The sequence below is a fragment of the Myxococcus sp. CA023 genome (assembly GCF_010998615.1).
In the GTDB taxonomy this organism is placed as follows: Bacteria; Myxococcota; Myxococcia; order Myxococcales; family Myxococcaceae; genus Myxococcus.
The window spans coordinates 1-42,748 of record NZ_JAAEAH010000080.1; the positions used below are offsets into that span (position 1 = coordinate 1).

The window sequence follows — 42,748 nt, forward strand, 5'->3', positions numbered from 1 at the left end:
CTATGTCGGAGGGGTCCCACCCGTTCCCATCCCGAACACGGAAGTTAAGCCCTCCAGAGCCGATGGTACTTCGCGGGAAACCGCGCGGGAGAGTAGGTCGCTGCCGGATTCTTTTTGAGAAACCCCCGGTGTCCCTCGTGGACACCGGGGGTTTTCTGTTTTGGGCGTGTTGGGTTTCCGCACGTCACCGCGGACGCTGGGCCAGGCGCCACGTGCGCAGCCGGCGCACGCCCCCACCGCCAGCAGGGCCGACGTGGTGGCCAGCACCAGCAGGTGCTCGGCTCGCGCCGCCCCTTTCGCCACCGCGTCCACGCTGTGCGAGAAGGCGTACCCCAGCGCCACCACCACCGGGGCGCTGAGGCACAGCGCCAACCCGTCCCACAGCAGGAAGTGGCGCAGCCGCATGCCTTGCACTGCGGCCATGATGAACACCGCCCCGCGCAGCATCGAGAGAAAGCGCCCCACGAAGACGCAGCGCCCGCCGTGGCGCGCGTAGAAATGGGCCAGTCGCTTGCGGCGTTCCGGCGGCAGGAGCTTCTTCAGCCGCGGATGCTCGTACAGCTCGGGTCCCAATCTTCGGGCGGTGAGGGAGTCAGGCGCTTCTTCAATCGTGGCTGTTCGTGCAGCGCGAGCCCCAATCTTCGGGCGGTGAGCAAGCGTCTTGTGTCTCCGCCGCGCACGCCGGCCATCGCGCCTGCGAGCGCCAAGCCCAGGGGAAGGGCATGCTGGTGCGCGCGGATGCTTGGCGACATTCGCGGCAGTGCGGGTTCGCATTGGGGGGCCGCCATCGGGGACGCCTGGTGAGTCTCAGCCACTCCCTCTTCTCAACGCCGAGGGTGCTCAGGAAGGCGCGGCGCTTCTCGAGAGGGCGTTTGGGCCGCTGAGGTGTCGACGGTCCTCCATTCGTCGCCCCTGCGTTGGGCGGCTTGGAGTGCGAGGCCCGTGTGCACTCCTTGGGCTTGGCTCTCGTTCCAGATGCCTCGGTGGCAAATGCGCCAGCGGCGGTGGAGGGCGCGTCGCCCGCGGCCGGGCTGACCGTGCGCGGGAAATGGAGGCGCCTCGTGGGCCCGGTGAAAACTCAGCCGGGAGTGCTTCGAGTTCGACGACGCCAGGTGGCAGGTTCACCCACTCCCGCTGGCGCCGGATCATGGCTCATTCCGCTTGGATGCCCCAGGCAGGGGGCGCTCTGACCTGCTAATACAGGCGACATGCGCCTACCGGCGACCGCGCTCCAACAGACCTCTGAGGCCCCCTCTGCACGCCTGCCGCCGCGCGTCGTGGAACATGACATTTCCATGGCGAGGTCCGGATGGCGCTCGGAGGGCTCAAGCTACCGGATTCGTTGGGGTTTCAGGCTGCTGTGCATGTTTGACTCGCCGTCCGCGCTGCGACTAGAGTCCAGGTTTCCGCCCGGTCTGCGCACCGCCTGTCGCGGTGCGCGCCTCCCGGTGCCGGGCCGCTCCACGAGATGAAGAAGCCGACCCTCTTTGGGAAGTACCTGCTCCTCGAGCGCATCAACGTCGGCGGCATGGCGGAGGTGTTCATCGCGAAGGCCTTCGGCGTCGAGGGCTTCGAGCGCATCCTGGCCATCAAGAAGATCCTCCCCACAATGGCGGAGGACGAAGAGTTCATCACGATGTTCATCGACGAGGCGCGGATCAGCGTTCAGCTGAACCACGCCAACGTCGTGCACATCAACGAACTCGGGAAGTACGACGACACCTACTTCATCGCCATGGAGTACGTCGCCGGACGCGACGTCCGGACCATGTTGGAGCGCTACCGGCGTCGTAAGGAGATCATGCCCACCGCCCAAGCGGTGTTCATCGCCTCCAAGATCTGCGACGGCCTGGACTACGCGCACCGGAAGAAGGACGCCCGCGGGCAGGACCTCCACATCATCCACCGCGACGTGTCGCCCCAGAACATCCTCATTTCCTATGAGGGTGAGGTCAAGGTCATCGACTTCGGTATCGCCAAGGCGGCGAACCGTTCCCAGAAGACGCAGGCGGGCATCCTCAAGGGCAAGTTCGGGTACATGAGCCCGGAGCAGGTCCGGGGTATGCCCATTGACCGGCGCAGCGACATCTTCGCCGTGGGCGTGCTGCTGTACGAGATGCTCACGGGCGAGAAGCTCTTCGTCGGCGAGTCGGACTTCTCCACCCTGGAGAAGGTGCGCAACGCGGAGGTTCCGCTCCCCAGCGAGTTCAACCCGAGCATCCCGCAGGGCCTGGAGAAGGTGGTCCTCAAGGCACTCACGCGCGAACCTGAGGACCGCTACCAGTGGGCGTCCGACATGGCCGAGGACCTGATGCGGTTCCTCCTGGCCGGTGACGCCATCTACTCGTCCAAGCACCTCTCCAGTTACATGAAGGAGGCGTTCGCCGAGGACATGCTCCGCGAGGCGGAGAAGATGGAGCGCTATGCCGGTATCGAGCGCCCCGACCAGATCGAGGCCTCGGGCATCACGGTGGCCCCCGGGTTCAACCGGCAGGCGGCGCGGCGTGCGCCCCCTCCAGCCGTGGTGGTGACGGGAACGCCCGCGGGCCGTGCGTCCACCGCGCCGGCGCAGCCTGTCCAGGACTACATCCCGCCTCCCACCGCCGAGGAACTCGAGGAGATGGGCGTCGGCGCGGGCGACAAGACGCAGATTGTCGACTCCTCGCATACGTTCATGTCTCCCGAAACCCGCGTTGCCGACAGCAGCGTCGTGGTGGACGACAGCATCACGGGCCGGACGGAGAACCCCATCCAGAACCATGGGACGTCCGGTTCCTACAACTCCTTGCGTGCCCCCGCGCCCGATACGTCATCGCGCAAGGGCAAGAGTGGCCCCAAGGCGCAGGTCGTCATCAGCAACGAGGAAGGCGAGGCCTACTCCGGCGCCACGATGATTGGCCCCGCGCCGTCCGCGCCGCCGACGCGCTCGCGCGGCTCGTCTCCCTCGCTGGACGAAGAGACAGGCAGCAGGCCAGCACCCGTGTCGGGCCGCGGCCGGGGCGGAAAGCGCGCTCCCGAGCCCGAGGAGGATCCGTCTGACTACGAGCAGCCGCCCGAGGAAGACAGCGGCGCCGGCTACGATGCCCAAGACGACTACGATGACGAGGGTCACCCGCACGACGACCTGAACGAGCCCGAGGAAGAGGTGACGGGCTCGGTTCCCCTCCCCCCGGAGGAGGCGCCTCCTCCCACGAAGGCCGCTGCGCCCGCGAAGGCGAAGGCGAAGACGAAGGTCCCCGCCAAGGGGAAGCCCGCGCTCAACCTCAAGACGCTGCCGAAGCCGGTGCTGTTCGCCGCCGCCGCGGCCATCGTGCTGTTGCTCGTCGTCGGCGTGGTGATGGCCACCAGGCCGTCCACGGGCGAGGTCACCTTCATGGTGTCCCCGTCCAACCCTTCCGCGCGCATCCAGCTGAATGGCCAGGAGGTCCAGCTCAACACGCTGCTGGCGCTCCCGGCAGGGCAGTACCAGGTCACCGCGAGCGCCCCTGGTCAGCAGAGCTCGGCCAAGACGGTGGATGTCGTCGCCGGAAGCAGAATCGTCGTTTCGCTTCCGCTGGAGACTGATCCTCAGGCGGCCCCGCCGCCCGAGAACAAGCCCCCGGAGGCACCGCCGACGAACACGGGCGTCGTCATTGCCGCGGGGACCACCGAGCCCGCCGCTCCCGCGGAGGATCCAGGCGGCGACGAGGCACCTGAGAACGCGCCTGTCGACAATGGGAAGACGCCGCCTCCCGCCACGGATCCGGCTCCCGCTCCCGCGCCGGTTCAGGTCGCAGCTGTCTTCAAGGGTGATGACGGCGCGGAGATCGCCGTGAATGGCGAGCGCCTGGGGCGGATTCCAGACGCGCGCATGGCGAACCTGGAGGTGGGGAAGACCTACTCGTTCACCGCGAAGCTCGCGGGCTACAAGCCGTACTCCGGTGAGTTCAAGGCCGACGGCAACAGCCAGCAGGTCACGGTCGCGTTCGAGATGACGAAGGAGCCGCAGCCCGAGCCCACCGTGGCCAACGTGCGGCCGCCGCCCCAGCCGGCTCCCAAGCCTCCGCCAGCCCCCAAGCCGCCGAGGGCCCCCAAGGTGATGGGCAAGTTCGCCTGCAGCACAAAGCCGGCGGGCGCGGACATCTACGTCGATGGGAAGAAGACGAATCGCCAGACACCGGTGACACTTGGCAGTCCGTTGATGCTACCGGTGGGCAAGCGGAAGATTTCGTTCAAGCTCAACGGTAAGACGACCAAGCCCGTGGTGGTCGACATCACGGAAGACAATGTAGCCAAGCTGGTCAATGTTCCCATCGAGTGAGAAGGCGGGCATCCGATGCCCCCTTCGATTGTTGACCGAAGTGGGGCATGGGCGCGTTATGACGCCTCGCCCGCGAGCAATTTAGAGGTGATGCGCCATGCAAACGACGCCCATCCGGGCCAAGCCTGAGGCTGGCCCCGCTGAACAGCCTTTTACGTATCCTCACCGCCGGGAGTTCATCGAGCCCGATTGGCGGCGGATCCCTGGCTTCAAGGACGTGTCCGCCGCCGACTGGGAGAACTCCGTCTGGCAGCGCAAGCACACCATCAAGAATCTCAAGGAACTCAAGGCAACGCTGGGGGCTCTGCTCCCGGATGACTTGGCTGAGAGCATGGAGCGCGACCAGCGCGAGCGGGCGACCATGTCGCTGCTCGTGCCTCCGCAGATGCTCAACACCATGAACCTTGAGGACCTGTGGCGTGACCCGGTGCGCCGATACATGCTACCGGCCTACGCGGACCGCCTCACGGAGTGGACCAACCATCCCAAGGCCAGCCGTGACAGTCTTCACGAGCAGGACATGTGGGTGGTGGAAGGCTTGACGCACCGGTATCCCACCAAGGTGCTGGCGGAGATGCTGCCGACCTGCCCGCAGTACTGTGGTCACTGCACGCGCATGGACCTGGTGGGCAATGACGTGCCGCAGGTCAGCAAACACAAGTTTGGCATCGGGCCCAAGGACCGCTACGCGCAGATGCTCGACTATCTGCGTCGCACGCCGACGGTGCGCGACGTGGTGGTGTCGGGTGGCGACATCGCGAACCTGCCCATCCAGCAGCTCGAGCCGTTCGTCAGCTCGCTGATGGACATCCCGAACATCCGGGACATCCGCCTGGCCAGCAAGGGGCTGATGGCCATCCCGCAGCACTTCCTCCAGGACTCCGTCCTCCAGGGGCTGGACCGGCTGGCGAAGAAGGCCGTCGAGCGCGGCGTGGACCTGGCGCTGCACACGCACGTCAATCACGCGCAGCAGCTCACCCCGCTGGTGGGCAAGGCCGTGCGCAAGCTGCTGGAGATGGGCTTCCGTGACGTGCGCAACCAGGGCGTGCTGCTGCGCGGTGTGAATGACAGCCCGCAGGCGCTGCTGGACCTGTGCTTCACGCTGCTCGACCACGCGAAGATCATGCCGTACTACTTCTACATGTGCGACATGATCCCCAACAGCGAGCATTGGCGGCTGTCGGTGGCTCAGGCGCAGCAGCTGCAGCACGACATCATGGGCTACATGCCGGGCTTCGCCACGCCGCGCATCGTCTGTGACGTGCCCTTCGTCGGGAAGCGCTGGGTGCACCAGGTGGCGGAGTATGACCGCGAGCGCGGCATCTCGTACTGGACCAAGAACTACCGGACCGGCATCGAAATGAACGATGCGGACGCGCTCAACCGGAAGTACGAATACTTCGACCCCATCGACCAGCTGTCCGAGGCGGGTCAGGCCTGGTGGCGGGAGCAGCAGAAGGCGGCGTAATGGATACCTCAGTGCTTCCGGCGGGTCTCCCGCCGGAGCCGGCGGCCGCTCGCGCGTCGCTCAGCGCCGAAGGGCGCAAACGGCTGTTTCCCAACGCCACGGACGCGGAGTGGGCGGACTGGCGTTGGCAGCAGCGGCATGCGGTGCGAGGCCTGGAGCAGCTGGAGCGGTACGTTCCGCTGACCTCCAACGAGCGCGCGGGCGTGCAGGAAACGTCCGCGCTGTTCCGCATCGGCATCAGTCCGTACTACCTGTCCCTCATCGACCCGGAGCATCCGTTCTGCCCGGTGCGCATGCAGTCCATCCCGGTGAGGGCCGAGGCACGCATCCGTCCGGGCGAGCTCGCGGATCCGCTGGGTGAGGACAAGACGCGACCGGAGGAGTGCATCGTCCACAAGTATCCGGACCGGGTGCTCTTCCTCGCGCTGGATACGTGCTCCGTCTATTGCCGTCACTGCACACGGCGGCGCATCACGCAGGGCGGGGTGGCTGAGCTCTCCAAGGAACAGCTCCGCCGGGGCGTGGACTATGTCCGGCGCCATCCCGAGGTGCGCGACGTCCTGATCTCCGGCGGGGACCCGTTCATGCTCAGTGACTCCCGGCTGGAGGAGTTGCTCGCGCCGCTCAGCGAGATTCCCCACGTCGAGATGATTCGCATCGGCACGCGCGTCCCCGTGTGTCTGCCCATGCGCGTCACCGACTCCCTGGCGAAAACGCTCCGGCGCTACGCGCCCGTCTTCGTCGTCACGCACTTCAATCATCCGAAGGAAGTGACGCCCGAGGCGCGCGAGGCCTGCGAGCGGCTGGTGGACCACGGCGTGCCGGTGGAGAACCAGGCCGTGCTGATGCGGCAGCTCAACTCCGACGCGCGCATCATCAAGGAGTTGTCGCACCTGCTGCTGCGCAGCCGCGTGCGGCCGTACTACCTGCACCAGATGGACGTCGCCGAGGGCTGCGAGCACCTGCGCACGCCCATCGCCAAGGGGCTGGAAATCATCCAGCAGCTCCGGGGCTACACCACCGGCCTCGCCGTGCCGCACCTCGCGGTGGACCTGCCGGGGGGCGGTGGGAAGGTGACGCTCCAGCCCGATTACGCCGTCGAGTACGGAGCGCAGGAGACGGTGTTCCGCAACTACAAGGGCGAGCGCTTCACGTACCCGGAACCCGAGGAGACGGACTGCACCTGCCCGTATGACGGCGTGTGGCAGGAGCGGGCTCCGCGCTACGGCTACCGCAAGGGCTGAGCCGCGTGCGCGCGGTGGGGGCTCGCCACCGCGCGCCTGTCGTTCAAAAGAGGCCTACTGCGGCAGTTCGGCGTCCTTCGGTACGCCGACGTCGATGGACGGCTCCGCGCCCTCCGTGGCCTCCAACTCCACCGGGTCCTCGTCGCTGAATCCCTGCTGGACGTGGACCTCTTCCGGGGCGGCCGCGGGCGCGGGCTGCTTCGCGGCCTTGGCGGCCTCCGCCAGCCGCTGCTCCTCCGCCTTCGCGCGGGCGTTGTCCGCCGGCGACATGCGCGCCTCGTAACGCGCGAAGTCCTTGCCCGACACGCCGTGCTTCTCCAGCACCGACGCGGAGGCGGCCTTCTGCTTGTCGATGGCCTCCCGGCGCTCCGCGGTGCTCATCTCCGACGACTTGCGGTTGCCGTACTCCGCGTCGACTTTGGACAGGGCCTGGGCCTCGTCGCGGCGGATTTCCGCCACCTTCTCTGGAGTCAGCTCCGTGCTGTCGGCGGCGAGGGCCTGCCCAGGAATGACGAGCCACGAGGTGACCAGGAGCAGGGCAGAGCGGGGAGACATGGCGGGAGGACCTCGTTCAGAACAGCGGGAACCGTCGCAGTCTAAACACGGAGCCTGCTTCTGTGCACCCGGGCCGTGCCGCTCAGGGGCCGCATCGCGCGCAGACATTCCGGGCAGTGGCGCATTGCTCCTGTCCCTGGGCACAGCGGGGTGGCAGGTCGTCCCGGTCAGGATGGCGCTCCACGAGCGCGCACAGCGACTCCGTCAGCTCGCAAGTCTGCGTTCCCACCGAACAGCGGTCCGCGCACGTCGCGTCGTCCAGGTCGTCGCGCGTCCGAAGCTCCTCGAGCCGCAGGGACAGCGAGTCGATGGCCGCGTCGTCGTTGCCTGCGACGCGGGCGTCCACCTGCTTCGCACAGGCCGTGAGCAGCACGCAGGCCAGCAACATCCGTGGAAGGGCGCGCATGGTTGCCTTCCTTAGGTGTCCGCGGCCCCAGGCGTCCAGCGGCGTTGGCCCGCGGTGTCGTTCCTTCAGGGACGGGCTGGCGTGGTGTGCACCGGTGGACGTTGGCGGGGCGCCGAAGGGCCTCAGGGCTTCGACAGGTACAGCCAGGCCGTCATCGCCAGCAGCAAAGCCACCGCGAGCCGCCGCAGCCACTCCTCGCGGCGACGCTGGGGTGACGCGCGGGCCTCTCGCTCCGCCGTTTCCAAGCCCGTGGCGACCTGGGAAGCCAGCGTCTGGAGCTCTCGGCACGTCTCCACCACCGGAGCCAGCGCGGCGGGGAACTTCGCGTCCTGGCGCTCTAGCGCGTCCTCGAGCATCCGTGCCCAGGCGGCTTCCTCGTCCTCACTGGCGGGCTCGCGGGCGGGGGCGCCCCGGTGCTGGGCCAGTGCGATGGCGGCCCTCAGCAGCAGCACGGAGAAGGCTTGGGCGGGGATGCCGTAGTGCGTCGCGCAGGCTTCTCGCGAGCGGCCCTCCACCAACCGGAGGGTGAGCATCGCGGAGGGCCGGGGCTCCAACTCGCGCAGGGCGGTGATGAAGGTCGTGGGGACTGCAGGGTGCGAAGGTGACGTCACGGGTGAGCCATCCTCTCCCATCCGCCGGATGTTTTCTTGAGGCGAGCACCCACGCCTCTACACTTCGGGGCCATGTTGCGACCTGTTGCACTCATCCTGCTCCTGCTGGTCCCTTCGGGCGTGCTCGCCGTGGAGACCCTGCGCATCGCCATCGAGGACGCGGGCAGCGAGGTGCGCATCAGCGGCCGGGGGCTGGCCTCCGGTCCCGACAGCGAGGAGGCCACATTCGCCCCCATCACCTCGGGACAGGCGAACGTCCGCCGCAAGGGGGGCCGCATCGAGGTCAACGGCACGCCCGTGGAGGGCGACTCCGTCCGCTTCCGCGCTGGCATGTCGGAGGCCTCGGCCGCGCCTGGTACCGAGCCGCTCAAGGCGGGCGCGGCGCAGGTTCGCGGCGATGTGGTGGTGCGCATGCACCGCAGTGGGCTGCAGCTCATCAACGTCATTCCCTTGGAGGACTACCTCGCCGCCGTGCTGGGCAGCGAGATGCCCGTGTCGTTTCCCCCGGAGGCCCTCAAGGCTCAGGCGGTGGCCGCCCGGACGTATGCGCTCCAGAAGAAGCTGGATGCCTACAGCAACGCGTTCCACCTGGGCAGTAGCGTGCTCCATCAAGTCTATGGCGGCGTCAACCGTGAGGACCCTCGCACCAAGGCCGCCGTCGAGGCCACGCGGGGACAGGTGCTCACGTACGAGCTGGCGCCCATCGAGGCGTACTTCCATGCCTCGTGCGGCGGCCGGACGGAGTCGGGGCTCGATGCCTTGCAGCGCGACCTGCCGTACCTCCAACCCGTCGACTGCCCCTGCGGAAAGCTTCCCGCCAGCCGGTGGACGGCGACGCTCTCCGACGCGGACATCAAGGCGGCGCTCCGCCACCCGGCCCAGGGGCTCAAGGTGGCAGCTCGCACGCGGACGCGCCGGGTGACGCGCGTCACCCTGGCGGACGGCGCCTCCATGGACGGCGTGGAGCTGCGCCGCAAGCTTGGCTACACCCGGCTCAAGAGCCTGGACTTCGACGTGGAACGCACCGAGCGCGGTTACGTGTTCACCGGTCGCGGCTATGGCCACGGGGCGGGCCTGTGTCAGTGGGGCGCCAAGGCGCTCGCCGACAAGGGCCGGGAGTACCGGGAGATCCTCTCTCATTACTACCCCGGGGCCGAGCTGCAGCAGCTCTACTGACGCCTCCCGCGTCCGGCGCGCTTTCCGCGACGGCGTGGGGGCTGCTACAAGCGCCACCCCCGTGTCGTCCCGTCTCTCTGATTACGACTTCGCGCTGCCCGAGTCCCAGATCGCCCAGGCTCCCCTGGCCGAGCGGGACGCGTCGCGCTTGATGACCATCAGCCGTTCCAGCGGCACCTGGTCGCACCGCCGGTTCGCCGACCTCCAGGAGCTGCTGCGCCCCGGGGACCTGCTCGTCCTCAACGATGCCCGCGTCATCCCCGCGCGCCTGCTGGGCCAGAAGGCCGGCACCGGTGGCCGCGTGGAGTTGCTCGTCGTGCGCCCGGCCGCCCAGAACACGCTGACCTCGGCGGCGCTCGGGGCGGCCCCCGAGTCGCTCGACTGGGTCTGTCTGGGGCAGGCCTCCAAGGGGCTCAAGCCCGGGCAGCGCGTGACGTTCGCCAGCGGCCTGGAGGCCGAAATCCAGGAGGCGCTGGGAGGAGGGGAGTACCGCGTGCGGTTCCACGCGCCCCCGGGCGCCTCGCTGGCCGCGCTGTTGGACGCGGCGGGCCGCCTGCCGCTGCCGCCCTACATCACCCGGGAGCCGGACGCCGCGGACGCGGAGCGCTACCAGACCGTGTACGCGCGTGCCTCCGGAGCCGTGGCCGCGCCCACCGCGGGCCTGCACTTCACCCAGGAAACCCTGGCCGCCCTGGATGCGCGTGGCGTGCACCGGGCGCTGGTGACGCTGGACGTGGGGCCGGGCACCTTCCTGCCGGTGCGTGAGGACGACCTGGACAAGCACCACATGCATCCGGAGCGCTACACCGTTCCGGAGGCAACCGCGAAGGCCATCAACGCGGCGCGCGCGGAAGGCCGGCGCGTGGTGGCGGTGGGGACCACCGTGGTGCGCACCCTGGAGTCCGCCACCGACCCGGAGACGGGGCGGCTGCGCGCGGGCCCCGGCGAGACGACCCTCTTCATCCGTCCCGGGTTCGCCTTCCGTCAGGTGGACCTGATGCTCACCAACTTCCACCTGCCGCGTTCGACGCTGGTGGTGCTGGTGAGCGCGCTGCTCGGACGGGAGCGCACGCTGGAGGCCTATGCGGAGGCGGTCCGCGCGGGCTACCGATTCTTCAGTTACGGCGACGCCATGCTGGTGTCGGAGTGAACGCCATGGGCGAGCAGCAGGAAGCGAAGCAGTCAGGTGGCAAGGGCGACACCCGCGTGGAGCCGGGGATGGTCCGCTTCGAGCTCCTTCACGAGGACGCGTCGGGAACGAAGGCCCGCCGGGGGCGTCTGCACACGCCGCACGGCCCCGTGGAGACACCCATCTTCATGCCCGTGGGCACCGTGGGCAGCGTCAAGGGCGTGGGGCCGGACGACCTGCTCACGCTGGATGCGCAGATCATCCTCGGCAACACCTACCACCTGATGCTGCGCCCCGGCGAAGCGCTGGTGGGGGAGATGGGCGGCCTTCACCGCTTCGTGTCGTGGAACCGGCCCATGCTCACCGACAGCGGCGGGTTCCAGGTGTTCAGCCTGTCCGGGAAGCGCAAAATCACCGAGGAGGGCGCCGCCTTCCAGTCGCACCTGGACGGCGCGCGGCACTTCCTCACGCCCGAGCGCTCCATCGGCATCCAGGAGACGCTGGGCGCCGACGTCATCATGGCCTTCGACGAGTGCCCGCCCTCCACCGAGGACAGGGCCTACCTGGAGGCGTCGCTGGCTCGCACCACCCGCTGGCTGCACCGGTGCGTGAAGGCCTGGAGCCGGGAGCGCTCGTCGCTCTTCGGCATCGTCCAGGGCGGCCTGCACGAGGATTTGCGCAAGCGCCACGCCGAGGAGGTGTGTGCGGTGGACCTGCCCGGCTACGCGCTGGGCGGCTACTCCGTGGGCGAGGCTCCGGAGGCCATGCATGACGGCGTGGCCTACTCCGCGCCCTTGCTGCCCCGCGATAAGCCGCGTTACCTGATGGGCGTGGGCACGCCCGTGGACCTGGTCACCTGCGTGGAGCACGGGGTGGACATGTTCGACTGCGTCCTGCCCACCCGGTGCGCGCGCAACGGCCTGCTCTTCACCTCGGAGGGCAAGGTCGTCATCCGGAACGCGGCCTACGCCAGGGACAACCGGCCGGTGGACCCTGCGTGCTCCTGCTACACCTGCCGCAATTTCAGCAGGGCCTACCTCCGGCACCTCTTCGCCGCCCAGGAACTGTTGGCCATGCGGCTCAACACGATTCACAACCTCCACTACTTCCTGGGACTGATGGCAGAAGTCCGGCGCGCGGTGGCAGAGGACCGGTTCGCCACTTTTGCCCGGGAATTCCGTGCCCGTGCCAAGGCGCAGGAGGCCGAACGGACCCGCGGTCGCTGACCGGGCGGATGGATTGCCCGGCTTCCCGCGTTCACTTGCTCACATGGGCCCCCCTTGCTAAGAGGGCCCCCTTTCGGATGGGTTCCTCGGACACACTGGGGGGCCTTCCATCCCAAGCTTTCCTCAACCGACGAGGCAGTGTGTGGCTGAGAGCTTTCTGATTCTGGCGCAGGCCGGTGGCGGCAATCCCCTGGGCACCCTGGGCTTCCTGGTCATCCTGGTGGGCATCATGTACTTCGTGATGATCCGCCCGCAGCAGAAGCAGTTGAAGGAGCACCGTGCGCTCCTCTCCGCGCTGAAGAAGGGTGATGAGGTCGTCACTTCCGGGGGCATCCTCGGGAAGATCCACCTCGTGGATGAGCGCACCGTGACGTTGGAGGTCTCCAGCGGCGTGCGCATCCGCGTGCTCAAGACGGCCATCAGCGCCAAGGGCGCGGTGGCGGAAGGCACGCCCGCGGCCACCGCGACGGCGGCCAGCGAGAAGAAGGAGGAGAAGTAATGGACCGCGGCTGGTGGTGGAAGGTCGGACTCATCGTCGCGGTGACGCTGGGCTGCATCTGGTTCCTCATCCCGACGTACTACTCGCTCATCGTTCTCGACCGGGACCAGCGCAACAACCTGGCCGTGCTCGAGGAGCGGATGCCCAGTTGGGCGCCTCCCGCGAAGTACCGCCTGAACCTGGGGCTGGACCTCCAGGGCGGCATCCACATGGTCATGCGTGTGGACACCAAGACGGCGCTCCAGAAGCGGACCGAGCGCCGCGCGCAGCAGATTGTCAATTACGTCAATGACAAGAAGCTGGGCGAGGTGGCGGCGGACACGGACCCGGAGAAGCTCGAGGTCACGCTGACGGCCAAGGACCCGGCGACGATGGACGCCATCCAGAAGGAGGTCCTGGCCACCTTCACCGACTTCAAGGAAGTCAGCCGCAGCGGCGCCTCGCTGGTGCTGGTGCAGGACGAGAGCCAGGCCAACGTCTTCCGGACGGAAGCGGTGGACCAGGCGATGCTCGTCATCCGCCGCCGCATCGACAAGTGGGGCGTGGCGGAAGTGGACGTGCGCAAGCTGGGCGCCGACTCCATCCAGATTTCGCTGCCGGGCCGCAGCAATGCGGAGCAGGCGAAGGAGCTGGTGGGTACCACCGCGCAGCTCGAGTTCCGGATGGTGGATGACTCCAACCCGCAGTTCTTCGCGCAGCTCCTCCAGGCTTCTCCGCCGCCGGAAGGCAGCGAGATCACCCTGACGACGGAGGGCGGCTTCCCGCAGCTCCAGGCCCCCACGCGCGAGGCCATCACTGAGTACACGAAGGACAAGGTGCCGGAGAACCGGGTGGTGCTCACCGAGTGCATCGCCAACCCGGTGAAGAAGAACGAGTGCACCTCGTACCGCTCCTACCTGCTGGACAAGAATGTGCCGCTGACCGGCGAGAGCCTGGCGAGCGCGGACGCGAACATCAGCCAGCTCAACGAGCCGGAGGTGAACATCTCCTTCGACCCCGCGGGCGCGCGTGAGTTCGAGCGGCTCACAGAGGCTGGGGTCGGCCGCCGCATGGCCATCGTGCTGGACGAGAACGTCCAGACGGCGCCGAACATCAACGAGAAGATCAGCGGCGGCTCGGCTCGCATCACCATGGGCCGCATGGGTGGCCGCACCTTCGAGGAGTGGCTGGGCGAGGCCCAGACGCTGGCGCTGGTGCTGAAGGCCGGCGCGCTGCCTGCCCCGGTGACGGTGGGCGAGATTCGTCAGGTGGGCGCCAGCCTGGGTGATGAACTCATCCGGAAGGGTGGCATGGCGGCGGTGCTGGGCCTGGGCCTGGTCATCCTCTTCATGGCCGTCTACTACAGGGCCTCCGGCCTCATCGCGGACATCGCGCTGTTGCTCAACGGCCTGCTCATCCTGGCGGGACTGGCCTTCTTCAACGCCACGCTGACGCTGCCGGGCATCGCCGGCTTCGTGCTGACGCTGGGAGTGGCGGTGGATGCCAACGTGCTCATCAACGAGCGCATCCGCGAGGAGCTGGGGAACGGCAAGACGGCCCGCGCGGCGGTGGACCAGGGCTACGACCGGGCCTTCTGGACCATCTTCGACTCGCACGTGACGGCGCTCATCTCCGCCTTCATCCTGTTCTTCACGGGAACCGGACCGGTGCGAGGCTTCGCCACCACGCTCATCATCGGCCTGCTGGCGTCGCTGTTCACGTCCATCACGGTGACGCGAGTCATCATGACCTACTTCGTCCACGGTCGTAACGCGAAGGTCGTCTCCGTCTGACCGGCCGGAGTCCGGGAACCGTCATGCAGATTTTCAAGAACAAGACGAACATCGACTTCATCAGCAAGCGCAAGCCCGCGCTGTTTCTCTCCACGTTGCTGAACCTGGCGATCATCGTCGGCATCGCCGCCTTCGGCTTCAACTTCGGCGTGGACTTCGCGGGTGGCACGGTGGTGGAGGTGAAGTTCGACCACCCCATCACCGCCGAGGAGGTCCGTGAGCGCGCGGACAAGGGTGGCCTGCCGGACGTCAGCGTGCAGAACATCGGCGCGGCGGAGGAGAACACCTTCCTGCTCCGCATGGGCGGTGTCACGCAGCTCAACGAGGAGAGCGGTGCCAAGGGCAAGGAGGCCCTGGAGGCGCTGGGGGGCGTGCGCAACGTCTACTCGGACCTGCCCAACGGCATCATCCGCTTCCGCGCGGCACAGCCCATGGACTCCGACGCCGTCAAGAAGGCGGTGGAGTCGGCGGGCATCGGCGTGCAGGAAGTGCGTGACCTGGGCGAGGCCCAGGGCGGCACGGGCTACGACTACCAGGTGGTGGCCAGCGGAATGGCGGACCGCGTGTTCGCCGCGCTCAACGCCGGGCTGGAGAAGCCGGACTTCGAGCAGCGCCGCGTGGACTACGTCGGTCCGCAGGTGGGCAAGCAGCTGCGCAACCGCGGCATCATGGCGCTGCTGTACTCGATGGTCGCCATCCTCATCTACGTGGCGTTCCGGTTCGACTTCAAGTTCGGTCCGGGCGCGCTCTTGTCCATGGTCCACGACGTCATCATGGTGGCGGGCTACTACCTGGTGAGCCGGCGCGAGTTCAACCTGACGGCCATCGCGGCACTGCTGACGGTGGTTGGCTACTCCGTCAACGACACCATCGTCATCTACGACCGCATCCGCGAGGACATGGCCAAGTTCAAGGGCAAGCCCTTCGCGGAGGTCATCAACATCGCCATCAACGACACGCTGGGCCGCACCATCCTCACGTCCGGCACCACGGCGCTGTCGCTCATCGGTCTGCTCATCTTCGGCGTGGGTGAAATCTTCGACTTCGCCATGGCGATGCTGGTCGGCATCGTGGTCGGTGTGTACTCGACCATCTACATCGCCAGCCCCCTGACCATCTGGCTGGACGAGCGCGCCGCGGCGAAGGAAGCCCGTCAGCGCGCCAGCGGCAACGTCGACCACCAGCAGCCGAACGCTGCGTGAGCCACCCGCACCCGAGGCCTTCCTTCCGATGAGGAAGGCCTCATGCGATGGACACCGACAGGGCCCTCTTCCTTCACGGGAAGCAGGGCCCTGGGTGTTTCAGGGGGCCTGTCAGAAGCGCGCGCCCAGCGTGAGCGAGGCGTCCAGCAGGCGGCTGTCGGTGAGGCCGTTGCGTGAGCCCTCGTAGCCCACTTCGAAGCCGAGGAAGGTGGTGGGTTTGAACCTGCTCACCGGCGACCGACCGTGCGTGAATCAGCGAGCCACCAGACGCGCGTCCGCCTGAACGCCCGTGCAGGAGGGGAAGTGTCGGGCTCAAGGTTGGACTGTCCTGGTCAGACGTCTGAGGTACTGTCGCTTTCGTAGCCAATTCATCCCGCCAACTCCCCTCGGAGAAGGCGAGGAGGAGTGTCGAGCGTGCGGTGGTTGCTTCCAGATGTAGTCGAGCAGGAAGTGGCGTCCCTCGCGGGGGAGTTGTCACTGCACCCGCTCGCGGCGAAGGTGCTCCTGCACCGTGGCTACCGCACCCCCGAGTCCGCGTCGGCGTTCCTGTCGGACCGGTTGGCGGACCTGCCGGACCCGTTCCGCATGAAGGGGATGCCGGGGGCGGTGGACCGCATCATCCGGGCGATTCGTTCGCGGGAGAAGGTGACGCTCTACGGTGACTACGACGTGGACGGCGTCTGCTCCACGTCGCTGCTGTACCTCTTCATGAAGGAGCTGGGCGCGCCGCCCGCGACGTACATCCCCCACCGGCTGGACGAAGGCTACGGCCTCAACGTCGGCGCGGTGGAGCGCATCGCCGCGGAGGGCACGCGGGTGCTGGTGACGCTGGACTGCGGCATCACCTCGGTGGCGGAAATCACCCGCGCCAAGGAGCTGGGCCTGGACGTGCTGGTGGTGGACCACCACACCGTGCCGCCCACGCTGCCGCCCGCGGTGGCGGTGCTCAACCCGCACCAGCCTGGCTGCGAGTACCCGACGAAGGCGCTGTGCGCCGCGGGCGTGGCCTTCAACTTCTGCATGGGCATCCGCAAGCGCCTGCGCGACGAGGGCTTCTTCGCCACCCGGAAGGAGCCCAACCTCCGGTCCATGATGGACCTGGTGGCGCTGGCCACGGTGGCGGACGTGGTGCCGCTCACCGGCGCCAACCGCATCCTGGTGACGCATGGCCTCCAGGAGCTGAGCGCGGGTCGCCGGCCGGGCGTGCGGGCCTTGAAGGAAGTGGCGGGCATGGACCCGGACGCCTCCGTCACCGCGGGACAGGTGGGTTTCCGCCTGGGGCCTCGCATCAACGCGGCGGGCCGGCTGCATGACGCCTCGCTGGGACTTCAGCTGCTGTGCTCGGAGTCACCGGAGACGGCGCGCTCACTGGCCGCGGTGTTGGATCGCGCCAACGCGGAGCGCCAGGGCATCGAGAGCAGCATCCTTACGCAGGCGCTGGCCCAGGCGGAGTCGCTGAAGGACGCGCGCGGCCTGGTGCTGTTCGACGAAGGCTGGCACCCGGGCGTCATCGGCATCGTCGCCTCGCGCGTGGTGGAGCGCTTCTACCGGCCCACCGTCATGGTGGGGGTGAAGGACGGCGTGGGGAAGGGCTCGGCGCGCAGCATCGAGGCCTTCCACCTCCATGACGCGCTCAGTGGCTGCGCGGAGATGCTGACGCGCTTCGGCGGCCACAAGCACGCCGCGGGGCTCACCATCGACGCGGAGCGGCTGCCCGCCTTCCGGGAGGCCTTTGAGAAGATTGCCTACCAGCGCCTCACGCCGGAGGACCTCATCCCCCGGTGCCGCGTGGACGCGGTGGTGAATCCCAACGAGCTGGACGCTCACGCCGTCGAGTCGCTCCAGCGGCTGGGCCCCTTCGGGCAGGGCAATCCGGAGCCCGTGCTGGTGCTGCGCCGGCAAGTGGCTCGCCCGCGCGTGCTGCAGCCGAAGTCAGGCACCGGCAGCGGCCATCTCAAGCTGGCCCTGGCGGACGCACCGGAGCTGGACGCCATCGGCTTCAACATGGCGGACCGGGCCACGCTGGTGGATGGCCCGGTGGACCTGGCTTTTCAGGCCGGCTTCGACACGTTCCGAGGCCAGCGCAAGCTGTCCCTGCGGCTCAAGGACCTGCGCGTGGCCGCCTAGCGGCCGTGGCGCTCAGGCAATGCCCCAGCGGACGCGGCCCGGCGTCATCAGCGCGCCGACGCGGGCCAGTTCGTTGAAGCGGAAGCGCTCCGCCTGCCTTTCGAAGGCGTGGCGGCACCGCTCCGAGCAGAAGAAGTAACGGCGCTTCTTGTACTCGGCGGTGGGACGGCCCTCGGGTGTGTCCAAGGTCTTCCCACATACGGGGTCCAAGTGCTGTCCTTGTCCCTGCGCGTTCTTCATCGCTCGCCTCCCAGCCCCCAGGGGAACCCAGGTTCCCGTCCCGGTGGAAATAGGAGCACACGGCGTGCCAGTCCCAACTCCTTGAAGTCGCAAGGAGGGGGTACGGGCGAAGAGGGGAGGCGGTGGAAAAATTTTCATGGCCGCCCGCCGGATGCAGCGCGGCGAGCGGCCAGGGAAGGCGACGTCAGAAGGCGGTGCCGAGGCTGCCGCCCAGGAAGAAGTCGTTGTGGTAGCCCCGGCGGTAGCCCATGGCCTCCAGCCGGAAGGCGAGGCGGAAGTTACCGGAGGAGGTCAGCCGGGGCCGGCCGCGGAAGCCCACGCCGTACTGGAGCAGCGGCTTGCTGCCGCTCACCTTCGTCTCCACCGTGTCGATGGTGATGGTCGACGACGTGTACGCGATGCCGCCACCTGCCTGGGCGAAGAAGCCGAAGTCGGACTTGCCGAGCTTCAGCTCATAGGCCGGGGCAATGGTGAAGTAGTGGAGGTGCGTCTTGCCCCGGATGAAGTCGGTGCCGTCGCTGGTGCCGCCGAACGTCCAGCGCACGTCGGCCCAGAGGGCCTCGCGAAGCGACTCGTTGTCGAGGATGCGGCCGTACTCCCACGTGGCGCGCACGCCCAGGCCCAGGCGCGTCTCCGCGGCCCGGCCGCGCGGGCTGTCCAGGAAGAGGGCGCCGGTGATGAACTCCATGGCCACGCCCAGGTTCGGGTCGTCGAGCCCGGAGAGGGGTTTGAAGCCGTCCTCGCCGTCGTCGTACTCCTGCTCGGAGACGCGGCGGAAGTCATCCGCCTCGTCCACCTTGGGGCGGACGCGGTCATAGGAGTCGGAGGCGTCGTTGGCGGGCTCCTCGTCCGGGTAGGCGTAGGGGTCGTCCTCGTCCTGGGCCAGGGCGGGGGCGGACAGGGCGAGGCTGCCCAGGGCGCAACGCAAGAGCCACGTCTTCACGGAAGCAGTCCTCATGCTCACAGGTCCAGGCGGGGGCAGGTGGTGCCACCCGCGGCGCTGGGCGGGCACATGTTGGGGTCGTTGCCGACGAGCTGCTCACGCGGAATCTGGAGGTGGTCCATCAGCTCGTTGCAGACGGCCTCCTTCAGGCGCAGGTCGGTGATGTGGGTGATGATGGCGCTGGCGGCCACGGCCAGGGTGAAGCGGGACTGGTCCGCCAGCGTGGCGCGCGCCAACTGGTAGAGGCCGGGCGTCGTCGTGCTCTCGTCGTTGTACGAGGCGACGATGGCGCGCAGCAGCACGTCGCGCTGACCGGTGGCCTCGCCGGCCTGGTAGAGCGCGCTGGCGAGCAGCGTGCCCACCCGGTACTCGTTGCCGCTGAACGCGCTCAGGTTCTGGTTGTACAGCTGGTTCAGCAGGGACGCGTCCATGCAGCGGTCCACGCGGGCCAGGTCCCGGTCCTCGGTGACTTGTCCGTACAGGTTGCCGTGGAAGGACGTGGAGAAGAAGCGCGTGTCACAGCCCTTGCCGCCCTGGGTCGTCTGGCAGGTGGAGCCATACGCGTGGTAGTCCGCGAGCCCCTCGTCGAAGGACTTGAGGATGTTGGCGCCCGGGCTGGCGCCGGCTTGCTGCCACAGCATGAGCGCCTCCGGGAACTGCTGGCCGTTGTAGGCCTTCAGGTTGAAGACGCGGTGCGCGTATTCGTGGGCGATGATGCCGGCGTTGATGGCCAGCGGGGCGCGCTGGAGCTTGTCGAAGGGCAGCACCAGGAACGACTCCAGCACGGAGAAGTACATGGCGTTGTCGCTCAGCGGGTTCTTGTCCACGTCCGCGAGCACGAACTCCGGGAAGTAGTACGTGGTGACGGGGTCCTTGAAGTCCGCCGCGGGGATGTTGCCCACGACGCGGAAGTAATCGTAGGCGCGCTCCATGCTGTAGTACGCCGTCACCATGTTCCAGGTGTGGAAGTCCGCCGGCCACAGGACGCCGTCCTGGGAGATGTAGTTGGCGCTGACGTCACGGCCGGCGTTCTTGAGCAGCGCGTTGGCGTAGCCCTCCGGCGTGGTGGCGTTGTTCAGGTCCGGGTCCTGGGAGTCGATGACGATGCGCGCGCCTCCCTGGAGGTCGGCCACCGTGCCCTTGAGGCCGACGATGTCGGAGATGGTCTTCAGCTCCACCTCCTGGGGGACGTACTGGCCATTGCTGGAGAGCACCAGGGCACTGACCTTGACGGGCGCGGTCGAATCGGGCGCACAGCCGGCGGCCAGTCCGAGCGCGGCGGTCGAGGCGATGACTGTTCGGAGCATGCCGCCGTTTTACTCCGGACCGCCCGGAACGTGTATTCCCCCCGGCCGTCACATTCGCGAGCACGGCGGCCGGCCGGCCGGTGCGCCCGGGCCTCGCGGGCGGCTTTGGAACCCGGAATCCGCACTGATTCCGACGGTTTGAGACGTACCCGGGGCGCTCGGACTCCTTGACGCGTCGTTTCCGCGATCCGTATGGTGCTCCGCCTTCTCCCCCCTTCGAATCCAGCAGGCGGTGCCATGGCAGTCCCGTTCATCTCCGAGGTCAAGCGTACCCACACTTGCGGTCAGCTCACCGCGACCAACGTCGGCGAGGAAGTCGTCCTCTTCGGCTGGGTGCACAACCGCCGAGACCACGGCGGCGCGGTGTTCATCGACCTGCGAGATCGGGATGGCCTCACGCAGGTGGTGTTCGAGCCGGACCACGCGGAGGCGCACGCGCTCGCCGGCAGCCTCCGGCTGGAGTACTGCGTGGGCGTGCGCGGCAAGGTCGTCTCGCGCGGGAAGAACGTGAACCCGAAGATGAAGACGGGTGAAATCGAGGTCCGGGCCAGCGACCTCACCATCTTCAACCGTTCGGAGCCGACGCCGTTCCCCGTCGAGGACAGCATCGACACGTCCGAGGAGAAGCGCCTGGCCCACCGCTTCCTGGACCTGCGCCGCTCGCCGCTCCAGCGCTCGCTGATGACGCGCTCGAAGATGAACGCGCTGACGCGCTCGTACATGGTGGACAACGGGTTCCTGGAGCTGGAGACGCCCTTCATGGGCAAGTACACGCCGGGCGGCGCGCGCAACTTCCTGGTCCCCAGCCGTCTCAACCCGGGCAAGTTCTACGCGTTGGCGGAGAGCCCGCAGCTCTACAAGCAGCTCTTCATGGTGGCGGGCTTCGACCGGTACTTCCAGATCGTCAAGTGCTTCCGCGACGAGGACCTGCGCGTGGACCGGCAGCCGGAGTTCACGCAGATCGACGTGGAGATGAGCTTCGTCACCCAGGACGACATCTTCACGATGATTGAGGGTCTGCTGAAGAAGCTGTGGGGCGAGGTGCTGGGCATCGACATCCCCACGCCCTTCATGCGCATGGACTTCTACGAGTCCATGGCGAAGTACGGCAACGACAAGCCGGACCTGCGCTTCGGGCTGGAGCACGTGGTGCTCACCGACCTGATTCGCGAGCACGGCGAGGGCGGCGGCGTCCCCATGATTTGGGAGGCCGTGCAGAACAAGGGCATCGTCAAGGCCATGGTCATCCCCGCGGAGAAGGCGATGAGCCGCGCGGAGAGCGACAAGCTGGAGGAGTTCGCCAAGCAGGCGGGTGCCAAGGGCCTGGCCCGCGCGAAGGTGGCGGACGGGGGCGAGTGGACGCAGTCCCCGCTGTCCAAGACGATCAGCCCCGCGTTGCGGCAGGCCATCAACCAGGCCGTGGGCGCGAAGACGGGCGACCTCCTCTTGTTCCAGTTCGGCAAGGAGTCGCTGGTCCACACGGTGATGGCCAACCTGCGCGTGCACGTGGCCAAGAAGCTGGGCCTGATTCCGGAGTACGGCAGCGGCGGCCAGTGGAAGTTCCTGTGGGTCGTGAACCCGCCGCTGTTCGAGTACGACGACGAGACGAACACCTGGGCGGCGGCGCACCACGCCTTCACGCGTCCGCACGACGAGGACGTGGCCTACCTGCTCACGGACCCGGGCCGGGTGAAGTGCCACCGCTATGACGTGGTGCTCAACGGCTTCGAGATTGGCGGCGGCTCCATCCGTCTGCACGACCCGAAGGTGCAGGCGGAGGTGTTCAAGGCGCTGGGTATCAGCGACGAGGACGCGCGCGCCAAGTTCGGCTTCCTGCTGGACGCGCTGAAGTTCGGCGCTCCGCCGCACGGCGGCATCGCACTGGGCATGGACCGGCTGGTCATGCTGCTCACGGGCGCCGAGTCCCTGCGCGACGTGATTCCGTTCCCGAAGTCGAAGACGGGCACCGACCTGATGACGGGCGCCCCCGGCGACGTGGATGACCGGCAGCTGCGCGAGGTCCACGTGCGGCCGGTGCCCGTGGCGCCCAAGGCCTAGTCCGTCAAACGCGAGCCCTCGCTCGCGCGGTCCCGCCACCCCTTTTGACGCGGGGTGGCGGCGGTCCCGCCGTGCCCTGAACATGGCCACGGAGTGGAGTGCCGGTGCGCAACCGCGTAAACAGGGAGGGCCAAGGGAGGGGTAGGGCCAGATGAAGACGTTCCTCGTGGTCAATCCGCGCAGCGCCAACGGGCAGACGGGAAAGCGCTGGGCGGAGATTTCCGCGCAGGTAGGCAGGGCCCTGGGCGACTTCGGCCACGGCTTCACCCAGGGGGGCATGGACGCGGCGCGCATCACCCGCCAGGCGCTCCTGGACGGGTACGAGTGCATCGTCGCGGTGGGTGGCGACGGCACGCTCAACGAAGTCACCAACGGCTTCTTCGAGGACGGCAAGGCGCTGAATCCGAACGCGGCGCTGGGGCTGATTCCTCGGGGTACGGGTGGCGACTTCCGGCGCACCTTCGGGTGGGACCTGGAGCTGGCCTCGTCGTTGGAGCGGCTGCGCTCCGGCACGACAGAGCCGTTCGACGTGGGCCAGCTGGAGTTCATCGACAGCGCGGGCCAGCCCGCCACGCGCTACTTCGCCAACATCGCCTCGTTCGGTGTGAGCGCGGTGGTGGCCCAGGAGGTCAACCAGAGCAGCAAGGCCCTGGGCGGCCACCTGAGCTTCATGTGGGGCACGTTGAAGGGCCTGGTGAAGTACTCGGAGCGGCAGGTGCGGCTGTCGGTGGACGGGGGCCCGGAAGAGGTGGTGAGCGTCACCGCGGTGGCCGTGGCCAACGGCCGCTACTTCGGCAGCGGCATGTTCGTCGCGCCGGACGCCGTCACCCACGACGGCCTCTTCGACGTCACCATCTGGTCGGGCTACACCCTGAGCGACTTCGTCCTCAAGTCGAAGGGCGTCTACAACGGCTCGCACGTGAACTGGAAGGGCACGCGTCGCCTGCGCTGCCGCACCCTGCGCGCCGAGCCTGTGGACGGCGGCGACGTCTTCCTGGACGTGGACGGCGAGACGCCGGGCCGCCTCCCGTGCACCATGACGCTGCTACCCGGGGCCATCCGCCTCAAGGTGTTGTAGCGCTCACGCGTCCCGATTCGTCGCCCGGTCGCCTGTCGAGCGACATGGCACTTGGGACGTGGGGCTGGACTGAGGCAACCTCCTGCATCCGGTGGCGTCTGGCGTCAGGTGCGCTGGACGCACGGCACCGTGCCCGCGGTGCCTACTGTATTGGCCCAGGAGACGCGCCATGCCTCAAGAGCAAGGACCCGCACAGCTCGACCTCTTCACCGGCGCCGCCGTGGAGCCGCCCGCCAAGGGCCGCAAGGGCGCGCAGCCCGTGGAGCCCGCGGCCGTACCGGAGTCGCTGGCCACGCTGGGGCGGGAGCTGCCGCAGGGCGTGTTCCTCGGGACGTCCTCGTGGACGTTCCCGGGCTGGTCCGGCATCGTCTATGACCATGAGGCCTCCGCCTCGCAGCTCGCGCGGGAGGGCCTGGCCGCCTACGCGCACCACCCGGTGCTGCGTACGGTGGGCATCGACCGGACCTTCTACGGCCCCATCGCTTCCAGCGCCTTCGCCGAGTACGCCGCCCAGGTGCCGGACACCTTCCGTTTCCTGGTGAAGGCCCATGAGGTCTGCACCCTGGCGCGCTTCCCGCTGCACGAGCGCTACGGCGCGCAGCGGGGACAAACCAACGAGCGCTTCCTCCATGCCGCCTACGCCACGGAGGCCGTCGTCATGCCCTTCGTGGAGGGGTTGGGGGAGAAGGCGGGGCCGCTCGTCTTCCAGTTCCCGCCGCAGGACCCGCAGGCGCTCGGCGGGCCCGCGCGCTTCGTGGAGCGGCTGCACGCCTTCTTCGCCGCGCTGCCGAAGGGGCCGCTGTACGCGGTGGAGCTGCGCAACGAGGAGTTGCTCACGGAGGGGCTGGCACAGGCGCTGGCGGACGTGGGCGTCAGTCCGGTGCTGGCGGTGTGGGCGCACATGCCGCCCGTGGGCCGGCAGGCGAAGCTCACTCGCGCCTTCGAATCCCGCGCGCTGGTGGTGCGGTGGATGCTCCCGCCGGACCTCGGCTACGAGGAGGCGCGCGCGCGTTACGCGCCGTTCAATCAGCTGGTGGACGAGGACGTCCCCACGCGCGATGTCCTGGCCCGGGTGTGCCTGGCGGCGCTGCGCCGGGACAAGCCCACCTTCATCACCATCAACAACAAGGCCGAGGGCAGCGCGCCACTGTCCGCTATCAAACTGGCCGAGCGCGTCGTCCTGGGCAGGAGGGAAGAGGCAGAGCGCCAGGCCGCCACCACCTGAGTGCCACTTGCCACTGAGCACGCGTCTTGCTTACCTGTGGGTCCATGACAGTCATGACGGTTGCGGCACTGGTGGTCCAGCTGATGTCCGCAGGGGGCGCAGGCGCCCAGGGCGAGCAGGCAGCCGGGCGCCAGCAAGGCGACCCGGGCAGCATCTCCACGAACCTCTCCGCGCTGAAGGGCGAAGTCTCATCGCTGTCCGAGCGCTTCAAGGCCGCCCGCGAGCGGCGCCGCTTGCAGGCGGAGAGGGAGAAGCAGGAGTGGGAGCGTGAGCCGAAGGCGCCTGCCGGTCCTCGACGCGAATGAGCCGCCGCTCCCGCCCGAAGGGCCGGAGCCGCCGCCTTCCGAGGACGAGGCTGTAGAAATTCCCATTGATGGGAACCTGGACCTGCACCTCTTCCATCCGCGCGACGTGAAGGACCTGGTGGTGGAGTACCTCTGGGCGTGCCGGCAGAAGGGCGTCCTGGACGTGCGCATCATCCACGGCAAGGGCACCGGCGCGCTGAGGCGCACCGTGCAGTCGCTGCTTCCCAGACTGCCAGAGGTGGAGTCGTTCCGTTCCGCGGGCGAAGGGGACGGAGGTTGGGGCGCGACGTGGGTGCGCCTGCGCCCAGCGGACTACGACAGCCAGAAGTAGGCGGAGGCGATGAGGGCGCGCTTCTCCGTCACCTTCGCCTTGTTGGCCAGCTCCGCCAGCTGCCGGTCCTTGGAGGCGTACCGCTTCTCCTCCTCGTTGCGGAGCGAGGACAGCTTGCGGCGGTACTCTCGCTCCATCCGGTCGGAGTTCGCGCGGGCCTTGGCCTTGTCGGCGATGTCCTCGGCCAGCCCCACCTGCTTGCGCGCTTCAATCCACGTCTGCCGCGCGGCTTCCACGGCCTCACGCGACTCCATGAGGCAGTCCTCGACGTAGCGGTCCGCGCGCTCCTTGGCCTTGTCCAGTTCCAGGGCGTTGCGCCGCTCCGCGGCCCGGACGATTTCGTCCTTCGCCGCCATCAGCGCCTGCTCCTGCATCAGTTGCACGGACACCGGCGCGGGCTGACGCCGCCGCTCCGGCTTCGCCGCCAGCTTCACGAAGTGCGCGCTGTCCGCCATGGGCAGGGCGCGGAAGCCGTCCCTGTCGCGCACGAGCACCAGGTGGGCCAGCTTCTCCTCGGGCTTGAGGCCGGTCGTCTCGAACTTGTACGCGAACCACCAGCCCTCGCTGCCCGCGAGCCGCGCCAGCCGTGACGGCAGTCCCGCCGCGTCCAGTTGCAGGTAGCTCACCGCGTCCTGGGTGCGCTCCTTGACGGCATAGGCGGCCTTGGCCACCTCCAGCCGCCCCGAGTTGCGGCTGCCCAGCACGGAGGCGGTGAGGGCGCGAGCCTCCTGCTGGCGCTTGGCCAGGGCCTCCTTCGTCTGCTCGTTCTGTCCGCGCAGTCGGCGCCGCACGTCGCCGTCGAAGCGCTCCAGCACCACCGAGCGCATCTCCGTCATGCGCTGGCTGATGCGGCCTTCCAACTCCTCGCGGAGCTTGTCGAAGGCGATGTTGATGTCCTCGGGCTTCCGGCAGGACTGGTAGATGTCCAGGATGCGCCGCTCGAAGTCGACGCCGCTCTCCAGCGCGCCCAGGATTTCGTCGGACGCGCCGAACACGCCGTCGAAGAGGTTCAGCTTCTTCTCCAGCAACTCGAAGAGGCGCGCATCCGCCGCGTTCATCCGGTTGAGGAAGTTGATGACCAGCACGTCCCGCTGCTGGCCGTACCGGTGGCAGCGGCCAATGCGCTGCTCCACGCGCTGCGGGTTCCAGGGCAGGTCGTAGTTCACCACCAGGTTGCAGAACTGGAGGTTGAGGCCCTCGGCGCCCGCTTCAGTGCAGATGAGGATCTGCGTGCGGTGGCGGAACTCCTCCACCAGCGCGCGCCGGTCCTCAGGCGTGCCCGCGTCTCCGGACAGCAGGGAGATCTTCCCCTGGTAGCCGCTCTCCGACAGGAGGTTGCAGAGGTACTGCTGCGTGCGCTTGGACTCGGTGAAGATGAGCGCCTTCTCCGGCCAGCCGTGCGACTTCATCACGGCGAAGGTCCGGTCCAGGCCGCGCTTGAGCGCCTCGCCCTTGGCGTTGACCTTGATGGAGTCCGCCAGGTCCGCGTACTGGCGCAGCTCCCAGACCTCCTGCTCCAGCGCGCGGACGTTGGGCGCCTTGGCCGGGTCGTCCGACCACTCCTCGCCCTCCTCGACGAACTGCTTGGCCTCCTCGGGCTCGAACATCGCCAGGGCCTGCTGGCCCAGCTTCGCCGCCTGGAGCCGCTTCTCCAGGTTGTCCGACAGGCGGCGCAGGGTGGGGGCGATTGCGTAGGTGGAGGACGCCAGCAGCTTGCGGTAGCAGAGCGTCAGCAGCGTCTTCTTGCCGGGTTCAATCGCCGCGGCCTCGGAGCGCTGGAGGTACTCGCTGACCTTCTCGTAGAGGTCGTGCTCCTCGGGGGAGGGGGTGAAGTCCTCCACGATGGAGCGGCGGTTGGTGTAGCGGACGTATTCGCGCACCTGCCGGCGCAGGGTGCGCTGCACCACGGGGGCCAGCCGCTCCTTCAGCTCGATGGCGGCGGCCTCGGGCATGCCGCCGGCCTCGTCCGCTCGGTAGCGGCTGCGGAAGGCGTGCTCGGGCCCGAGGATCTGCTCGTCCAGCAGGGACATCAGCCCGAACAGCTCCATCAAGTCATTCTGGAGCGGGGTTGCGGTGAGCAGCAGCTTGGGCTTGCCGGCCAGGGACGCCTTCAGCGCCTGGCCCATCTTGTTGTTGGCCCGGTGCGCGTTGCGCAGGCGGTGGGCCTCGTCGATGACCACCAGGTCCCACGGAATCTCCGCCGTCAGGTGCGCCTTGTTCGCCGCGAAGGGGTGCGAGCAGATGACGGGGAAGGGCTGGTCGAAGCAGTTTCCCGTGGCGCGCACGGTGCGGCCGTCCACCATGACGCTGTCCAGGTCGAACTTCTCCCGCAGCTCGCTGTTCCACTGCGCGCGCAGCGTGGCGGGCGCCAGGATGAGGATGCGCGACTTTCCCTCGGCCATGAGCTGGGCGATGACGAGCCCCGCCTCAATGGTCTTCCCCAGGCCGACCTCGTCGCCCAGCATGCAGCCGCCGCGCGACAGCGAGTCGAGCGCGAACATGGCGCCTTCGACCTGGTGCGGATTGAGGTCCACCTTCGCTTCTGACAGCGCTCCCGCCAGCCGTTGCTGCGTGTCACCGCTGCGCGCCAGCAGTTCCTCTGCCAGCAGCCGCTCATGGAAGGGCGTCAACGCCGTGGGTGCCGCCGCCGACCCGGACTCCATCCGTGCCGCCACCGCCGCCGCCGCCGCGTCCGCCTCAACCTCCACCCTGAATCCCCTCGCGACCTCCGCCAAGACCGTCTCCATCCGTGGTGTTTTCGAGGTAGCCCGCCGTCACGGCGGGCGAGGACCGGCCATTTTGTTGACGCGCGCCTATCTGTAAAGGGGGTCGTGTCCGAGGCCGAAAAATCGGCCTCCGCGCGATTGGCATGCTTCTTTGCGAGCGACGTCGATACACGTTGACTGCACATTGCGTACAAAACTTTCGCTGGACTTGACGCAGAGGCCTAGAGCAGTCCGCGCGCCTTCACGTCCAGGTAGGCGTTGAGCGTGGCCGCGCCGAAGCCGCGCGCGGGGGCGCGGATCACCAGCGCGCCCGCGTCCCGCAGGGTGGTGGCCGTCCGCCGGTACTCCGTCTCCAGCCGTGCCGCGGCCTGACGCGCGTAGGCATCCTGCGTCTGCGCGGGCACACCGTGGGCCGCCGCCTGGACGTCTTCGTCCAACAGGGAGGCGACGACGGGCAGGTGCCGGGGGCGCAGCGCCAGCGTGCGCGTGAGGAGGCTGGCGGAGGCGTCCGGGTCCACTAGGTCCGTGAACAGCACCACCAGGGCGCGCCGCGTCTGGCGTGCAAAGGCGAAGTCGAAGGCGCGGCCGTAGTCGCTCTCCTCGAGCGCGGCCTCGGTGCGGTAGAGCGATTCGGTGATGAGCCGCAGGTGCTCGCGGCCCTTGCGTGGCGGCAGGTAGGCCCGCACGCCGCTGGCGAACGCCAGCACGCCGACCATGTCACCGGCCTCCAGGCCCACGCGCGCCAGCCGCAGCGCCGCGTCCACCGCATGGTCCAGCTTGCGCCGCTCCTGGATGCGGCCCGCCATGTGCCGGCCGCAGTCGAGCAGCAGGAGCACCGGCTGGTGCTGCTCTGGCTGCCACGTGCGCACCAGGGTGTGGGCGTGGCGCGCGGACGCCTTCCAGTCGATGTGGCGGTAGTCGTCGCCGGGGCGGTACTCGCGCAGCGACTCGAACTCCCGGCCCTCCGAGGCGCGCCGCCGCTGCGTGCGCGCGGAAGGGGCGTCCGAGGCGTGGGCCAGCGCCAGTGCTTCGCGGGTGAGCGCGGTGAGGTCCGGGTACACCTTGACGTCCATCGTCGCGGGGACGCGGACCTGTCGCGCGCACAGGCCCAGGGGGCCTCTCAGCCGCAGGTGCACGTCCCCGAAGCGGGCGTCACCCCGTGAAGGCGGCGTGACGAAGTAGGTGAGCTCCTGGGGCGTGGCCCGTGCCGCGGGCAGGGTGAGGGATTGCCGGTGCCCGCTGCTGGCCATGTCCTCGGGCGGCTCGTCGCGGACCTCCACGTGCAGCGGCGCGGTGCCGGTGTCCTGGCGCTCCAGCGCCACGTGCACGGCGTTGCGCGTGCCGGAGGAGAGGACGGGCTCCACGCGCCGCCAGACGCGGACGCTCTGGGCGCGCGGGGCCCGGAGGAAGTCCACGACGCAGAGGGACAGCACGGCCACGTCCGTCGCCAGCGCGAGCCAGCCGAACGCGGGGCTGGCCACCGCGAGCGCCGCCGGGAGGAGTCCCGCCGCCAGCAGGGCCACGGCGAGGCCGGTGGGGACGGGGCGCCCGGCGCTCACCGGGGCACTCGGACCCGCTCGAGCGTCTGCTTCAGCACGTCGTCCGCGGTGATGCCTTCCACCTCGGCCTCGGCCTTGAGGAGCAGCCGGTGGTTGAGGACGCTGAAGGTGACGGCCTTGACGTCATCCGGGGTGACGAAGTCCGTGCCCATCAGCGCGGCGCGGGCCTTGGAGGCCGCGAGCAGCGCCTGGGCCGAGCGGGGGCTGGCACCCAGGCGCACGCGCGGGTTGGTGCGCGTCTCCCGGACGATGGCCACCACGTACTGGATGATGGAGTCGTCACACGACACGCGGGCGGCGCGCGACTGCAGCTCCAGTAGCGTGGGCGCATCCAGCACCTGGCGGGTGGTGGCCGGCTTTCCTTCGCGCTGGTGGAAGGCGCGGAGCATCGTCGTCTCCGCCGAGGCCTCCGGGTAGCCCACGCGCACGCGCATGAGGAAGCGGTCCAACTGGGCCTCCGGCAGCGGGTAGGTGCCCTCCAGCTCCAGGGGGTTCTGCGTGGCCACCACGAAGAAGTGGGGCGGCAGCGCGTGGGACACGCCGTCGATGGTGACCTGCCGCTCCTCCATGGCCTCCAGGAGCGCGGCCTGCGTCTTGGGCGGGGTGCGGTTGATTTCGTCCGCGACCACCACCTCCGTGAAGATGGGGCCCTTCACGAGGCGGAAGGCGTGGTCCTGGGGCTGGAAGACGTTGGTGCCCAGGATGTCCGCCGGCATCAGGTCCGGGGTGAACTGGATGCGCGTGAAGAGCAGCCCCAGCGCGCCGGCCATGCTGCGCGCGGTGAGCGTCTTGGCCACGCCGGGAACGCCCTCCAGCAGCACGTGGCCGCGCGCGAGGAAGGCCGTCACCAGGTCCTCCAACACGCGCTGCTGTCCGAAGACGGCCGCGTCGAGCGCGGCGGTGAGACGGGAGAGGGGAGAGGCGTCGGACATGGTGGCCGGTGACGCTAGCCCGCTGCCGCGGAGGGCGGCAGCGCTTTTTCATTCGAGGCGCGGAGGCTCAGTGCGAGGACTGGCCCTTGAGCCCCAGCAGCGTTCCGCCCAGTGTGGCGACCGCGCCCAGGATGGCCACGTAAACGCCGAAGCTGGGCGACGAGTTCATCATCTCCGAGTTGCCGATGGGCGTGGGCACCATCGTCGTGTCGGACGACACCTTGATGAACACGACGCACCAGATGAGGCACACGATGCTGACGATGAGCTGGCCCATCCACGGCACCACCGGGTTCACGTTCGGGAACGAGCCCTTGACGCGCACCGTGACGGCCGTGAGCAGGAGGATGGACATGATGAAGGCGCCGGAGCCCAGGCTCATCAGGCCGAGCACGTCCCCATCCACCGCCGTCTCCTTCCACGGCATGAAGCAGGACATCAGCACCACCGCCGCGCCCCAGAACGCGACCTTGTCGCCACCCTGGAGTTGGGCGAACAGCTCCTTCGCGTCACGGATGAGCTCATCCGGGTCGGTGACGGCGCTGCCCCGGTCGTTCGAGTCCACGCGGTCCCACGGGTCCACCGAGGCCGCGGGCTCGGGAGCGGGCGCCTTGCGCGGCGCGGGCCGAGGCGCCGCTGCTCGCGCCGCACGCTGCTGCGGCGCACTGCGGGCGACGTCCTCCATGCTCCGGATGTTGGTGGAGTCCGAGTCGGGCGGCGGCGCGGCGGCGGGCCGACTTCCGGACTTGCCTGTGGCCGGACGTGGGCGCCGCGGGGGAGGAGGCTTGGCGGCTCGGCGGGGGTCCTCCGCCGCGTCCGTGGACTCCTCAGACGCTTCGGCCGGCGGTTCCCCCGAGAGGAACGAGCCATCGATGATGTAATCGCAGACGGAACAGATGGACGTGTTGGCGGCTACCTTCGAGCCGCAGCCAGGGCAGTTCAGGACCAACGCTCCCGCGGAGAGAATCCACGCGTCATCTTCGGAGCGCCGGCCGTGCGTGTCAAACCCCTCGCGGCCTAACCCCTGGATTTTCGCGGGGAATTGACCTAGGCCCGCGCCATGCGCCGCTCGCACTCCGTTCGTGCCCTGTCGACATGTGTCGTCGCTTTCTCGCTGTTGTCCGGATGCGTCCGTTCCGTGCCACCGGTGAAGCCGACTCCCGTGGACGCGCAGACGCTCGAGCGCATCCAGGCGTGGGAGGACGCGCGCTCGCTGGGAAATGGGGCCCTGGTGTCGCTGGCCGCCAGTGCACCGGATGCCCGGGTGCGTGCTCGGGCCCTGCGGGCGCTGGCGCGAATCCAGGACCCGGCCACCCTGGAGACCGTCATCGCGGGGCTGAAGGATGAGGACGCGGCGGTACGTGGCGAGGCGGCCTTCGCCGCGGGCGTGCTCGCCCTGTCCTGGGAGCCCCTGGTGGATGCCGAGCTCGCGGCGTTGGAGAAGGCGCTGCTGGAAGCCGGGCGGACGGAACGTGACGCGGACGTGCGGCGGGCGGTGGTGGAGGCCGTGGGCCGGCTGGGGACACCCGGGGCCGTGGCGTGGCTGTCCGAGCGGATGCGCGAAGCGGATGGGGCGGAGGCGGCCCGGGCCACGCAGGCGTTGGGCGTCCTCGCGCGCACCCGCGGCGCGGCGGTGGTTGCCCAGGTGCCTCTGGCGCCAGCGGAGGCGCTGCTCGCGGCCGAGCGGCCGGTGGAGGCGCGTCAGGCAGGGGCTTATTTCCTGGCCACCGTGAAGCGGCCCGAGGCCTTGCTCGCGCTGCGCCGCTGCCTGGGTGACGCGGACGCGGACGTGCGGGCCTCGTGCGCGAAGGGCTTCGGTGACGTGGGTGGTCCCGAGGATGCCGTGGTCCTCGGGCGGCTCTTGGAGGACACGGTTCCGCGTGTGGCGGCGGAGGCGGCGCGCTCGCTGGCGAAGCTGGCGGCGGCTTGCAGTGGACCGTGTACCGCGGTGGATGCGCTGGAGGCCTTGGCGGCGCGAGCCAAGCGCGTGGCCCGGGGCATGGCGCCTCCGGCGGCGGCATCGGCGCCGGAGGGCGCGAAGGCGCCGGTGGAGACGTTGGCGCGGTCGTCGGAGGGACACGCGCTGCTGGCGCTGGCGCAGCAGGGCCTGCCCGCTTTTGGCCGTCCCGTCCTGGAGTCGCTGCGGCTCGCGCTGGCGGACGCGGAGCGGGGCGCGGCCTCGGATGTCGCGCGAGCGGACCTGGCCTGGCTGGACTGCCGGCTGGCGGCGGCGGTGGACCGGCAGGAGGGAACGCTGAAGGAAGTCCTGGGCTGCGGCTATGGGCGCGTGCCCGAGGCGCGCCGGTTGGCGCTGGGGCTGCGCGAGGTGGCTCAGTCGAAGGGGCAGGGAGGGGCGGGCTTCGCGGTGAAGTACCTGCGTCACCCCGAGGCGCGCGTGCGCCTGACGGCGCTGGAAGCCGTGTCCGCGCGGCCCGTACCCGAGGCGGCGGCGCCGGTGCGTGAGCTCATCGAAGGCGAGGATGAAGTGGTGGCGGGCGCGGCGGCGGCGACCGCGGGTGTGCTCAAGGACGCGGCCGCGTTGCCTGCCGTGGAGGCGCTGGCGGCACGTGTGCCGCAGACGCCGGGAGACCTGGCCGAGCCGGTGGCGGGCGCGCTGGTGGCGCTGCAGGGCCCGGCCGCCGAGCCCCGAATGCGTGAATGGCTGATGCACCCGCACGCCAACGTGCGGCGCGTGGCGGCGCAGGCCCTCACGCAGTTGACGGGGCAGCGGGTGCGCTCGGCACGCGTGGAGCTGCCCGCGAACACCTTCCGGCCCGTGGCCGCCCCGGCGCGCGCGGGGCTCGTGCTGCGCACTGACAAGGGGGACATCACCGTGCGGCTGGACGTGGACGAGGCGCCCCTCACGTCGGGCAACCTCCACTCGCTGGCGCGCAAGGGCTACTTCAACGCCGTCACCTTCCACCGCGTGGTGCCGGACTTCGTCGCGCAGGGCGGAGACCCGCGCGGGGACGGTGAGGGCGGGCCGGGGTACTCCATCCGCTGCGAGATGACGCGTCGGCTCTACGGCCGAGGCACCCTGGGCATGGCCCTGGCCGGGAAGGACACCGGCGGCAGCCAGTTCTTCTTCACCCACGCCCCGCAGCCGCACCTGGATGGCCGCTACACGGCCTTTGGCGAGGTGGTGTCCGGCATGGACGTGGTCGACGCCCTCCTGGAAGGGGACGTCATCCGCGAAGTGCGCGCGGTGGAACTGGCGCCATGAAGCGTTGACTCAAGCGCCGCTGGCACGGGCCAGGGGCGCGGGAGGACCGAGCGGGTCGCTGTTCCAGCGCTCGTGCTCCGCCGCTTCCAAGGCCTCGACTTCCTGGCGGATGCGCTGCCACTCCGTCTCCGGAATGTTGAGGAAGGCCTCCGCCAGCGCCGGGTCGAACTGGGTGCCCGCGCAGCGGCGGATTTCATCCCGCGCCACGCTCATGGGCCGGCCCTTGCGGTAGGGGCGGTCGGACGTGATCGCATCCACCGTGTCCGCGAGGCAGAAGATGCGCGCGCCCAGGACGATGTCCTCTCCCGCCAGGTTCTGCGGGTAGCCCTTGCCGTCCCACCGCTCCTGGTGCTGGAGCACGATGAGCGCCGCTTCGTGCAGGTAGGGCATCTTCGCCAGCATCCGGTAACCGAACTCCGGGTGCTTGCGCATCTCCACCCATTCATCCGGCGTGAGCGGACCGGGCTTGAGCAGGATGGAGTCGCGCACGCCAATCTTCCCGATGTCGTGCAGCAGCGCGCCTTGCTCCACCACGTCCAGCGCTCCGCCCGTCATCCCCACCTCCTGAGCCAGCCGGCGGGAGTAGAGCGACACGCGGCGCGAGTGCCACTGCGTCTCCGTATCGCGGTAGTCCAGGGCGCTGATGAGCCCGTCGAGCAGCCCCGCGGTGCGCTCCACCACCCGCCGCTCCAGGTCGCGGTTGATGGCCACCAGCTCCGCGTTCTTCTCCGCGACCTCGCGCGACAGCCGCTCGTTGGCGTCCACCAGGCGGTAGTGAGCGAAGGCCTGCCGGACGCTGCTCGTCAGGTCGCTGAGTGACCAGGGCTTGCCCAGCAGCCGGAAGACCTCGCCGCGGTTGACCGCTTCGGAGGCGGTGCGGAAGTCCGCCGCCGCCGTCAGCATCAGCCGCACCGCCTTGGGGTTCTTCTCCCGAAGGGCGCCGAGCAGTTCGATGCCGTTGAGGTACGGCATCATGAAGTCCGTCAGGACGACCTGGAAGCCGACCTCCCGGGCGGCCACCGCCGGGTCGCTGTGGGTGACGACGTCGTACCCCTCTGCCTGGAGGATGCGTGACAGGGCGGCCAGGATGAGGACGTCGTCGTCCACGACGAGGATGCGATCCATGCCCGAGGTGCCTCCAGGACAGCGTGCTTGTATAGCTTTATACACGCCGCTACGCGTCCCCAAAAGCCCCTCCAGGCGGGTGATGGGCTTCTAAGCCATGGAAATCCTTGGGGGTTCTTCCATTCGGGACGCGAGGTAGAACCACGTCACGCTTGCTTGGCCGCCAAGGTGTGATTTATGGTGCGCGGCAACGCTGAACTGTATCGCTAACCCCTTGGAATCGTGGAGCAATCTCCGATGGCAAAAGCCCCGGAAGGGCCCGTGCCGGTGGTGGTGATGGGGCTGGGGTTCATCGGTCAGGAAATTGCCCGGGCTGCGATGTCTTCACCTGAGGTGGAGCTCATCGGGGCCGTCGACGTGCAATCTGGCCTGGTGGGTCGCCCCTTGGGTGATGTCCTGGGAAGTCCCGCCCCTCGTGTGAAGGTCTCCGCGTCGCTGGCGCAGGCCGTGGGCAAGCGCAAGGGCGTGGTGGTGCTGCATGCCACCGGCTCGCGGCTGCCCAAGGTGTTCGACCAGGTGATGGAGGCGGTGAAGCTGGGACTGCCCGTGGCCAGCACCTGTGAGGAGCTGGCCTTCCCGTATCTGAAGTACCCAGAGCTGGCGGACGAACTGGACCAGGCGGCGCAGAAGGCGGGCGTCGCCGTGGTTGGGACCGGCGTCAATCCGGGCTTCGTGCTGGACCGGCTGGTGGCGGTTGCCGGACAGGTGTGCGGTCCGGTCCGTCGTGCCACCGTCACCCGCGTGGTGGATGCACGGACCCGCCGCCCGTCCTTGCAGCGGATTGTGGGCGCGGGGCTGTCGGAGGAAGAGTTCTTCGAGCTGGTGGACAGTGAGCAACTGGGCCACGTCGGCCTTGTTGAGTCCGCGGCGCTCGCGGCCCTCGGCCTGGGGCTGGATTGCGACGACTTCGAAGAAGAAGTAGCCCCCGTGTTCGCCGAGGAGGACATCTCCGGCGGCGCGTTTCCCGTCAGGAAGGGAAGGGTGGCTGGCATGTTCCAGTCCGTGGTGGGGTTGGAGGACGGACAGGAGCGGGTGCGCCTGGAGCTGACCATCGCGGTGGGGGCGGATGACCCCAAGGACCGTATCGAAATCGACGCTGACCCGAAGCTGGTGTTGGAAATCCCGGGGGGAGTGGCGGGCGACCGGGCCACCGCGAATGCGCTGGTGAATGCCGCGCCACGCTTGACGGCCGCCGAAGCCGGGCTCCTCACGGTGCTCGAGCTTCCGGCCGGACGCTAGAGTCAGGAGAGGAAATGCTGGACAAGAACGCGATCGGCCGCGCCTCGCCGCCGACGCTGAACGAGGTCGAAAAGGGCGCCATCCGTCGGTTCGCGGAGGCCATCGGGGACTACAACCCCATCTACTACGATGAGGAGTACGCCCGGGCGTCGGGATACCCCACCATCATCGCGCCCCCCACGTTCCCCGCGTCTTTCCACTCGGCGGCGGACCTGCGGGAGCTGCTGGGCGTGGGCATCAAGAGCCTGCTCCACGCGGAGCAGGGCTTCGACTACGAGCGGCCCATCTTCGCCGGGGACCGCATCTACGTCTCCACGCGCGTCTCCGACGTCTTCGAGCGGCCGGGCATGTCCGGGAAGATGGACATCGCGGTCATCGAGGACGAAGGCCGTGACGAGGAAGGCAACCTCGTGTTCCGCGCCCGCCGGACGCTGGTGGTCCGCGCCGCCAAGGAGACCCCGTGATGCCCGCGCGCAAGTTGTACTTCGAAGCCATCCGCGTCGGGGACGAGCTGCCCGCGCTGGCCAAGGCGCCCGTCGACCGCGTCCAGCTGTCGCGCTACGCCGGTGCATCCGGCGACTTCAACCCGGTCCACGTGGACGAGCTCTACGCCAAGAGCGTGGGCATGCCGAGCGTCTACGCGCCCGGCATGCTCGTCATGGGCATGCTCGGCCAGCTCATCAGTGACTGGGCCCGGGGCGGGCAGATGCGGCGCTACAACGTGCGCTTCATCAAGATGGTGTGGCCGGGTGACACCGTCGTCTGCAAGGGCCGCGTGAGCGACCGGCATGGCTCCGGGGGCCGCTACTTTGTCGAAATCGACCTCTGGGCGGAGAACCAGAAGGGCGAACTGCTGATGAAGGGCTCCTCGCAGATCCAGCTCTTCTATTCGCTGGAGGACGAGAACCGGCAGCGCTCCGGCCAGTCCCCCATCGTGGTGGAGGTGCCTCGGGAGAGCCTGAGCAACGCCGCAGCGCCCGCCTCCGCCACCAGCGCCTCTGCTCCCAGCGAGGAGGGCGAGGAGGCGGACGAGCGCCGCGAGGGCGTCACCTCCAAGAAGACGGTTCCCAGGGAAAAGCCGGCGGCCAAGACCGCCACGCTTCCCTCCGCCAAGAAGGCGAAGAAGTAGGCAGGCGCACCACGCCTCGAGGGGCGGTTCTGACCGCCCCTCAACGCGAGGTGTCATTCGGGGTTGACTCAAAAATCAGTCGCCGCCACACTTCCTGCGTCTCAACGCGCCGCTGACCTCATCCTTTTTCACCGAGGGCGGGCAGCGAGCCGTCACGCAGGAGTGGCCATGTCCGCCGGGATCAACACCTACAAGACCGACCTTCGAGAGATCTTCTTCACGCTGTTCGAGCAGTTCGGCTTCGGCCAGGTGGCCGGCCAGGCGCCGTTCGATGCCTGGGGTCCGGACGAAGCGAAGGCGGTGCTGTCGGAGACGTACCGCTTCGCGCGCGAGGTGCTCGGGCCCCTCAACTCGGTGGGTGACCGGGAGGGCTGCCGGGTGGAGAACGGCGCCGTCTTCACGCCGACGGGCTTCAAGGACGCGTGGAAGAAGCTCTACGAGCAGGGCTTCAAGACGGTGGGCGTGAGCCCGGAGCACGGCGGCCAGGGCTCGCCGATGATGCTCCAGGTGACGGTGGAGGAGCTGCTGTCGGGCGCCAACTCGGCGTTCAACATGTACCCCGGCCTGGCCTTCGGCGCGGCGGAAGTTGTCGCGGAGTGTGGCACGCCCGCGCAGCAGAAACAGTTCGTGGAGCGCATGCTCAACGGCACGTGGGGCGGCACCATGTGCCTCACCGAGCCGCACGCCGGCTCCGACGTGGGCGCGGCCAAGTCGACGGCCCGTCGCAACGGTGACGGCACCTACAACATCCGCGGGACGAAGATCTTCATCTCCGGCGGCGACCACGACATGGCGGAGAACATCATCCACCTCGTGCTCGCGCGCATTGACGGCGCGTCGCCGGGCACCAAGGGCCTGTCGCTGTTCATCGTCCCCAAGCTACGCATCAACGCGGACGGCAGCTCGGGCCAGGCCAACGACGTGGGCGTGGGCTCCATCGAGCACAAGATGGGCATCAACGGCTCGGCCACCTGTGTCATCAACTTTGGTGAGAGCGACAACTGTGTCGGCGAGCTCGTGGGCACCGTCGAGCACGTCGGCATGAGCCAGATGTTCAAGATGATGAACGGCGCGCGCATCGCCGTGGGCATCCAGGGCATCGGTCTGGCGTCCGCCGCGTACTACAACGCGCTGGACTACGCGAAGGACCGCAAGCAGGGCTCCCACTTCACCAAGTGGAAGGACCCCACCGCGCCCCGCGCGTCCATCATCGAGCACCCGGACGTCCGCCGCATGCTGCTGGACATCAAGGCGCACGTGGAGGGCATCCGCTCGCTGATCATCAAGCTGGCCATGCACCTGGACAAGGCGCGCCAGCTGGCCGGCAAGGACGACGACGCGGCCACCTACCACAAGGGCCAGGTGGAGCTGCTCACCCCGTTGGTGAAGGCCTACAGCTCCGAGCAGGCGTTCCGCCTGTGCGCGCAGGCCATCCAGATCTACGGCGGCGCCGGCTACATCCAGGACTACCCGGTGGAGCAGTACACCCGCGATTCGAAGATCTTCTCCATCTACGAGGGCACCACCCACATCCAGGCCATGGACCTGGTGGGCCGGAAGATGGGCCAGGCGGGTGGCATGCACTTCCAGCAGTTCATGGGCGACGTGGGCTCCTTCATCGAGGCCCACCGCGAGCACGCCGTCTACGGCGAGGCCGTGAAGTCCCTGGCCGCGGCGCAGGAGGCCCTGATGGCCAGCGCCATGGTGGTGTTCGGCTGGTCGCAGGACGGCAGCAAGTTCCCGCTGATTCCGCTGTCCGCCAACCGCTTCCTCAACATGATGTCCGAGGTCGCCGTGGGCTGGCTGCTGCTGGACGCGGCCCTCATCGCGGAGAAGGCGAAGGGCTCCGTGTCCGCCGACCACCCGGACCACGCCTTCTACGAGGGCAAGAAGTACAGCGCCCTCTGGTACGCGCGGAACGTGCTGCCCAACGTGGAGCAGGCGGCGAAGATGCTCACCATCGAGGACACCTCGCCCATGGACATCTCGGACGCCGCCTTCGCGTCCGTCTGAGCCCGCGCCCCGCTGAAACGCGGGGCGCCTGAAGCATCAAGGCCACCCGGGCTCGCTGCCCTGGGTGGCCTTCGTGTTTCCAGCGGAGAGGCGTTGCTTATTCGCCTTCGCGAACGCCGATGGCCAGCTGCGCGAGCCCGGCCTTCTTGGCCAACTCCATCACCTGCACCACGGTGCCGTGGGGCACGCCCTCGTCGGCCTGGACGATGACCACCGTCTCCTCGTCCTTCTGCCTGGCGTCGTCGAAGGCCTGCTGCAGTTCGTCCTGGGAGACGACGTTGCCGGCCAGCATGAAGCGCCCGTCCGCGAGCACCGCCACCGACAGGTCCGTGGTGCGCGCGGTGACGTCCGCGGCGCCGCCCTTGGGCAGGTTCACCTTGAGGCCGGCCTTGGCGCCGCCGCCTGGCCCCTGCTGCACGATGACGGAGCTGGTCACCATGAAGATGATGAGCAGCACCAGGAAGATGTCGGTGAGCGGGGTGATGTTGATTTCAGCGAAGACGCCATCCTCGGAGCCGTCGTCGCTGCCCGGAGTCTTTCCCATGCCCATGGTGCGTTCTCCTCCGGCCTAGGCGGGCTGTGCGTCCGTGCGCGTGGCGGGGGTGGCCTGCGGTTCGGGCGGCATGGGCTCGGACGGCGGCAGGCCGGCGGCCCGCTCCTTGAGCAGCTCGACGAACTCGTCGCCAATCAAGCGCAGCTCCACCAGCACGCGGGACAGGCGGGCCTGGAAGTAGTTGTAGAAGACCATCGCCTGCACGGCGACCAGGATGCCCACCGCGGTGGCGACCAGGGCCTCGGAGATGCCCGTCATCACCGCCGAGCTGCCGCCGGTGCCGCCCGCTTCCACGTCCAGGCCCAGGTCCTTGAAGGAGCGCATGATGCCGGCGACGGTGCCGAAGAGGCCCACGAAGGGCGTAATCGAGCCGATGGTGGCCAGGATCCACAGGTAGCGGCGCAGCTTGAGGGCCACCTGGGCGCGCTCGCGCTCCACGGCGGCCTCGATGCCAGCGCCCCCGGCGGTGCGGCTGCGCTCCATCCGGTCGAACCCGGCCAGGAAGATGTCGGCGGCCACCGCGTCGGAGCGCTCGGCGGCGGTGCGGGCCGCGGCGACGTCCCCGCGCAGCAGGTGTTTGTTCACTGTCTCACCCAAGGCGCGTGAACGCTCGCCCACGCCCCAGAGCACGATGATGCGCTCGACGGCGACAATCAGCGCCGCGACCGAGGCGAAGATGAGCATGGCGAGGGTGACGCCACCCAGGCGGAGGTAATGGAGGATGTCGTTCAGGCTCATTGGTGGGTGACCGGGCAGGGCGGCATGGCCCAGACTAGGCCATATGAACCGCGCAGCCGTCGCAATCTTCCTGGTAGTGCTCTGTTCTGGCTGTCCCAAGCGAATCGAGTTCGGCCCCGAGGGCGAGCTCACGGATGCGGACACCGTCTATCAGCGCGTCGTGAAGAACCAGGAGAACGTCGTCACGCTGGAGGGGGACGCGAAGCTGCGCGCCGAGTTGCCCGACCAGAGCGGCACGCTGAGCATGTTCGTCGCCGTCACCCGGCCGGCCATGCTGCACCTGGAGACGTTCGACTTCTTCAACAGGCCGCTCGCCTCCCTGGTGTCCGACGGACAGCGCTTCGGGCTGTATCAGGCGGATACGAACACCTGGTACCAGGGCCCCGCCAGCCCCGCCAACGTGTCCCGCTTCCTGCCGGTCATGCTGCCGGGCGAGGAACTGGTGCCCATCATGCTCGGGCAGGTGCCGCTCATCCCCCCGGAGCGGATGACGCTGGAGCTGGACCGCAAGAAGGGCGTCTACGTGCTGACGCTCCACCGGGGCCCGGCGACGCAGGTTCTCGACGTCCACACCAAGTACCTGCGCATCATGAAGAGTCAGGTGCGGGGCATCCCGGGGTACGACCTGGGCTTCGAGGACTTCCTGGAGCAGGGCGGGCTCATCTTCCCGGGCCGGGTGTCGCTGGAGGCGAAGCAGGCGAAGACGAAGCTCCAGGTCCGTTACCAGCAGATCAAACTCAACGCGCGACCGGACCTCACACTCTACGAGTTGGTCCCCCCCGAGGGAGCCCGGGTGGTGGAGGTCGATGAAGCCGGCCGGGAGCTGCCCGCCGGGGCGCCCGCCTCCGGGTCGTCCGCGCCCCTGGCACCGGGTTCCTGACCGAGCAGGCGCGGAAGAAGGGGCGCACGCTGCCGAGACAGTCTAGAGTGCGCGCCACGACATGGCACAGATCAAGCTTGGTGAATTGCTGATCAAGGCGAACGTGCTTCAGGAGAGCCAGCTGAAGGCCGCGCTCGCCGAACAGGCGAAGTGGGGCGGCAAGCTGGGCGAAATCCTGGTCAGGATGAGCCTCGTCTCCGAGGACATCCTGGTGCGCGCCCTGTCCAAGCAACTGGGAATGCCGGCGGTGAACCTGGATGCGGTGCAGATGGTGCAGCCGCACGTGAAGGCGAAGATTCCGGCCCAGACGGCGCGGGACTTCTCCGTGCTGCCGCTGCAGGTGCGGGATGACGGCAAGTCGCTGGTGGTGGCGATGTCGGATCCGCTCAACGTGCGCATGCTGGACGAACTGCGCGCCATCACCAAGTGCCGCATCATCCCCAACGTGGCGGGCCGGACCTCCATTGCCCGGGCCTTCGCGCGCATCTACGAGCAGAACCACGAGCTGGAGGACGCGGACACCAACTTCAAGGTGGTGGACGCCCAGGGCCGCACGGTGGTGAAGAACCTCAAGGACCTGGACCCGGCGGCCGTGGCGACCGCGCCGCGCGCCGCTCCGGCCCCGTCCCGTCCCGCCCCTGCGCCCGAGGCTCCCGCCGCCCGTCCCGCTGCGGCCTCCGGCAGCCCGGCGGAGCTGCTTCGCAACGTGGAGGAAGTGCAGCGCAAGGAAGTCGCCGCCCTCAAGGCGATGGTGGAGTTGCTCATCGAGAAGGGCGTGTTCAGCCGCGAGGAGTACCTCGCGAAGGTCAAGCGGTAGTCCCCCATGCGCAAGAAGATTGGTGAGCTGCTCGTCGAGGCCGGCGTCGTGACGGAGGAGCAGGTCCGCGTGGCATTGGGACGTCGGGGCGCATTCGGCAGTCAGCGCCTGGGTGAGGTGCTGGTGGCGCAGGGGCTGTGCACGCCCACGCACATCGCGCAGGCCCTGTCCGCCCAGCACGCGCTTCCCTTCGTGGAGCTGCCGGAGGAGATTCCGGCGAACGTCGTGGGTTTGGTGTCCGTGGACTTCCAGTCCGAGCACCGCATCGTGCCGTTCCGGATGGAAGTGGAAGGCCGCAGCGAGCGCATCCTCGTCGCGGTGGATGACCCGGCGGACGTGACGCTCGTGGACGAGCTGCGCTTCCAGCTCCGCAAGCAGATGCGCGTCTTCGTGGCGGCTTCGGACGACCTGGACGCCGCGCTGGCGCGGGCCCGGGGCGAGCCGCTGGACATCGTGGAAGCCGTGGCCCTGGAGGACGAGGACGGTGCGCCGCCTCCGCCCGTGGCCGCTGGCGCGCCGCTCGAATGGGATTTCCCGGAGGCTCCGAAGCCCGTGCCCAAGTCCGTACCGCCTTCTCCGCCCCCCGCTGCCCGTCCCCCCTCGCTCCGAGGC

At 68.8% G+C, this 42,748-nt stretch carries 35 protein-coding genes, 1 rRNA gene and 1 pseudogene; 24 read left to right on the top strand and 13 right to left on the bottom strand.

Going from position 1 to position 42,748, the window contains the following annotated elements; all coding sequences use genetic code 11:
- The 4 genes from rrf to F8M74_RS29480 all read left to right on the top strand — a co-directional run.
- Positions 1-109: ribosomal RNA gene (gene rrf / locus F8M74_RS29460) — 5S ribosomal RNA — on the top strand; the annotation flags it as partial.
- 1,359 nt (positions 110-1,468) lie between these two features.
- Entirely contained in the window at positions 1,469-4,300 is a 2,832-nt protein-coding gene (locus F8M74_RS29470) for a serine/threonine-protein kinase (protein WP_141257138.1), read from the top strand.
- A 97-nt stretch (positions 4,301-4,397) separates the two neighbouring features.
- Positions 4,398-5,768 (top strand): KamA family radical SAM protein, encoded by a 1,371-nt coding sequence (locus tag F8M74_RS29475; protein ID WP_141257139.1) that lies wholly within the window; start codon positions 4,398-4,400, stop codon positions 5,766-5,768.
- Entirely contained in the window at positions 5,768-7,012 is a 1,245-nt protein-coding gene (locus F8M74_RS29480; protein ID WP_141257140.1) for a KamA family radical SAM protein, read from the top strand. Before F8M74_RS29475 ends, F8M74_RS29480 begins: the two co-directional genes overlap by 1 nt.
- Positions 7,013-7,066: 54 nt before the next feature.
- Here the strand turns inward: F8M74_RS29480 and F8M74_RS29485 are convergent, their stop codons facing one another.
- The 3 genes from F8M74_RS29485 to F8M74_RS29495 all read right to left on the bottom strand — a co-directional run bounded on the left by F8M74_RS29485 (position 7,067) and on the right by F8M74_RS29495 (position 8,584).
- Positions 7,067-7,567 carry a hypothetical protein gene (locus F8M74_RS29485; protein ID WP_141257141.1) on the bottom strand — a complete coding sequence of 167 codons (501 nt, stop codon included), beginning with the start codon at positions 7,565-7,567 and terminating at the stop codon, positions 7,067-7,069.
- 82 nt (positions 7,568-7,649) lie between these two features.
- Entirely contained in the window at positions 7,650-7,973 is a 324-nt protein-coding gene (locus tag F8M74_RS29490) for a hypothetical protein (protein WP_228560509.1), read from the bottom strand.
- Between the two features lie 122 nt (positions 7,974-8,095).
- Positions 8,096-8,584, bottom strand: a complete 489-nt coding sequence (locus tag F8M74_RS29495) for a hypothetical protein (RefSeq protein WP_228560512.1) — start codon at positions 8,582-8,584, stop codon at positions 8,096-8,098.
- A 72-nt stretch (positions 8,585-8,656) separates the two neighbouring features.
- Between F8M74_RS29495 and F8M74_RS29500 the strand changes: the two genes are divergently transcribed.
- The 7 genes from F8M74_RS29500 to recJ all read left to right on the top strand — a co-directional run bounded on the left by F8M74_RS29500 (position 8,657) and on the right by recJ (position 17,715).
- The gene (locus F8M74_RS29500) at positions 8,657-9,760 is read left to right on the top strand and encodes a SpoIID/LytB domain-containing protein (protein WP_141257143.1); all 1,104 of its coding nucleotides are present in this window, start codon (positions 8,657-8,659) and stop codon (positions 9,758-9,760) included.
- Between the two features lie 61 nt (positions 9,761-9,821).
- On the top strand, positions 9,822-10,910 hold the full coding sequence (queA, locus tag F8M74_RS29505; protein WP_171410352.1) for a tRNA preQ1(34) S-adenosylmethionine ribosyltransferase-isomerase QueA: 1,089 nt from the start codon (positions 9,822-9,824) through the stop codon (positions 10,908-10,910).
- Positions 10,911-10,915: 5 nt separating this feature from the next.
- Positions 10,916-12,115, top strand: coding sequence for a tRNA guanosine(34) transglycosylase Tgt (gene tgt, locus F8M74_RS29510; protein ID WP_141257145.1), 1,200 nt, complete (start codon positions 10,916-10,918; stop codon positions 12,113-12,115).
- 142 nt (positions 12,116-12,257) lie between these two features.
- Positions 12,258-12,614, top strand: coding sequence for a preprotein translocase subunit YajC (yajC, locus tag F8M74_RS29515; protein ID WP_141257146.1), 357 nt, complete (start codon positions 12,258-12,260; stop codon positions 12,612-12,614).
- The gene (gene secD / locus F8M74_RS29520) at positions 12,614-14,386 is read left to right on the top strand and encodes a protein translocase subunit SecD (protein ID WP_141257147.1); all 1,773 of its coding nucleotides are present in this window, start codon (positions 12,614-12,616) and stop codon (positions 14,384-14,386) included. The genes yajC and secD overlap by 1 nt, the downstream gene beginning before the upstream one ends.
- A 23-nt stretch (positions 14,387-14,409) precedes the next feature.
- Positions 14,410-15,588 (top strand): protein translocase subunit SecF, encoded by a 1,179-nt coding sequence (gene secF, locus F8M74_RS29525; RefSeq protein ID WP_141257148.1) that lies wholly within the window; start codon positions 14,410-14,412, stop codon positions 15,586-15,588.
- A gap of 414 nt (positions 15,589-16,002) precedes the next feature.
- Positions 16,003-17,715: a single-stranded-DNA-specific exonuclease RecJ gene (recJ, locus tag F8M74_RS29530; RefSeq protein ID WP_141257149.1), complete on the top strand. Its 1,713-nt coding sequence runs from the start codon at positions 16,003-16,005 to the stop codon at positions 17,713-17,715.
- Between the two features lie 12 nt (positions 17,716-17,727).
- Here the strand turns inward: recJ and F8M74_RS29535 are convergent, their stop codons facing one another.
- The 3 genes from F8M74_RS29535 to F8M74_RS29545 all read right to left on the bottom strand — a co-directional run bounded on the left by F8M74_RS29535 (position 17,728) and on the right by F8M74_RS29545 (position 20,205).
- Positions 17,728-17,955, bottom strand: a complete 228-nt coding sequence (locus F8M74_RS29535; protein WP_011554678.1) for a YHS domain-containing protein — start codon at positions 17,953-17,955, stop codon at positions 17,728-17,730.
- 184 nt (positions 17,956-18,139) lie between these two features.
- Positions 18,140-18,898 carry a hypothetical protein gene (locus F8M74_RS29540; RefSeq protein ID WP_141257158.1) on the bottom strand — a complete coding sequence of 253 codons (759 nt, stop codon included), beginning with the start codon at positions 18,896-18,898 and terminating at the stop codon, positions 18,140-18,142.
- Positions 18,899-18,915: 17 nt separating this feature from the next.
- Positions 18,916-20,205, bottom strand: coding sequence for a hypothetical protein (locus F8M74_RS29545; RefSeq protein ID WP_141257150.1), 1,290 nt, complete (start codon positions 20,203-20,205; stop codon positions 18,916-18,918).
- 237 nt (positions 20,206-20,442) lie between these two features.
- On the opposite strand from F8M74_RS29545, the gene aspS reads away from it, so the two are divergent.
- From aspS to F8M74_RS29570, 5 genes are all read left to right on the top strand, one after another.
- Positions 20,443-22,263 (top strand): aspartate--tRNA ligase, encoded by a 1,821-nt coding sequence (aspS, locus tag F8M74_RS29550; RefSeq protein WP_141257151.1) that lies wholly within the window; start codon positions 20,443-20,445, stop codon positions 22,261-22,263.
- Between the two features lie 151 nt (positions 22,264-22,414).
- Positions 22,415-23,341 carry a diacylglycerol kinase family protein gene (locus F8M74_RS29555; protein WP_141257152.1) on the top strand — a complete coding sequence of 309 codons (927 nt, stop codon included), beginning with the start codon at positions 22,415-22,417 and terminating at the stop codon, positions 23,339-23,341.
- A 169-nt stretch (positions 23,342-23,510) separates the two neighbouring features.
- Positions 23,511-24,566: a DUF72 domain-containing protein gene (locus tag F8M74_RS29560; RefSeq protein ID WP_141257153.1), complete on the top strand. Its 1,056-nt coding sequence runs from the start codon at positions 23,511-23,513 to the stop codon at positions 24,564-24,566.
- 53 nt (positions 24,567-24,619) lie between these two features.
- A complete protein-coding gene (locus tag F8M74_RS29565) occupies positions 24,620-24,871 on the top strand; it encodes a hypothetical protein (protein ID WP_141257159.1) in 252 nt (83 codons plus the stop codon).
- Positions 24,834-25,202 carry a Smr/MutS family protein gene (locus F8M74_RS29570; protein WP_140864294.1) on the top strand — a complete coding sequence of 123 codons (369 nt, stop codon included), beginning with the start codon at positions 24,834-24,836 and terminating at the stop codon, positions 25,200-25,202. The genes F8M74_RS29565 and F8M74_RS29570 overlap by 38 nt, the downstream gene beginning before the upstream one ends.
- Here the strand turns inward: F8M74_RS29570 and F8M74_RS29575 are convergent.
- The 4 genes from F8M74_RS29575 to F8M74_RS29590 form a co-directional block, all read right to left on the bottom strand.
- A complete protein-coding gene (locus tag F8M74_RS29575) occupies positions 25,184-27,949 on the bottom strand; it encodes an SNF2-related protein (protein WP_141257154.1) in 2,766 nt (921 codons plus the stop codon). The genes F8M74_RS29570 and F8M74_RS29575 overlap by 19 nt on opposite strands.
- Before the next feature lie 200 nt (positions 27,950-28,149).
- Positions 28,150-29,487 (bottom strand): DUF58 domain-containing protein, encoded by a 1,338-nt coding sequence (locus F8M74_RS29580; RefSeq protein WP_141257155.1) that lies wholly within the window; start codon positions 29,485-29,487, stop codon positions 28,150-28,152.
- Positions 29,484-30,419: a MoxR family ATPase gene (locus tag F8M74_RS29585; protein ID WP_011554669.1), complete on the bottom strand. Its 936-nt coding sequence runs from the start codon at positions 30,417-30,419 to the stop codon at positions 29,484-29,486. The genes F8M74_RS29580 and F8M74_RS29585 overlap by 4 nt, the downstream gene beginning before the upstream one ends.
- Before the next feature lie 67 nt (positions 30,420-30,486).
- Positions 30,487-31,104 (bottom strand): hypothetical protein, encoded by a 618-nt coding sequence (locus F8M74_RS29590; protein ID WP_171410353.1) that lies wholly within the window; start codon positions 31,102-31,104, stop codon positions 30,487-30,489.
- Positions 31,105-31,479: 375 nt separating this feature from the next.
- On the opposite strand from F8M74_RS29590, the gene F8M74_RS29595 reads away from it, so the two are divergent.
- The gene (locus tag F8M74_RS29595) at positions 31,480-33,642 is read left to right on the top strand and encodes a peptidylprolyl isomerase (protein WP_141341604.1); all 2,163 of its coding nucleotides are present in this window, start codon (positions 31,480-31,482) and stop codon (positions 33,640-33,642) included.
- Positions 33,643-33,651: 9 nt separating this feature from the next.
- On the opposite strand, the gene F8M74_RS29600 is transcribed toward F8M74_RS29595, so the two are convergent.
- Entirely contained in the window at positions 33,652-34,767 is a 1,116-nt protein-coding gene (locus F8M74_RS29600) for an HD domain-containing phosphohydrolase (protein WP_141258840.1), read from the bottom strand.
- 237 nt (positions 34,768-35,004) lie between these two features.
- Between F8M74_RS29600 and F8M74_RS29605 the strand changes: the two genes are divergently transcribed.
- The 4 genes from F8M74_RS29605 to F8M74_RS29620 all read left to right on the top strand — a co-directional run bounded on the left by F8M74_RS29605 (position 35,005) and on the right by F8M74_RS29620 (position 39,148).
- Positions 35,005-36,006, top strand: coding sequence for a dihydrodipicolinate reductase (locus tag F8M74_RS29605; RefSeq protein WP_141258841.1), 1,002 nt, complete (start codon positions 35,005-35,007; stop codon positions 36,004-36,006).
- A gap of 14 nt (positions 36,007-36,020) precedes the next feature.
- The gene (locus F8M74_RS29610; protein WP_002636736.1) at positions 36,021-36,470 is read left to right on the top strand and encodes a MaoC family dehydratase N-terminal domain-containing protein; all 450 of its coding nucleotides are present in this window, start codon (positions 36,021-36,023) and stop codon (positions 36,468-36,470) included.
- On the top strand, positions 36,470-37,135 hold the full coding sequence (locus tag F8M74_RS29615) for a MaoC family dehydratase (protein WP_141258842.1): 666 nt from the start codon (positions 36,470-36,472) through the stop codon (positions 37,133-37,135). The genes F8M74_RS29610 and F8M74_RS29615 overlap by 1 nt, the downstream gene beginning before the upstream one ends.
- 168 nt (positions 37,136-37,303) lie before the next feature.
- Positions 37,304-39,148 carry an acyl-CoA dehydrogenase gene (locus tag F8M74_RS29620; RefSeq protein ID WP_141258843.1) on the top strand — a complete coding sequence of 615 codons (1,845 nt, stop codon included), beginning with the start codon at positions 37,304-37,306 and terminating at the stop codon, positions 39,146-39,148.
- A 97-nt stretch (positions 39,149-39,245) separates the two neighbouring features.
- Here the strand turns inward: F8M74_RS29620 and F8M74_RS29625 are convergent, their stop codons facing one another.
- Entirely contained in the window at positions 39,246-39,698 is a 453-nt protein-coding gene (locus F8M74_RS29625; protein ID WP_011554662.1) for a biopolymer transporter ExbD, read from the bottom strand.
- 18 nt (positions 39,699-39,716) lie between these two features.
- Positions 39,717-40,439, bottom strand: coding sequence for a MotA/TolQ/ExbB proton channel family protein (locus F8M74_RS29630; protein ID WP_141258844.1), 723 nt, complete (start codon positions 40,437-40,439; stop codon positions 39,717-39,719).
- A gap of 43 nt (positions 40,440-40,482) precedes the next feature.
- Here F8M74_RS29630 and F8M74_RS29635 point away from each other — a divergent pair, with 43 nt between their 5' ends.
- The 3 genes and pseudogenes from F8M74_RS29635 to F8M74_RS29645 form a co-directional block, all read left to right on the top strand.
- Positions 40,483-41,319, top strand: coding sequence for a DUF4292 domain-containing protein (locus tag F8M74_RS29635; protein ID WP_141258845.1), 837 nt, complete (start codon positions 40,483-40,485; stop codon positions 41,317-41,319).
- 61 nt (positions 41,320-41,380) lie between these two features.
- On the top strand, positions 41,381-42,136 hold the full coding sequence (locus F8M74_RS29640; RefSeq protein WP_163884619.1) for a general secretion pathway protein GspE: 756 nt from the start codon (positions 41,381-41,383) through the stop codon (positions 42,134-42,136).
- Positions 42,137-42,142: 6 nt separating this feature from the next.
- Positions 42,143-42,748: pseudogene (locus tag F8M74_RS29645) on the top strand (hypothetical protein); the annotation flags it as partial.

Coding starts and splice junctions, on each gene's coding strand:
- F8M74_RS29560 (WP_141257153.1), top strand. CDS start 23,511: ATGCCTCAAGAGCAAGGACCCGCACAGCTCGACCTCTTCACCGGCGCC.
- F8M74_RS29620 (WP_141258843.1), top strand. CDS start 37,304: ATGTCCGCCGGGATCAACACCTACAAGACCGACCTTCGAGAGATCTTC.
- F8M74_RS29480 (WP_141257140.1), top strand. CDS start 5,768: ATGGATACCTCAGTGCTTCCGGCGGGTCTCCCGCCGGAGCCGGCGGCC.
- F8M74_RS29585 (WP_011554669.1), bottom strand. CDS start 30,419: ATGTCCGACGCCTCTCCCCTCTCCCGTCTCACCGCCGCGCTCGACGCG.
- F8M74_RS29640 (WP_163884619.1), top strand. CDS start 41,381: ATGGCACAGATCAAGCTTGGTGAATTGCTGATCAAGGCGAACGTGCTT.
- F8M74_RS29475 (WP_141257139.1), top strand. CDS start 4,398: ATGCAAACGACGCCCATCCGGGCCAAGCCTGAGGCTGGCCCCGCTGAA.
- F8M74_RS29545 (WP_141257150.1), bottom strand. CDS start 20,205: ATGCTCCGAACAGTCATCGCCTCGACCGCCGCGCTCGGACTGGCCGCC.
- F8M74_RS29605 (WP_141258841.1), top strand. CDS start 35,005: ATGGCAAAAGCCCCGGAAGGGCCCGTGCCGGTGGTGGTGATGGGGCTG.
- F8M74_RS29595 (WP_141341604.1), top strand. CDS start 31,480: ATGCGCCGCTCGCACTCCGTTCGTGCCCTGTCGACATGTGTCGTCGCT.
- tgt (WP_141257145.1), top strand. CDS start 10,916: ATGGGCGAGCAGCAGGAAGCGAAGCAGTCAGGTGGCAAGGGCGACACC.
- F8M74_RS29565 (WP_141257159.1), top strand. CDS start 24,620: ATGACGGTTGCGGCACTGGTGGTCCAGCTGATGTCCGCAGGGGGCGCA.
- F8M74_RS29610 (WP_002636736.1), top strand. CDS start 36,021: ATGCTGGACAAGAACGCGATCGGCCGCGCCTCGCCGCCGACGCTGAAC.
- F8M74_RS29635 (WP_141258845.1), top strand. CDS start 40,483: ATGAACCGCGCAGCCGTCGCAATCTTCCTGGTAGTGCTCTGTTCTGGC.
- secD (WP_141257147.1), top strand. CDS start 12,614: ATGGACCGCGGCTGGTGGTGGAAGGTCGGACTCATCGTCGCGGTGACG.
- aspS (WP_141257151.1), top strand. CDS start 20,443: ATGGCAGTCCCGTTCATCTCCGAGGTCAAGCGTACCCACACTTGCGGT.
- F8M74_RS29500 (WP_141257143.1), top strand. CDS start 8,657: ATGTTGCGACCTGTTGCACTCATCCTGCTCCTGCTGGTCCCTTCGGGC.
- F8M74_RS29485 (WP_141257141.1), bottom strand. CDS start 7,567: ATGTCTCCCCGCTCTGCCCTGCTCCTGGTCACCTCGTGGCTCGTCATT.
- F8M74_RS29630 (WP_141258844.1), bottom strand. CDS start 40,439: ATGAGCCTGAACGACATCCTCCATTACCTCCGCCTGGGTGGCGTCACC.
- F8M74_RS29625 (WP_011554662.1), bottom strand. CDS start 39,698: ATGGGCATGGGAAAGACTCCGGGCAGCGACGACGGCTCCGAGGATGGC.
- secF (WP_141257148.1), top strand. CDS start 14,410: ATGCAGATTTTCAAGAACAAGACGAACATCGACTTCATCAGCAAGCGC.
- F8M74_RS29535 (WP_011554678.1), bottom strand. CDS start 17,955: ATGAAGAACGCGCAGGGACAAGGACAGCACTTGGACCCCGTATGTGGG.
- F8M74_RS29600 (WP_141258840.1), bottom strand. CDS start 34,767: ATGGATCGCATCCTCGTCGTGGACGACGACGTCCTCATCCTGGCCGCC.
- F8M74_RS29590 (WP_171410353.1), bottom strand. CDS start 31,104: ATGGAGGACGTCGCCCGCAGTGCGCCGCAGCAGCGTGCGGCGCGAGCA.
- F8M74_RS29490 (WP_228560509.1), bottom strand. CDS start 7,973: ATGCGCGCCCTTCCACGGATGTTGCTGGCCTGCGTGCTGCTCACGGCC.
- F8M74_RS29470 (WP_141257138.1), top strand. CDS start 1,469: ATGAAGAAGCCGACCCTCTTTGGGAAGTACCTGCTCCTCGAGCGCATC.
- F8M74_RS29555 (WP_141257152.1), top strand. CDS start 22,415: ATGAAGACGTTCCTCGTGGTCAATCCGCGCAGCGCCAACGGGCAGACG.
- F8M74_RS29575 (WP_141257154.1), bottom strand. CDS start 27,949: ATGGAGACGGTCTTGGCGGAGGTCGCGAGGGGATTCAGGGTGGAGGTT.
- F8M74_RS29615 (WP_141258842.1), top strand. CDS start 36,470: ATGCCCGCGCGCAAGTTGTACTTCGAAGCCATCCGCGTCGGGGACGAG.